Source organism: Mesorhizobium sp. CA6 (genome assembly GCF_020165035.1).
Taxonomy (GTDB): Bacteria; Pseudomonadota; Alphaproteobacteria; order Rhizobiales; family Rhizobiaceae; genus Mesorhizobium.
This window is the reverse complement of record NZ_JAIUHI010000006.1, coordinates 53726-108817: the sequence shown is the minus strand read 5'-3', so window position 1 is coordinate 108817 and position 55092 is coordinate 53726. Positions and strand designations below refer to the sequence as shown.

Here is a 55092-nt window from a genome sequence, read left to right as displayed (position 1 = left end):
GGCAAGCTGGCGACAGCGCCGGTGTGCCGCCCTTCTATCTGCTTGCCGACCCCGCTTTGATCGAAGCCCGCGCCCGCCTGGTCGGCGCGAATGTGACGATCGCCGAGACCTTGCCCGGACAGGCGGCGCACCACTTTGCCCGGGCTCTGCCTGTCGTTCCGCTCGATGCGCGTCATTTCGACAGCCCGGGACAGCCGAACCCGGCCAACGCCGCCGGCACCATCGAGGCCATCGACCGCGCCGTCGCCGACTGTCTCGCCGGCCACGCCGCGGCGATAGTCACCTGCCCGATCTCCAAGAAGCCGCTTTATGATGCCGGATTTGGCTTTCCCGGCCACACTGAATATCTGGCACACCTGGCTTCGCGCCACACCGGCAGGGATGTGACGCCGGTGATGTTGCTGGCGGGACCGGATCTGCGCACCGTTCCGGTGACCATCCACATCGCTTTGGCCGAAGTGCCGAAGGTACTCACGACGGAGCTGATCGTCGCGACCGCGCGCATCACCGCCGCCGATCTCGAGAGCCGCTTCGGCATTGCGCGGCCGAAGCTTGCGATCGCCGGACTCAACCCGCATGCCGGCGAAGGCGGCGCCATGGGCCTGGAGGATGCTGCGATCGTGACCCCGGCCGTCGAGATGCTCAAAGCGGAAGGGATCGACGCGATCGGACCGCTGCCGGCTGACACGATGTTTCATCCGCGCGCGCGCGCTTCCTATGACGCGGCGCTCTGCATGTATCACGACCAGGCGCTGATCCCGGCCAAGACCTTAGCCTTCGACGAGGCGGTGAACGTGACGCTGGGCCTGCCCTTTGTCCGAACCTCGCCCGATCACGGCACCGCTTTCGACATTGCCGGCAAGGGTATTGCGCGCGCCGACAGCCTGATCGCCGCGCTAAGGCTGGCGCGCCGGCTGGCCGACAGCGGACGGCAGGCCACCGCCGCGTGAGGATCCATTGAGCGGGCGCACCACAATCGACGGGTTGCCGCCGTTGCGCGAGGTGATCGAGCGGCATGGCCTGCAGGCCAAGAAGGCGCTCGGGCAGAATTTTCTGCTCGACCTCAACCTGACAAGCAAGATCGCGCGAGCCGCCGGCGATCTCGGCGAGGCGACGGTGATCGAGGTCGGCCCAGGCCCGGGCGGACTGACGCGGGCGCTTCTCTTCAACGGCGCGCGGCGCGTGATCGCCATCGAGCGCGACGAGCGCTGCCTCGAAGCGCTGGCCGAGGTCTCCAGCCATTATCCCGGTCGCCTGGAGGTCATTCCCGGCGATGCGTTGAAGACGGATTTTGCCGCGCTTGCCGGCGCGGCGAACGGCGGGCCGGTGAAGATCGTTGCCAACCTGCCCTACAATATCGGCACTGAGCTTCTGATCCGCTGGCTGACGGTGGCCGATTGGCCGCCCTTCTACCAATCGATGACGCTGATGTTCCAGCGCGAGGTGGCGGAGCGCATCACAGCGGTCCCGGACAGCGACGGCTATGGCCGGCTCGGCATCCTGGCCGGCTGGCGCACCGAGGCGAAGATCACCTTCGACGTGCCGCCGCAGGCATTCACGCCGCCGCCGAAGGTCACCTCATCGGTGGTGCATCTGGTGCCGCGCTTATCTCCCCTGCCCGTGGACGCCAGAAAGCTGGGCCGCGTCACCGAGGCCGCCTTCGGCCAGCGCCGCAAGATGCTCAGGCAAAGCGTGAAGAGCCTTGGCGGCGAGGCGTTGCTGACGCGGGCCGGGATTGACCCGACGCGGCGGGCCGAGACACTCAGCGTGGAAGAGTTTGTAAGGCTGACCAACGCGGTTTGACCGCCAGCGTCACTGGAATCCAGAACCCGGCGCCATAGATAGTCAGGCGAAACCAGCCGGAGCCTGCAATGCCTGCCTATGTCATTTCCGATGTCACTATCCGCGACAGGGAGGCGTTCGAAACCTACCGAACTCGCGCCGCGGCCTCCATCGCCGCGCATGGCGGACGCTATCTCGTTCGTGGCGGCGAGGTGGAGACACTGGAGGGGAGTTGGAAACCCGGGCCGCTCGTCGTCGTCGAGTTTCCCGACATCGAGACCGCGCGGCGCTGGTATCGCTCCGGCGATTACGCGGCCGCACTTGAGGTTCGCGACGCTGCGCTTAGCCGCAACCTCATTCTGATCGACGGGATCAGTTCGTGACGCGGCGAATTGCCCGAAAACGGCCGCGCACGATCAAGCTGAGGCGCTTTTTGCCGAGAAACGGGCGGCAACGGGTCGCAAATAGAGGTCTGGTTCACTTTTGCTTTTTGTACCGCCGCAGGCCGGCGCTGCCCCTCATCCGACCCTTCGGCCACCTTCCCCCCGTAAGCGGCGAGAAGGAAAGATCACCCCGTCTTCTCGTCCAGCAATCCCGAAATGAAGTCGAACAGCCCAGGCCGCCTGTCTCGGCGAAGCCGCTCTGCCGTGACGATGGCGCGGACTTCGGCGAAGGCGCGGTCGAGATCGTCGTTGACGATGACGAAATCGTATTCCTTCCAATGCTCGATCTCGAGGCGGGCGTTCTTCAGCCTGGTCTCGATGACCGATTCCTGGTCCTCGGCGCGGCGCTTCAGGCGCGCCTTCAATTCCTTCATCGACGGCGGCAGGATGAAGATCGAGACGATGTCGGCGCGCATCTTCTCCTTGAGCTGCTGGGCGCCCTGCCAGTCGATATCGAACAGCATGTCGCGGCCTTCGGCCAGCGCGATTTCAGCGGGCTCGCGCGGCGTCGCATAGCAATTGCCGTGCACTTCGGCCCATTCGAGCAGCGCATCGGAATCGCGCAGCCGCTCGAACTCGCGCATGGTGCGGAAGTGATAGTGGACGCCTTCGATCTCCGAGCCGCGGCGCGGCCTTGTCGTGACGGAGACCGAAAGCTCGAGACTTCCATCGCTTTCGAGAAGATTGCGCGCGATGGTCGACTTGCCGGCGCCCGACGGCGACGACAGCACCAGCATCAATCCGCGGCGGCGGATGCGGGACCCCAGATCCCTGGCGGCCGTCGGCTCCTTGGCAACCATCCCGTCACTCCAGATTCTGGACCTGCTCGCGAAACTGGTCGACCACCGCCTTGAGCTCCAGCCCGATCGCGGTGACCGCGGCAGCGTTCGACTTGGAGCATAAGGTATTCGATTCGCGATTGAATTCCTGCGCCAGAAAATCGAGCTTGCGGCCGACGGCGGCGCCGCTTTTAAGCAGCGCGCGCGCCGAAGCGACATGCGTCTTCAACCTGTCGATCTCCTCGCGGATGTCGGCCTTGCTGGCGAGGAAGGCCGCTTCCTGGTGCAGCCGGATGGCGTCGAGATTGGCCGAAGCATCCGTCAAGAGGCGCACCTGCTCGGCGATACGCTCGCGGATTGCCGCGGGCTCGCGCGAGGGATCGGCCTCGGCCTTCAGCGTCAGCGCCTCGATGATATCGACATGGCCGGCAAGAAGCGCGCCCAGCGCCGCGCCCTCGCTGCGGCGCGCCTGCTCCAGCCCGGCGAGCGCCATCTCGAGCGCAGACAGAATCGCGGCGTCGAGAGCGGCCCGCTCCTCCTCCGTCTCCACGGCTTCGGGAATGTCGAGCACACCGCGCAGGGAGAGCAGGCCGTCGGCGGTGGCGGGCTCGGTGCCGAACTGCTCCTGCAAACGCCTGGCCAGCCCTGCCAGGTCCTTGAGGAACGCCTCGTTGACCACCGGCTGGATTTGCCTTGCGGCGGCGCGGCCGACGGTCAACGTCGCCTGGAAATTGCCGCGCGCGAAACGCTTCTGAACGGTCTGCCGGACGGCCGTCTCCAGCCGGTCGAAACCCTGCGGCAATCTCAGCCTCACCTCGGCGCTCTTGCCGTTCACCGATTTCACCTCCCAGGCTATCGAGGTGCCCTCGCTTTCAGCGGCGCACCGCGCAAAACCGGTCATGCTTTGCAGGCTCATTGCCCTGTCGTCCCCCTGTCGCAGCCAAGGCATGCGTTGCCCAGCGCTGCGCGCCCAAAAATCGCCGGACGATCGGCCGGCATCCCCTCAAAACATGAATATGGCCTCGCGTCAAAGGACGCGTGCTTCTGTGTAATGCATGTCGTTTCCCAAAACCGCCGGCGCACTTTTGGGCGACATGCAGTGAGTTTCGATGCATGTCGTTTCCCAAAACCGCTGCGCACTTTTGGACGACATGCATTGCGCCTATTGCGCGTCGTCGCCGCCGGCGTCGCCATTCTCGCCATTGGCCCCGGCGTCGCTGCTGTCGGCGTTGCCATCGGGGGCTGCCGGCGCCGTCGTCTGGCCCGAGGCCTTGGCGGCGGCATCAGCCTGCTTCTTCTGCAGCGCCCGGTAACGGGCGACGTTCTGGTTGTGCTCTTCCAGCGTTGCCGCGAAGACATGGCCGCCATTACCGTCGGCGACGAAATAGAGGTCGTCGGTCTTGGACGGATTGGCGACCGCTTCAAGCGCCGCGCGGCCCGGATTGGCGATTGGCGTCGGCGGCAGGCCCTTGATCATGTAGGTGTTGTAGGGCGTCTGCTTGTCGAGGTCGGACTGGTAGATCGGCCGGTCCGCCGGCTTTCCCTTGCCGCCGAACAGGCCGTAGATGATGGTCGGGTCGGACTGCAGCCGCATGCCCTTGGCCAGGCGGTTGAGGAACACCGCGGCGACGCGGGAGCGCTCGTCGCTCCTGCCCGTTTCCTTCTCGACGATCGAGGCGAGCGTGACGAAGTCGTTGATGTTGGCGATCGGCAGGTCGGCCGCGCGATGCGACCAGACATCCTCGACCAGCTTCTTCTGGTCGGCGACCAGCTTGTCGACCATTTGCTGCCTGGTGGCGCCGCGGGTGAAGCGCAGCGTGTCGGTGGCGATGGTACCTTCCGGCGGCAAGGTCGGCGGCATGTCGCCGGTGAGCGCCTCCTGATCGGCGACGCGCAGCAGCGCCTGCTCGACCGTCAGCCCTTCGGGAATGGTAAGCGAGTACATCACCGACTTGCCGCTCTTGAAGAGCTCCATGATGTCGCGCATCGAGGCGCGCGGCTTGATGGCGTATTCGCCGGCCTTGAGCGCCGATTCATTACCCGTGGCGCGCACGCCGAGCCGGAAGATGCGGGCATCGCTGATCAGGCTGCGGCGTTCCAGCTGGTCGGCGATCTCCTGCACGCCGGTGTTCGGCTTGATCATGAAGGTGTCGCCATTGGCGGACGGGCCGGGCTCGACGAAAGCCTGCATGCCGAAATAGAGCGCCGCACCCGAGGCGATGACCGCAAGGATAACCATGGAGAGGAAGAAGTTCAGGAACACGACGAACTGGCTGCGCGAAGCGCGCGAGCGCTTCGACGGCGGCGGCGTGCCGGCTTCCGGGCGCAACGCCTCGGCCGCGGTCTTCGGCATGATCGGCACCTTTGTGCCCTGCCGTGCGAAATCCCCGTCGCCGCCCGGATTTGTGCTCCCAGGATTTGTGCTCATGGCGCGCCCTACCGTCTGATCTTGCAACGAATCCCCTAGCTACAAACTAGGGGAGAATTTGGCAAAAATGACGGCAGGTGGCGGGACTGCCGGCTGGTTGTCTTTTTCTGAGCAATCCCGGGGCGGAAAGCGTTGAGCACTCTTTCCGGGATTGCTCCCGTTGGCCTTTCAGCCATTGTAGCGCTGGAACACGAGCGAGGCGTTGGTGCCGCCGAAGCCGAAGGAATTCGACAGCGCGACATCGATCTGACGCTGGCGCGGCTTGTTCGGCACGAGATCGATCGCCGTCTCGCGTTCCGGATTGTCGAGATTGATGGTTGGCGGCGCGACGTTGTCGCGGATGGCGAGGATCGAGAAAATCGCTTCCGCGGCACCCGCGGCGCCCAGCAGATGGCCGATCGACGACTTGGTCGACGACATCGAGATCTTCGAAGCGGCATTGCCGACCAGCCGCTCGACGGCGCCGAGCTCGATCGTGTCGGCCATGGTCGAGGTGCCGTGCGCGTTGATGTAGTCGACGTCGGCCGGCGAGAGTTTCGCCCGGTTCAGCGCCGCCATCATGCAGCGGAAGGCGCCATCGCCATCTTCGGCCGGCGCGGTGATATGGTGGGCATCGCCGGTCAGGCCATAGCCGGTGACCTCGGCATAAATCTTGGCGCCGCGGGCCTTGGCGTGCTCCAGCTCTTCCAGGACGACGACGCCCGCGCCCTCGCCCATGACGAAGCCGTCGCGGTCGCGATCATAAGGACGCGACGCTGTTTCGGGGCTGTCATTGCGCTCGGTGGACAGCGCCCGGCAGGCCGCGAAGCCGGCAATCGACAGCCGGGTGACCGGCGCCTCGGCGCCGCCGGCCAGCATCACATCGGCATCGCCCCACATGATCAGCCGGGCGGCGTCGCCAATGGCGTGCGCGCCGGTCGAGCAGGCAGTGACCACCGCATGGTTCGGGCCTTTCAGGCCGTGGCGGATGGAAACCTGGCCAGAAACCAGATTGATGATCTGTCCGGGGATGAAGAAGGGGCTGATGCGGCGCGGGCCGCGTTCCTTCAGGATCATCGCGTTCTCGGCGATGCCGTCGATGCCGCCGATGCCGGAGCCGATCAGAACGCCGGTGGCGCACTGGTCCTCATGTGTCTCAGGCTTCCAGCCGGAATCGGCCAGCGCCTCGTCGGCGGCCGCGATGCCGTAGAGAATGAACTCGCCGATCTTGCGCAGTTCCTTCGGCTCGAGCACAGCCTCCGGATTGAAGGTGCCGTTCGAGCCGTCGCCGCGCGGAATGATGTGGGCGATCTTGCAGGCAAGATCGTCCACCTCGAATTCGGTGACACGCCGGCAGGCGCTGCGGCCGGAGAGCAATTCCCGCCAGCTATGCTCGACGCCCATGCCGAACGGCGAAAGCAGGCCAAGGCCCGTGACGACGACACGCCTCATCGCAGGTCCTCCCCGGTTATGCCTGCGAAAGAACTCAGGCCGAGGCCTTGTCGATATACTTGACGGCGTCGCCGACGGTGAGGATGGTCTCGGCCGCATCGTCCGGAATCTCGACGCCGAACTCTTCTTCGAACGCCATGACGAGTTCAACCGTGTCGAGGCTGTCCGCGCCCAGATCGTCGATGAAGCTCGCCTGCTCCGTCACCTTGTCGGCATCGACGCCGAGATGCTCGATGACGATCTTCTTGACGCGCTCTGCGGTGTCACTCATTTGGGGCAATCCTCGTCTTAGGTTGTCTATCTTCGTTAGCGGGCGGAATGCCGCTAATCAAGCTGAAAGATGGTCTTGCGGGCAACGCAACGCCACAGGACCGGTTTTTGCCCGAACCGCCGGGTTGCGGGCCGCATTACACGAAAAATGACGGGCGTCCAAGCCGAAATGGCTGTTTTCACAGGCGCCCGCCCTGCCTCAGATCATTGCCATGCCGCCGTTGACGTGAATGGTCTGGCCGGTGACATAGGCCGCCTCATTGGAGGCGAGATAAGCGACGGCGGACGCCACTTCAACGCTGGTGCCCATGCGCCGGGTCGGGATCGCGGCCATGATCGTCTCTTTCTGCTTGTCGTTGAGCTTGTCGGTCATGGCCGATTCGATGAAGCCCGGGGCGACGCAGTTGACGGTGATGTTGCGGGTGGCGATCTCCTGCGCCAGCGACTTGGAAAAGCCGATCATGCCTGCCTTGGAGGCGCAGTAGTTGGTCTGGCCGGGATTGCCGGTGACGCCGACCACCGAGGTGATGTTGATGATGCGGCCATGGCGGCGGCGCATCATCGGATGCGTCAGCTCGCGGGTCAGCCGGAACACGGCAGTAAGGTTGACCTCGATCACCGAATCCCAGTCGGCGTCCGACATGCGCACGAACAGGCCGTCCTTAGTGATGCCGGCATTGTTGACCAGGATGTCGACGCCTTCGAGATCGGCCTCCGCTTTCTGGCCGAGCGCCTTGACCGCGTCGCGGTTCGTCAGGTCCGCCGGAAACAGTTTTACGCGGTCGCCCAATTCGCCCGCCAAGGCTTCCAGCTTCTCCACACGGGTTCCGTGCAGGCCGACGATCGCGCCCTGGCTGTGCAGCACCCTGGCGATCGCCTCGCCGATGCCTCCCGATGCGCCGGTGACGAGCGCCTTCCGGCCGGTCAGTTCGAACATATCTTCAACCTCATTTTTCCAGACGGCTGCAAGCAGTCGCGTTCCGTATACGTCATATCGTCCAAGTCACGCTAGACAAGCGTCGGACATTGGCGAAGGCCTCCTTCCCGTCGTCATCCACGGGCGGAGCGGGAGCGAAGCGGACGCGTAGACCCGAGGATCCATGCCGTGACATTGGCCGAAGGATGCAACGGAGCAGAATTCTGCACCGCGGCGGCACTTCCAAGTCACGGCATGGATTCTAGGGTCTGCGCTGCGTCGCTTCGCTCCTTGCTCCGCCCTAGAATGACGAAAACGGGGCCTCACCCCAAAGCCGCCAGCGCGGCCTCGACTTCCGCCGCCGTGCCCACGGCGCCGGTGGCGATGTCGCGGTTGATGCGGCGCGCCAGGCCCGACAGCACCTTGCCTGCGCCGACTTCATAGAGGCTCGCGACGCCGTTGGCGCCAAACCATTCCACCGTCTCTCGCCAGCGCACCCGGGCAACCACCTGCTCGACCAGGCGGCGGACGATCTCATCGGGGTCGCTGGTCGGGGTTACGGTGACGTTCGAGACGATCGGAACCACCGGCGCGGATTTCGCGACACCGGCCAGCGCCTCGCGCATTATGTCGGCGGCAGGCGTCATCAGCGCCGAATGAAAGGGGGCGGAAACCTGCAGCATCAGCGCCCGCTTGGCGCCTTTTTCGGTGCACAGCTTCGCCGCCAGCTCGACCGCCGGCCTGGCGCCGGAGATCACCAGCTGGCCGCCGCCATTGTCGTTGGCGACCTGGCAGACGGAGCCGTTGCCGACCTCGCGAGCTGCCTCGGCGCAAGCGGCCTCGACGTCGGCCTGTTCCAGCCCGATGATCGCGGCCATGGCGCCCTCGCCGGCCGGCACCGCCGCCTGCATGGCGTTGCCGCGGGTCCGAAGCAGCCGCGCCGCGTCGCCGACCGAAACGAAGCCGGCCGCAGCAAGCGCGGAATATTCACCAAGCGAATGGCCGGCGACATAAGCCACCTTGTCCTTCAGCGAGAAGCCGCGCGCTTCGAGCGCGCGCATCGCCGCCAGCGACACCGCCATCAGCGCCGGCTGGGCATTGGCGGTCAGCGTCAGCGTCTCTTCCGGCCCTTCCCAGATGAGTTTCGACAGTTTTTCGCCGAGCGCTGCGTCCACTTCCTCGAAGATGCGACGCGCTTCGGGGAATGCATCGGCGAGGTCCTTGCCCATGCCGACGGCCTGGCTGCCCTGTCCCGGAAAGGTGAATGCGACGGCCATTTTGAGGTCTCTCCAGAGGCTGGTTTTGTCTGCCTCTGGCGCAAGGCGGACAGCCAAGTCAAGCCCGCAGGCGTCTCTTCGGCCTGCATTTCGGTCGGAAATCCTGCTGACTGCCTGTTCCAAAAGGCCTTTTACTTGATCACACCTGATGAAAACCGCTCACGTTTAGTTTGCTGGCTCTTCTTATTTCCGCCACAGGCGCTAGCTTTGCGTGACATTTCGATGACAGTGGCGTGACGCGAGTGGAAGACGCGTGACAAGGGCCGGGGAAGCAAAGTGGCAAGGATCAGAAAAGGCGCGGCCAAACCCGCGCCGCAATTTTTGGAAGACGATCCGTCCACCGGCTATCTGCCGGGACGAGCCTGGCCGACCGTACGCTACGGCCTGTCGACGCTTCTTGCCTCAGCCCTGCTCGTCTTCGCGATCGAGCTGATCGTACGCGGCGATTTCTTCGGCACAGTCGATTTCTTCATGCAGCCCTTCAAGCCCGGCTGGACCACCATCATCGTCTTCGCCCTGGTGCTGCTCGGGCTGGACGCCATACTCGGCCGAAGCCACCAGAGCCTGATGATCGTGGCGCCGCTGACGCTGGCGCTGGCCTTTGTCGGCCACCAGAAATCGCGTTACCTCGGCGACCCGCTCTATCCCACGGATTTCCTGTTCGCCCGCCAGATCATGGCGCTGATGCCGCTCCTGGTGCGCGAGCGCCCGTGGACGGCCGTCATGCTGGCGGTCGGCATCGTAGGCGGTCTGACGCTGCTCGTCTACGGCTGGCGGACCTGGCGCCGGCGAGTACCCATCCTCAGCCGCAAGGGCCGCCTGGCGCGGCTGGCGCTTGCCGTGCCGCTGCTCGCCTTCTTCGTCTCGATCATGGACTACGCCACCTTCTCGTGGACGCGCGACCGGCTGCAGATCATCCCGATCATGTGGGACCAGAAGGAGAACTACGCCTCCAACGGCTTTGCGCTGGCCTTCGCGATGAACGTGCCGATGGCGCATGTCGCGGCGCCGCCCGGCTATTCCGAGAAGACGATGGCCGCGATCCAGCGCCCCGACGCCGCCGCTTCCATGCCGGACGAGAAGCCGGATATCGTGGTGGTGATGAGCGAATCCTTCTGGGATCCGACGCACCTGCCCGGCGTCACCATCAAGCCCGACCCGATCCCGACGGTCAGGGCGTTGCGCTCCGGCTCGATGTTCTCGCCCGAGTTCGGCGGCATGACCGCCAATATTGAGTTCGAGGCGCTGACCGGCTTTTCCAACGCCTTCCTGCCGGCCGGCTCGATCCCCTATCAGCAATATGTGCGCACCCCGACCCCGTCGCTGGCGACCTTCCTGAAGAGCCAGGGTTACCGGGCGCGCGCCATCCATCCCGGCACCAACTGGTTCTGGAACCGCGGCGCCGTCTATGCCGATTTCGGCTTCAACGACTTCCGCTCCGAAGAGACGCTGCCGCCGATGGAAAAGCGCGGGCCGCTGGCTTCCGACGCGGCGATGACCGACGAGATCATCCGCGAGGCCGACACCAGCGACGATCCGGTGTTCCTGTTCGCCGTCAGCCTGCAGAACCACGGTCCTTACGAGCCCTACCGCTACTACAACCCGACGCATTCGATCGACGCGCCGATCAGTTCCTGGGCGCGGGAATCGCTGCTTTCCTATGCCGAGGGGTCGGCCGACGCCGACCGCGGCCTGCAGCGCCTGATCGACTGGGCGAAGGCCCGCCAGCGGCCGACCATCATCGCCTTCTTCGGCGACCATCTGCCGCCGCTCGGACCCGTCTATGTCGAGACCGGCTTCCTCAAGGACAATGTCGCGCCGCGCAAGGAGCCGGCGGTCGCCGCGCTCGAACACCACGATACGCCTTTGGTTATCTGGTCGAACCGCTCCGGTCCGGTCGAGAACATCGGCTCGGTGAGCCCGGCCTTCCTGCCCTATCATATCCTGACCACGGCAGGCATCAGCCACCCCTATTACACCGGCTTCCTCGGCGCGCTGCGCGAACACTACCGGGTGGTCGACCGCAACCTGCTCCTGTCGCCCGTGGGCGAAGCAACGCCGGATTGGGCGAGGCAGAAGCAGATCGATCCGAAGATCAACGATTTCCGGCTCATCCAATACGACATGATGTTCGGCAAGCGGCTCTCGGCGCCCGATTTCTTCCCCGAGACGGTGAACAGGCTGGTCGCGCATACAAGCTGAGCTGACCGGCGGTCACAGCCGATCGCGGCTATCCCGGTCCGTGGCGGGAAACGATGCTCCGATGCCGGGCCTTGGAAAGATTTCGTCGCTGCGATTTAGAGCAATTCCAGGAAAAGTGTGAGCGGTTTTCCCTCCGAAATTGCGTAAAAAACAAGGAGATAGGGCGTTTCGCCGTTTCCGTGAAACGGTGAACGCGCTAGACGTCAAAAGCCTGGAACGGGCTGGACCTTTCCACTCAGCCGAGCGCCAAGCGTCAAAGCGGCCGGAAAATTCTTGATCACGGCGCGCATGGCCGGCGCGCCACCTGGCCCAAGCGCTATTTTGGCAATCAAGGCCGCGGCACGCAGACGGGTCGAGAATTGCCGACGCCATTCGCGTTCGTAGCGATGCCCGGCGGCGTCGCGGTCCTCGCGACGTTTGCCCGATGCGATCAGTTCTCGCGCAAGCAGCCAGCCCGATTGCAGCGCCATCGAAATCCCTTCGGCGATGACAGGATGCGACTCGCCCGCGATGTTGCCGACACGGAAGATGCCCTGATCGTAGCCGGCCCGGATGCCCGGATGAATCGGTCCCGCAGCCAGCCATGGGCCATCCAATTCGGCACCTGCCAGCGCAGTTCGCACGCCTCGGCACGAGGCCAGGACGTGACGCGACACCGCATCCGCCGCCGCAATATTCCCAAAGCGCCGGCGCAGCCCGGATAGAACATCGCGGCGGATACAGCAGGAGATTGAAACCCGGCCATTGTCCGCAGTTACCATCCCGCCATATCCGCCTGGGAATACCAGCAGCGGCATCAGATCGGGCGCCAGCGCGGCGCCGGTAAAATGCGCCTTGAAGCCGAAAAGGTCGGAGGGTTGGCTGGTTCTTTCAAGCTGGCTCGGAAGTTTCCCAGTTTCCCAGGATCCGTGCGCGGCAATGATGACGGGTGTGCTGAGCAGCTTCTGTTGCTGGTCAGATTCCACAGTCAGAAATTGCAAGTCATCGCGCCGGCGGATAGCGACTGCCTTGCAAGGCTGGAGGATCTCGACACCCGCACGTTCGGCAGCCTGCAGCAGGATGGTGTCCAGACGATCGCGGCCGAGCGCGCGGCCGAGACCCGTCTTGGCGCTCGGCATTCGCGCCTGCGCCGAGACATCGCCCGAAAAGAACCCGACGCGCCTTATCTCGGGGCCGGCTTCCGCGCGCCAGCTCTCGCCGACGCCCAGCTGATCGAGCAAGGCAAGGCTGGTGCCCGACATGAATTCGCCGCAGACCTTGCGGCGAGGAAATACCACCTTCTCCACCATTGCCACCGACCAACCATGTTGGGCGAGTGCAATGGCGGTGGAACTTCCGGCAGGACCGGCACCGATGACAATTGCGTCGTGCATCATTTCGTGTCGAGCGTGCTCGCGCCGACAAATCCTTGCGTAAACAGGCCTCTGCGGCCCTCCGTCACGGGCGTTCCACCCGACAGTTGCCACAATTGTGAAAGTTCCGCGCCGCGAAAACCGGCGCGCACACTTTGCGCTGCATCATTCAGCGTTACCGCACAGGCGCCGATCAATCGCAGGAACCGTGTCGCCACAAGCGGCACCTTGGCTCTCAACGGCTCCGTGGCGACGAGCATCGGGGCCATCGTCATCATCCGAGAAAACAGCTCCTGCAGGCGCATGTCGTCGAAGTGGTGGAGGATAAGGTTGGCGCAAACAAGGTCGAAGGGCCTGTCCTGGGTCCAATCGAACAGATCCGCAGTCACGGGCTGCGCCCGCCAACCCAATTCAGCGAAAGAGCTGCGCAAGTCCTCGCCTATCAGGCCGATCCTGTCAACCATGACGATCTCGACGTCGGCCCAATGGCGCGCCATCAGCCGCGCCACCGCCAGCATGAACTTTCCGTCGCCGGCGCCTATTTCGAGGATGCGCAGCGGCGGCTTTTGCACGTTTTGCCGCATCAGCGATGCCATGATCCTGGCCTGGAACATCAATGCATTGATCCGAACGAGATCGCGACGGGATGCAATCGCACGGGGATCGTCGGCCGGGAGGCCGTCGAGGAGTTCTGGCTCCAGATGCCGGATGTCCATGTCGGTCATGCGATGGATCGGAAATCTAGGCTTCAGCCGGCAATCCGGCAAATAGAATTCGGGTCGTTCCTTCATGGCAGCGCGCTGCTGGTCGCGGAACCCGCATTTGAACCCACCCGGATACCGAAGAAAGTCGGTCCCTTCATGCGACATCGGAGGCTGATATCACAGTTTGCTAATGAGAAATATCGGCACCGCGCAATAAAATGCTCTATGCAGGCGTTTACCTTAGGAACGCTTCTCCAATTCGCAGACCTTATGAGCCCGATTGCGCTCATGCTCGGAGCTATTTTGTCCCCTCAAGCGTATCTGAACGGCATTGCCACGTGTGTCCCCGAACATGACGTGCATCGGTTCTTCCTCGGCTATGGAGCCTCGCTGCTTGAAAACGACGCGCAGCGCCTTGCGCTCTTCGAGCGAATGGTCGCTCTGGCCGGGATCGAACATCGTTATTCCTGCTTTGCGCCTGCCGACGATCCGCGCGGCGGGGCAATCGACCGCGACGGCACCTCGGTCAGAGGCTCGTTCGCCAGCACCGCAACGCGTATGCGGATGTACGAAGCCGCCGCACCGGAGCTCGCGCAAAGGGCCGTCGACAGACTTCTGGCCAACGACGACCGCTCGCTGATCACGCATTTGATCGTGACGAGCTGCACCGGCTTTTCGGCGCCCGGCATCGACCTCGAGCTGGTGCAGCGATGCGGCCTGTCGACGTCGGTCGAGCGCACCATCATCGGCTTCATGGGATGCTATGCCGCCATCAACGCCTTGAAGCTGTCGCGCCACATCGTGCGATCGGATCCGAAGGCCCGCGTGCTGATCGTCAACATCGAATTGTGCACGCTGCATTTCAAGGAAGCCACGGAGCTCGAGAAGCTGATCTCGTTCTGTCTATGGGGCGACGGGTGCGCGGCCTCGCTGGTGACAGCCGAGCCGCACGGCATCCTGCTCGAAAGCTTCCACGCGATCGTGGCGGCGGAGCGCAAGGAGCTGATGAGCTGGAATATCCGCGACGACGGCTTTGACATGGTGCTGTCCGGGCAGGTTCCCGGTGCCGTCCGTGAGACGCTGCGCAACGAGCATCCGGCCATCCTCGGCGGCAGGCCCGCCAAGGAGATCGATTTGTGGGCGGTGCATCCCGGCGGCCGCTCGGTGCTCGACGCGGTCGAGCGGGCGCTCGAACTGAAGCCGGCCGCGCTCGCCGCATCGCGCGAAGTGCTCCGGCAATACGGCAACATGTCGTCGGCCACCGTAATGTTCGCGATGGCCGAAATGCTGAAGGAGCCGTCGGGCTTGCTCGGCTGCGGCATGGCGTTCGGGCCGGGATTGACCACCGAGACCATGATGTTCCGGACTGCCTGATGAAGTCGAATGCCATGCGGCACCGCGTCCGTGCTTTCGCAGCCCGTTGGCTGGTGCCCTACCTGCCGTATCCGCACTTCATGTGTATGGCACCTCTTGACGCCGTGTTGCGGGTCCTATGGCGTGCGGAAGGCCGGCTGCCTCCCGTTTATTGGCCGCGCCTGATGCTCCTGTTCCTGATTTCGGGCATCAACACGATCGCCTCCCTGCCGGAGCGCGTGATCCTTGGGGCATGGCTGCGGCTGCGACCTCCCCGGATGGAACCGGATAACGCGCCTGTGTTCGTTCTTGGCTACTTCCGCTCCGGGACGACTTTTTTGCAGAACCTGCTGTCGGCGGACCCGGACCTGAGATCGCCGGGCTGGCCGCAGGTCCTGGCGCCTCAGACATTCGTCCTTGGCTGGGCCCTGCTGCGCTATCTTTTCGTGCCCTTGCTGCCTTTGACGCGCCTCGACGCGGTCGTGCCGGTTGGCGCCAGGCTGCCGGCGGAGGACGACTTCGCATTGAACAATCTGGGTGGAATGTCGATCCTAGCGGGACGAGCCGTGCTTCCCCGCCGGCAAGCCTTCTTCAATCGGTATCAGGATCTCGACTCGCTTTCGGCGCAAGAGCTGAACCGCTGGCGCTCACATCAGCTCGCTTTCGTGCAGAAGCTCACGCTCGTTGCCGGAGGGCGGCGACTTCTACTCAAGTCGCCGAGCCACACGGCGCGCGTCCGCCACCTTTTGGAGCTGTTCCCTGGCGCCAAGTTTGTCCACATCTCGCGTTCGCCGGAAGCGGTGTTCCGGTCCAACCTTGTTCTGACGCGCGAGTTGCAGCGTGCGTTCGCCCTGCAGCCGCCGCTGCCCGAGCACGAGCAGGAAGAGATCATCGCCTGCGAATATCTCGCGACGGAGATGCACTATCTGGCTGATAGAACCCGGATTCCAGCCGCCGACCTCGCCGAGGTGCGGCTACAGGATCTTATTGCCGATCCGACGGGCGAGATGAAGCGGATCTACCGCGAACTGGGCCTGCCATTCTCCCAAGGCTGCGAGGAGCGCATGCTGCAAGTCGCCGCGACGTTCGGCAAACAGCCGCGCAACCGCCATCCCGACCTGACGGAAGGGCAGAAAGCGCGCCTAGCCCGCCTCGAACCGCTCGCTTCCAATTTCGGGCATGTGCCTGCGCTGCCTCCCGGACGGTCAATATTGACAGCCAACCGCGCATTGGATGACATGGCATCATGACGGCGGGCCCATGGTCATACGCAAGCTGGGCAGGTTTGGCCCGGCTGTTGCTCGTCCCTCTGTTGCTCAGCATCTGCGCCCCGCCGATCTCGGCGGTTGCCGACGAGCAAGGCGATGCGATCAAGCTGGTTGAGACCGTGCGCCAGGCGGCGCTCGTGCTCGGGCACGGCGGGCCCGCCGAGGCGCAGCTCCGCTCGATCTCAGCGGCCTTCGACGGAAAGGGAATTGCCCAGGCCGTGCTCGGGACGCGCTGGCGCAGCGCGAGCGCGGACGACCGCGCCGCGGTGGTCGATGCGCTTCTTTATGCCATCGCACACGGGCTGGCCGACAAGCTGGAACGGACGCAGGACAAGACTTTCACCGTGCTCGGCACAAAGACCCTGGCCAACGGCGACATACTGGTGCGCAGCGAATTCCGCCGGCAGCTCCGCGGCCCAACGTCCGTGGACTGGCGTGTCCGCCGCTGCCGCGGGCAACTCTGTATCGGCGATGTCTTTGTCGACGGCGGGTCGGTGACCGTGCGGCAGCGGGACCGCATCGGCCAGATCCTCGCCGGCAATGGCGGCTCGATCCCCGCGCTTGTCGTCGATCTCAGGAAAGGCCGGGTATGACTCCTCGCCGGCGCTCATGTCCCTCCTCGTCGAATTGAGCAATGTCGGCCGCGATTTTGACGGCGGCCGCATCGTCGCCGTCGACGACGTGTCGCTCGCAATCGGGAATGACGAGACCGTCGCGATTGTCGGCCGCAGCGGCAGCGGCAAATCGACGATCCTGAACCTGGTCTGCGGGCTTGACCGGCCGACCCGCGGCGAAGTTCGGTTCGAAGGACGGGCCGTCAACGGAAGCGCTGCGTGGGCAGCAGTCCGGGCCAGCAGGATCGGCATCGTGTTCCAGAACTTTTGCCTGCTCCCCTCCTTGTCGGCGCGCGAAAACATCGAGGTGGCCCTGCTGGGAAACCTCGGCGGAGCGCAGCAGCGTCGCGCTCGCGCGCTGGAACTTCTGGCGCATTTCGGTCTTGCCGATCGCGCTATGCTGCAGCCGGCCGAGCTTTCCGGCGGCGAGCGCCAGCGCCTTGCAATTGCGCGGGCGCTGGCCAACCGTCCGAAGCTTCTTCTTGCCGACGAGCCGACAGGAAGCCTCGACGTGCAGACAAGCCAATCCGTCATGGACATCATCGGCAATGCGCATCGCGAGTTCGGGACCGCAGTAATCGTGGTGACCCATGACGAGGACGTGGCCGCGTTGTGCGGACGCCGGGTCGAGATCTCGGATGGCCGCATCCGCTCGGACAGCCGGATGGCGGCAATCTCAGCGCCCGCACCGGCATCGCGGATCGGCTAGCCCATGACGGAGCTGACCCTGCCCTTGCGCGGTCTCATCGCACGTCCGCTGCGCACTTTGCTCACGGTGCTCGGCATCGCCTTGGCGGTCGCCGGCTTCGTGGCACTTAGCGGCCTGACCGCCGGCGTCCAGCGATCATTTGCGTCGGGAATCGACGAGAACGGCGCGGATCTGGTGGTTAGCCAGCGCAGCACCTTCAATTTGGTGAGCAGCACCGTGCCCAGAGCGCTCGGCCCGGCGCTCTCGGCGGTGCCGAATGTCGAGGCGGTGTCGGGCGTTCTCCTCAACATCACCACCGCCGACGAGGACGCCAATATCGTCATGGCCGGCTGGCCAAGCGGCAGCTTCCTTTGGAAAGACGTGCCGCTCGTGGCGGGGCGGCTCCCTGTGCCGGGGGACCCGTGGCCGGTGATCCTTGGCCAATCGATCGCCGGCGCATTGGACAAGCGGGTCGGCGATACCGTCGAGCTGCAGTTCCAGCCCTATCGGATCGTCGGCATCGCGTCGTTCTCGTCCATGCTGAACCAGAACAGCGCCATCGTTCCGCTCGAGGGGCTGCAGCAGCTCCTGTCGCGGGAGGACGCCTTTACCTTGTTCGAGGTAAGACTGAAGCGCCCGCTCGACGCCGACGGCATCGCCGCTGCCCGAACCCGGCTCGTTGCAGCCGCGCCGGGATTCGTGGTCGTCGACACCGAGCAGTTCGCCAACAGCATTCGCATCTTCGATCTGCTTCGGGCGATCGCCCGCACGATTTCGCTGGTCGTCATGGCGATGGCCTCGGTTGCGGTCGCCAACACGCTGCTGATGGCCGTGAACGAACGGACGTTCGAGATTGGTGTTCTGGCGGCGCTTGGCTGGGCGCCGCGGCGGATTCTTCGGCTCATCCTCATCGAAGGCGTCTTCATGAGCGCAGCCGGCGGCGTTATCGGCATCGTTCTCGGCGCCCTGACCATGGAAGCGGCGGCGAAGACAAGGGTCGCGGCGGGGCTGATCGTGCCCTATCTGTCAGGCTGGTCGATCGCCCAGGCGCTGATCTTCGTCTTCATCGCCGGTCCGCTCGGCGCACTCTACCCGGCTTGGCGCGCCACGCGCCTTCTCCCCGCTGAAGCGCTCCGCAGGATCTGACTTGCCGTGTCGGCCGGGCAGCGCTCCGGTCCCAGCAAAAGCATCAATCTGTCGTGTAAACGAAACGGCCGGTTCGCAGGTCCGCGGCATCGGCGACGCAGGCCGGGCCTTGCCTTCCTGGCGAATTGCTATATAGACCCGCGCAATCTGCCGGTCCTTGCTGGGGGCTGAACGGAGGGCCGCGGCCTTTTCGAAGGTCGCGACGCGAAGCCGGAAGGGCTTCCAGCCTCCCGTGTCTCCGCTCTCGACCGTCTCGTGATGCTCCTTTCTTCCCCGCTCTTTCGCGATCGGGTCAGACAAGTTGCAGAGGCTTAGCCGCGAGGGCCGGTGAGAGAAACGAAGAAAGGCACTTAAACATAATGGCTCTTTACGAACATGTGTTTCTTGCCCGGCAGGACCTGTCGCAGCAGCAGGTTGATGCGCTTGTCGAACAGTACAAGGGCGTCATCACGGCGAATGGCGGCTCGGTCGGCCGGATCGAGAACTGGGGACTGAAGTCCCTCACCTACCGGGTCAAGAAGAACCGGAAGGCTTACTACACGCTGATGGACATCACCTGCCCGCCGGCCGCGCTCAACGAAATGGAGCGCCAGATGGGCCTGTCGGAAGACGTCCTTCGCTTCCTCACCATCAAGGTGGAAGCGCATGAGGAAGGCGCCTCGGCGATGATGCAGAAGCGCGAAGAGCGCTCCGAGCGCGGCGGCTTCGGCGACCGCGACCGTGGCCCGCGTTCGTTCGGCGACCGCGACCGCGGTGACCGCGGCCCGCGTTCGTTCGGCGACCGTGACGGCGGCGACCGTGGCCCGCGCCGTCCGCGCGAAGGCGTTGAAGGAGGTGCAGAATAATGGTCGACATCAACCAGATCCCGACCCGGCGCCCCTTCCACCGCCGCCGCAAGACCTGCCCGTTCTCCGGCGCCAACGCGCCCAAGATCGACTACAAGGACGTGCGTCTCCTGCAGCGCTACATTTCCGAACGCGGCAAGATCGTGCCCTCGCGCATCACCGCCGTCAGCCAGAAGAAGCAGCGCGAGCTCGCCAAGGCGATCAAGCGCGCCCGCTTCCTCGGCCTGCTGCCCTATGTGGTTCGCTGAGGCCTGAAACTTCGATGCGGGCGCTTGGCGCCCGCATCCCCACCCACGGCGACGGGCGCCGCGGTTCAAATCAAATCCCGAGTTGGGGCCGGATGGCCTCTAACTGCCAGGACAGGCAGGACAGCGACAAGAGCGGCGAGCGCCGCAAAGAGCTTCCTGACCTGTTCCAGATCATTGCGCCAGCCTTCCGGCCGGCGCCAACCGAAGGAACGAAACCATGGAAGTCATTCTCCTCGAGCGCATTTCCCGCCTCGGCCAGATGGGCGAGACCGTCAAGGTCAAGGACGGGTTCGCCCGCAATTTCCTGCTGCCGCAGGGCAAGGCGCTGCGCGCCAACGAAGCCAACAAGAAGAAGTTCGAGGGCCAGCGCGCCCAGCTCGAAGCCCGCAATCTGGAGCGTAAGTCGGAGGCCATGCAGGTCGCTGAGAAGCTCGACGGCAAGAGCTTCATCGTGGTGCGCTCGGCCGGCGAAACCGGTCAGCTCTACGGCTCGGTGTCGACCCGCGACATCGCCGATCTGCTGATCGCCGAAGGCTTCACCGTCAACCGCAACCAGGTCGAGCTCAACCAGCCGATCAAGACCATCGGCCTCTCCAACGTGGCGATTGCGCTCCATCCGGAAGTCGAGGTCACCGTGACGCTCAACGTCGCCCGTTCGGCCGACGAGGCGGAGCGCCAGGCCAAGGGCGAGACGCTGACCACCGCCGAAGCCATTTATGGCGAGGACATCAACGACAACGCCCGGCCGGAGAATTTCTTCGACCCGAACGCCGAATTCGAAGGCGGCGAAGAAAACGCCTGATCTCTGGGCCTGATTTGGCATATCCTCCGAAGCCTCGCTTCGGTTCGCAGACGTCCAGGATTTCTGGACCAACGCCCGGGTCTTCGACCCGGGCTTTTTTGTGCCAAAAGGAACTTTTCGACACCCCATATCTTGTGCACATTACAGCGTGGCGCGTCGATTGGACGCGGGCGAGGCGCCGTGGCATTTTCGATCTGGCATTCCAGTCCGATTACCGGGTGATCCGACTGAGGGGACATTTGGTCATGAATATCCTGTTGAAACACGTTCTCGAACGCCTGGTGCGCGCCGGCGACCTCAAGGTGACCGGACCGAAGGGCGCGACGCACAAGTTCGGCGACGGCAGCGGCGAGCCGGTGCATATCCACATCAAGACCACGCATGCCGAGCGCGCCATCACCTTCGATCCGATGCTGGCGGTGCCCGAAGCCTATATGGACGGTGAGCTCGACGTGATCGAGGGCGGCGTTCTCGGCCTGATGCGCATCGCGTTCCAGAACATGGGATCGAGCGGCATCGACGTGACCTGGTCGAAGGCGATCGAGGGGCTGCGCCACGCCTTCCGCCGGCTGCAGCAGATCAACACCGCCGCGCGCTCGCGCCGCAACGTCGAACGCCACTACGATCTCTCGGGCGAGCTCTACAAGCTCTTCCTCGACGAGGACATGCAGTATTCCTGCGCCTATTTCGAGCAGCCCGACATGACGCTCGACGAGGCGCAGCTTGCCAAGAAGCGCCACATCGCCGCCAAGCTGCGGCTCAAGGCCGGCCAGACGGTGCTCGACATCGGCTCCGGCTGGGGCGGGCTGGGCCTCTATCTCGCCAAGGTCTTCGACGTCGACGTGCAGGGCGTCACCCTCTCCACCGAACAGCATGGCGTCGCCACCGATCGAGCGCATGCGCAGGGCCTGCAGGACCGCGTGCATTTCGAACTCAAGGATTATCGCCACATCAACGAACGTTTCGACCGCATCGTCTCGGTCGGCATGTTCGAGCATGTCGGCGTCAATCACTACCGCACCTTCTTCGACAAGGCCGCGACGCTGCTCAAGCCCGACGGCGTGATGCTGCTCCATACAATCGGCCGTTCCGGCGTGCCGTGGGCGACCAGCGCCTTCGTCCGCAAATACATTTTCCCGGGCGGCTACATCCCGGCGATGTCGGAAGTGATGCCGGCGATCGAGAAGTCGGGCCTCGTCGTCACCGATATCGAAATCCTGCGGCTGCATTACGCCGACACGCTCAAGCATTGGGGCGCGCGCTTCGCCGCCAACCGCGACAAAGCGAAAGCGATCTATGACGAGCGCTTCTGCCGCATGTGGGAGTTCTATCTCGCCGCTTCCGAGGCCGCCTTCCGCTGGCAGGACCTGGTGATCTTCCAGTTCCAGATCGCCAAAAAGAACGACACGCTGCCGATGACGCGCGACTACATGGCCAAATGCGAGAAGGCGCTGGAGCTGCGCGATATCGGCCACCAGGAGCCGGCGGCGCCGGCGCCCTCCAAGCCGACCCGCCGCAAGAAGGTGGGGTAGCCGCGCAATGCCGCTTGCCATTGCGGCCTGACGCCACGAAAAAGGTCTCGTTCGCGAGACCTTTTTTCATGACCTACCTCATCTACACCGCAGCCGCTCTAGCCGAGATCGCCGGCTGCTTTTCTTTCTGGGCGTGGTGGCGGCTGGAGAAGTCGGCGCTCTGGCTTCTCCCCGGCCTCATTTCGCTGGCGCTGTTCGCGTCGCTGCTGTCGCTGGTCGGCACGGATGCGGCGGGCCGCGCCTACGCCGCTTATGGCGGCATCTACATCGCCGCCTCGCTCGGCTGGCTGTGGCTGGTCGAGGGCGTGCGTCCCGACCGCTGGGATCTGGCCGGCGCTGCGCTCTGCATCGTCGGCGCCTCGGTCATCCTGCTCGCTCCAAGGGGAGCCTGAGATGGAACTGCCCGCCCCGCTCCGGCAAGGCGTCGACAGCCTCTTGGAGAAGGTGCCGCTTTCGGCGCTGAAGCAGGCGGCGCGGACGCTCTCGGAGCGCTACCGCGCCGAGCTGCGCGACGGCCGCCTGCATATGGGCGAAGACATGGCCATCAAGGCCTATCTGGCGACGCGGCTGCCCGCCACCTATGCCGCCGTGCGCGCCAGCCTCGATGCCTTGATCGAGGTTCGCCCCGACTTCCGGCCGGCGAGCCTGCTCGATGTCGGCGCCGGACCTGGCACCATGCTTTGGGCCACGACTGACGCCTGGCCTGAGCTGGAACGGGCGGTGCTGGTCGAGGCAAGCGCTGCCGTGCGCAGGGTCGGCCAGGCGCTCGCGGAAGGCGCGATCACGGCCCGCGCCGACTGGATCGCCGGCGACGCGACCATCGATCTCGACGGCATCATGCCCGCCGACCTCGTCAGCGCCGCCTATGTGCTGGACGAGATCGTGCCTTTATCCCTGCCGAGCCTCATCGACCGCCTCTGGCGGCTCACGGTCGACACATTGCTCATCGTCGAGCCCGGCACGCCCGCCGGCTGGCAGCGCATCCTTGCCGCGCGCCGCCAACTGATTGCGGCCGGCGCGCATGTTTCGGCACCCTGCCCACACGCGGCGCCATGCCCGCTTGCTCCGCCCGACTGGTGCCATTTCGCGCGCCGCGTCGCCCGTTCGCGCCTGCATCGCCTGGTCAAGGAGGCCGAGGTGCCATGGGAGGACGAGAAGTTCATCTACCTCGCCGCCTCCCGGCAGCCGGCGCCGGCGCATTCGGCGCGGGTGATCGCGCCGCCAAAGGGGGGCTCCGGCAAGGTGGTGCTGAAACTCTGCCAACCGGACGGCAGCGCCGGCGAGCGCCTGTTCAGCAAGCGCGACGGCGATGTCTTCAAGGCGGCGCGGCGGGCTGACTGGGGCGACACGCTGGACTGAGGGAGCGTAGGCCGATGAAATCGGGAGAAGACGTATCGTCGATGCCCGTCGCTACTTTGGAGATCAGCCGAGGCGCGCGAACTTCGTCATCCACGGGCGGAGCGACGCGAAGCGGCGCGCAGACCCGAGGATCCATTCCGTGACGTTGCGCGAAGAATGAAGGCGGCGCAGAACGGAGCTCGTTCCGGCTCGCCGCGACGCCCACAGGTCACGGAATGGATCCTCGGGTCTGCGCGCGTCGCTTCGCTCCTTGCTCCGCCCGTGGATGACGACTTCACCAACGTTTCGGCTAATCTCAAAGGTGAACGCCCAAAAGAAGCAACTCGCTACTTTGGCGATCAGCCGAGGACGTCCGCGATTCTTTGCGCGAGCGGATGCGGCTGGTCGGTTGTGAGCGAGCGTCGGACGACAATCGGTCGCCCAAAATGTTCTTGCTTCGTTCCATAATTGCAACTAAGAATCGCCGCTTGCCGAGTCAACTGGAATCAGGCCCCCGGAATACTGTCCTGTGGATGGTTTGCCGATCCTGTGAACATTGGGGCGTCAAGCTGGTTGGACCGAGGGTGTTGCAGAAAAGTCAGCATCGAATCTTCCCGTTCTGATATCGAGGACAGCGGGATCGAAACCGGGGATATCATGGCAGAGGCGGCACTGAAATTCGGCGCGGCGGAAACGCCGCTCTATCGCGAGGCACCGAACAACATCGAGGCCGAGCAGGCGCTGCTCGGCGCCATCCTCGTCAACAACGACGCCTTCTATCGTGTCTCCGATTTCTTGAAGCCGGCGCATTTCTACGAGCCGCTGCACCGCCGCATCTTCGAGATCGCGGCCGAGCTCATCCGCATGGGCAAGATCGCGACGCCGATCACGCTCAAGACCTTCCTGCCGGCCGACGAGAAGGTGGGCGACATGACGGTGGCGCAATATGTCGTGCGCCTCGCCGTCGAGGCCGTCACCGTCGTCAACGCCACCGACTATGGCCGCGCCATCTACGACCTTGCGACGCGCCGCGCGCTGATCACCGTCGGCGAGGACATGGTCAACATCGCCTATGACGCGCCGGTCGATATGTCGCCCTCCGACCAGATCGAGGACGCCGAGCGGCGGCTGTTCGAGCTTGCCGAAACCGGCCGCTATGACGGCGGCTTCGAGAGCTTCAACGATGCGGTCAAGACCGCGGTCGACATGGCCAACGCCGCCTATATGCGTGACGGCCACCTGTCGGGCATCGCCACCGGCTTGCGCGACCTCGATCGCCGCATGGGCGGCCTGCAGCCCTCCGACCTAATCGTGCTCGCCGGACGTCCGGGCATGGGCAAGACCTCGTTGGCCACCAACATCGCCTTCAACATTGCCGAGGCTTACGTTCCGGCGCAGCAGGCCGATGGCAGCTTCAAGGCCGCCAATGGCGGCGTCGTCGGCTTCTTCTCGCTCGAAATGTCGTCGGAGCAGCTGGCCACCCGCATCATCTCCGAGCAGACCGAGATCTCGTCCTCGAAGATCCGCCGCGGCGAGATCACCGAGATGGATTTCGAAAAACTGGTCGCCTGCTCCCAGACGATGCAGAAGATCCCGCTGTTCATCGACCAGACCGGCGGTATCTCGATCGCGCAGCTTTCCGCCCGCGCGCGGCGTCTTAAGCGCCAGCGCGGCCTCGACCTCATCGTCATCGACTATATCCAGCTGATGCAGGGCTCCTCCGCGCGCGCCTCGCAGAACCGCGTGCAGGAAATCACCGAGATCACCACGGGCCTGAAGGCTCTGGCCAAGGAGCTCGGCGTGCCGATCATCGCGCTGTCGCAGCTGTCGCGTCAGGTCGAAAGCCGCGACGACAAGCGCCCGCAGCTCTCGGACCTGCGCGAATCCGGCTCCATCGAGCAGGACGCCGACGTGGTCCTGTTCGTCTATCGCGAGGAATATTACCTCAAGAACCGCGAGCCGAAGCTCGGCACCGAGGAATACATCAAGTGGGAAAACGAGATGAACGAGGCGCGCGGCAAGGCCGAGTGCATCATCGCCAAGCAGCGCCACGGACCGACCGGTACCGTCAGCCTGGCCTTCCACGGTGAATTCACGCGGTTCTCGGATCTGGCGGAAGAGCATCATCTGCCGGAGAGGTTCGAGTGAGTTGAGACAGGTCTCACTCCGTCACCCCCCTCTCTGTCCTGCCGGACATCTCCCCCTCAAGGGGGGAGATTGGATGTCGCATCGGCTTTCGCCAATCGCCGACGTTGCAAGATGGGCGCCGTCGGCGAAACTGCCGATCTCCCCCCTAGAGGGGGAGATGTCCGGCAGGACAGAGGGGGGCGCTGTCCCGCCGGCCTATCCAATGTTGGGCCGTCCCTAATGGCCAAATCGCGCGTTCAGTTCATCTGCCAGAATTGCGGCTCGGTGCATCAGCGCTGGGCCGGCAAATGCGATGCCTGCGGCGAGTGGAACACGCTGGTCGAGGAAGGCACGTCCGGCGGCATCGGCTCGGGGCCGGCCAACGCGCGCAACGCCCGCAAAGGGCGTGCCGTGGTGCTGACCAGCCTGTCGGGCGACATCGAGGACGCGCCGCGCATCGTGTCGGGCATCGGCGAGCTCGACCGCGCCACCGGCGGCGGCTTCGTGCGCGGCTCGGCCCTTCTGGTCGGCGGCGATCCCGGCATCGGCAAGTCGACGCTCTTGACGCAGGCAGCCGCCGCGCTCGCCTCGAAAGGCCACCGCATCGTCTATGTCTCGGGCGAGGAAGCGGTGGCGCAGATCCGGCTGCGGGCACAACGCCTCGGCGTCGCCTCGACGCCGGTCGAGCTTGCAGCCGAAACCAATGTCGAGGACATCCTGGCGACCATCGCCGACGGCAAGCGGCCGGACCTCGTCATCCTCGATTCCATTCAGACGCTGTGGACGGACCTTGCCGATTCGGCACCGGGCACCGTCACCCAGGTGCGCGCCGCCGCCCAGGCGATGATCCGCTACGCGAAATCCACAGGCGCGGCGATCGTGCTCGTCGGCCATGTCACCAAGGAAGGCCAGATCGCCGGCCCTCGCGTCGTCGAGCACATGGTCGACGGCGTGCTCTATTTCGAGGGCGAAGGCAATCACCACTTCCGCATCCTGCGCACGGTGAAGAACCGCTTTGGGCCGACCGACGAGATCGGCGTGTTCGAAATGTCGGACAAGGGGCTGCGCGAGGTTTCCAATCCATCCGAGCTTTTCCTCGGCGAGCGCCACGCAAAGTCCCCGGGCGCCGCGGTTTTCGCAGGCATGGAAGGCACGAGGCCGGTGCTGGTCGAGATCCAGGCGCTTGTCGCACCCTCCTCGCTCGGCACGCCGCGCCGCGCCGTCGTCGGCTGGGACGGCGCGCGGCTGTCGATGGTGCTCGCCGTGCTGGAGGCGCATTGCGGCGTCCGCTTTGGCCAGCACGACGTCTATCTCAACGTCGCCGGCGGCTATCGGATCTCGGAGCCGGCGGCCGATCTCGCGGTCGCCGCGGCGCTGGTTTCGTCACTCACCGGTCTTGCCCTTCCCGCCGATTGCGTCTATTTCGGCGAAATCAGCCTATCGGGCGCCGTGAGGCCGGTTGCGCATGCGCAGCAGCGCCTCAAGGAAGCCGAAAAGCTGGGTTTTGGAAGCGCGGTGCTGCCGCTCGGCAGCGAGGAACTCGCCGGGGGGATCGGGGCCGGCGCTTTCCAGCCCACCGAGCTTGCCGACCTTGTGGCGCGCATAGCCGGCACGCGGCGCGGTCGTGCCGACGACGGGGAGTGATGCGGCTCGTCGGGCCGTAAGACAGGAAGTGGGGCGAGAACCATGCCGATTACGCTGCTAGACGGAATCCTCGTCGGCTTCACCCTGGTCTCAGCAATGCTCGCCATGGTGCGCGGCTTCTCCCGCGAAGTGCTCTCGGTGGTTTCCTGGGCGGCGGCGGCGGCGGCGGCTTTCTTCTTCTACAAGCCGGTCCTGCCCTATGTTCAGCCCTATGTCGACAACGACAAGATCGCGATGGCGGCTTCGGCGGGCATCGTCTTCCTCATCGCGCTGATCGTCGTCTCCGTCATCACCATGAAGCTCGCCGACTGGATCATCGATTCGCGCATCGGCGCGCTCGACCGCACGCTCGGCTTTCTGTATGGCGCGGCGCGCGGCATCCTGGTGGTCGCGGTGGCGCTGCTGTTCTTCAACTGGCTGGCCGGCGCCAAGGCGCCTGCCTGGATCGCCAACGCCAAGTCGCGGCCGCTGCTGGAGACGATCGGCGCCAAGCTCGAAAGCGTGCTGCCGGAAAACACCGAGGAACTGGTCAACAAATACACCCATAAGGGCACGCCGCAGGCCGGCGCGCCGGCCACGACCGACCAGCCCGCGGCCGAGCCGCCAGCAGGCGACGACAACGCGCCGGCGCCTGACGACAGCGAAGGCGAGGCGCCTGCCGACAACGAGCCGGCGCCGGCCACGCCAGCGCCCGCCCCGGCTCCAGCGCCGGCAAACTGATTGCGGGCCGGCTTGGCGCCGGTTGTGAATGCAAAAAAGCGTGCGTTGCGTTCGGCGAGAGATCGCCTTATATGGCGGCTTTAGCGGAGCTTGAGCACCAGATGGCAGACTCAACGGCAGATGAAGGCAAGGTCCTTTCCGCCGAGGCCGACGATCATTTTCATGACGAATGCGGCGTGTTCGGCATCTTCGGCCGGCAGGACGCGGCGGCCATCGTCACACTCGGCCTTCATGCCCTGCAGCATCGTGGCCAGGAAGCGGCCGGCATCGTCTCCTATGACGGCACCCAGTTCCACGTCGAACGCCATGTCGGCCTGATCGGCGATACCTTCACCAAACAGCGCGTCATCGACAGCCTGCAAGGCAACCGCGCGATCGGCCACACGCGCTACGCCACCACCGGCGGCGCCGGGCTGCGCAACATCCAGCCCTTCTTCGCCGAGCTCGCGGAAGGCGGTCTTGCCGTGGCCCACAACGGCAACCTCACCAACGCGCTCACCGTGCAGCGCGCGCTGCAGAAGCAGGGCTCGATCTTCTCCTCGACCTCCGACACAGAGACGCTGCTGCATCTGGTCGCGACCAGCAAGGAGCGCGATTTGAATTCGCGTTTCATCGATGCGATCCGCCAGGTCGAAGGCGCCTTCTCGCTGGTGGCGATGACTGCCAAGAAGATGATCGGCTGCCGCGATCCGCTCGGCATCCGCCCGCTGGTGCTTGGCGACCTCGACGGCGCCTGGATCCTCGCTTCCGAAACCTGCGCGCTCGACATTATCGGCGCCCGCTTCGTGCGCGACATCAAGCCCGGCGAGATGGTGGTGGTCACCGCGAAGGGCATCGAAAGCATCTTCCCGTTCGAGCCGCAGAAGACGCGCTTCTGCATCTTCGAATATGTCTATTTCGCGCGGCCGGATTCCTCGGTCGAAGGCCGCAACGTCTATGATGTGAGGAAGCGCATCGGCGCGGAACTCGCGCAGGAAAGCCCGGTCGAGGCCGACATCGTCGTGCCGGTGCCGGATTCCGGCACGCCGGCCGCGATCGGCTTCTCCCAGGCCGCCGGCATTCCCTTCGAGCTCGGCATCATTCGCAATCATTATGTCGGCCGCACCTTCATCCAGCCAGGCGATTCCATCCGCCACATGGGCGTTAAGCTCAAGCACAACGCCAACCGCCGCATGATCGAGGGCAAGCGCGTGGTGCTGGTCGACGATTCGATCGTGCGCGGCATCACCAGCCAGAAGATCGTGCAGATGGTGCGCGACGCCGGCGCCAGGGAAGTGCATATGCGCATCGCCTCGCCGCCGACCAGCGCGTCCTGCTTCTACGGCGTCGACACGCCGGAGAAGTCGAAGCTGCTTGCGTCGCGCATGTCGGTCGAGGAGATGGCGGAGTTCATCCGCGTCGATTCGCTCGGCTTCCTGTCGATCGACGGGCTCTACCGCGCCGTCGGCGAGGCCGGCCGCGACAACGACCAGCCGCAATTCTGCGACGCCTGCTTCACGGGACAGTACCCCACCCGCCTGCTTGACTTCGAAGGCCACGACAATGTGCGCACGCTGTCGCTGCTGGCAAGCGGCGGGGCCTAGGCCGCCCGGACTATCAATTGCATTCGCCGAGCTGTCTCGCGCCTTATGGAATCTCTCACATGACCCTCGACCTTACTGGCCGCGTGGCGGTCGTAACCGGCGCCTCGCGCGGCATCGGCTATTTCATCGCCAGGGAGCTGGCGGCAGCCGGCGCGCATGTGATCGCGGTGGCGCGCACGGTCGGCGGGCTGGAAGAGCTGGACGACCAGATCAAGGCCGACGGCCGCGGCCAGGCGACGCTGGTGCCGCTCGATCTTGCCGACATGGCCGGCATCGACCGGCTGGGCGGCGCGATCCATGAGCGCTGGGGCAAGCTCGATATCCTGGTCGCCAATGCCGGCGTGCTCGGCGTCATCTCGCCGATCGGCCATGTCGAGGCCAAGACCTTCGAGAAGGTGATGACCATCAATGTGACGGCGACCTGGCGGCTGATCCGCTCGGTCGATCCGCTGCTCAGGCTCTCCGACGCCGGCCGCGCCATCATCCTGTCGTCCAATGCGGCGCATTCGGCGCGCGCCTTCTGGGCGCCCTACGCGGCCTCGAAAGCGGCGGTCGAAACGATGATGCGTTCCTGGGCACATGAAACCGAGAGCCTGCCGCTGAGGGTGAACGCCGCCGATCCGGGCGCAACCCGCACCGCAATGCGGGCGCAGGCCATGCCCGGCGAAGACCCGGAGACGCTGCCGCATCCGTCCGAGATCGCCAAGCGCATCGTGGCCCTGGCAAGCCCGGAATTGAAGGAGACCGGCCTGATCTTCCAGGCCAAGCACAACCGCTTCGTCGCCTACCGGCAGCCGGAATAAGGAAACCTCAGACGGGATTAAACCGGGCTCCGGCAACGTTCTTCGAATGCAAGGCATTCGAAACCGGAGGACCGATATGCGTAGACCCATTCTCGTTGCCGCCACCACCACCGTCGCGGCACTTGCCGCATCGGCTAGCGTAGCCCTCTCGCAAGACAAGACCATGAGCTTCTTCGTCACCAGCGTCGGCTCCGGCAAGGGTGCCGATCTCGGCGGCTTGAAAGGCGCCGATGCCCACTGCGCCTCGCTCGCGGAAGCGGCCGGCGTCACCGGCAAGACCTGGCATGCCTATCTTTCCTCCAGCACCGAAGACGCGCGCGACCGCATCGGCAAGGGTCCGTGGTTCAATGCCAAGGGCGAGAAGATCGCCGACGATGTCGCCTCGCTGCACAGCGACGCCAACGGAATCACCAAAAAGACGGCGTTGACCGAAAAGGGCGAGATGATCAACGGGCGCGGCGACACGCCCAACCGCCACGACATGCTGACCGGCTCCAAGCCCGACGGCACCAGGATCGCCGACCAGACCTGCGGCGACTGGACGATGAGCGGCGCCGAGGGTGCCGCCATGATGGGCCATCACGACCGCACGGGGCTCGACGATTCGGCGGCGGCGAAGTCGTGGAATTCCTCGCATGCCTCGCGCGGCGGCTGCAGCCAGGAAGCGCTCAAGGGCACCGGCGGCGACGGCCTGTTCTACTGCTTCGCGGTCGAGTGAGCCCGAAGCCCGATCGGTCTATTCACGGGTCTGTGAACGGAGCGGCGAAAGCGTGTGCCGCCTCGCTGCTTTCGCTGCTCCATGGGAGTTGCTAGGATCGGACCGACTCCGACATTTCAAAGCGAGGAATTCCCATGGCTGCTACTCCCAGCGTAGCGTTGGTCTGGTATCTGGTGATCGCCGGCCCGCAGGGCGGCATGGTGGTGCTGCCCAGCACCTTCGACACCCGCGAACAATGCACCAACGCCATCACCGAATATCAGAAGCAGCCGACCCCTCAGGGATGGGCCGTGCAATGCGTGCCAAGCGCCTCGCCCTTTACCGATGAAGGGGATGCGGAAACGCCCTCGGCGCAGTAGCGCGAGGCGTCGTTTCAGCGCCGCGCGCTCACGCTCAACGCCGGCTTGTTGTTGATCGTCTGGAACACCACGCAGTAGCGCTCGGTGAGTTTTATGAGCGAATCGATGCGCTCTTGCGGCTCGTCGGTGTCGAGATCGAATTTCAGTCTTATCTCGCGGAAGCCGACCGGCGCGTCGCGGGCGATGCCCAGCGTGCCGCGAAAATCGAGATCGCCCTCGGCCTCGACGGTAGCGTTGCCGAGCTTGAACTCCAAGGCGGTCGCCACCGCTTTCAGCGTCACGCCGGCGCAGGCGACCAGCGCTTCCAGCAGCATGTCTCCCGAGCACAGCTCGAGGCCCGAGCCGCCGGTGGCCGGATGAAGCCCGGCGACAGCAAGCGCCCTACCGGTCTCCACCTTGCAGGCGATCGACTGGTCGTCGAGCGTGCCGCGGGCTCTCAGCGTGATCAGCGCTCGCGCGGCGTCTTCGCGATAGGCGTCCTTCAACGGGGCCTGCATGGCCTTGAGGGCGGTTGCGTCCATTGTGTTGTCCTTCCGATCAGCCTTTGATGCCTTGATAGCACTGATATGCCGGCGGGACAGCGCCCCCCTCTGTCCTGCCGGACATCTCCCCCTCTTGGGGGGAGACTGGCAGCTTCTCCGGCGGCGCCCTTTCTGCAGCGCGTGGGAGATTAGCGAGCGTGGGAGAATGACGAAGGCCGACGCGACATCTGATCTCCCCCCTCGAGGGGGAGATGCCCGGCAGGGCAGAGGGGGGCGCGAAGGATCGCAACGTTTGCGATTGTTGTTTTGACTTCACACGCGCAGGCCATACCTATTCCGAGACCATTTCCGGAGCCCACATGCGATCCAAGCTCGTCTCCCTCATCCTGCTGGCGGTCGCCGCCTTCGCTCAGCCCACCTTCGCCGAAGCACCCGAGCGTCCAGCCCCGACCGGCGGCGTGCTGTCGCTGTTGCCGCCACCGCAGGTGACAGAGCATTCGATCACGCTCGGCGGGCGCAAGCTGGATTACCAGGCCAAGGCCGGCACGCTGTCGCTCCTATCCGGCAAGGGCGAGGTGACGGCCGAGATCTTCTATGTCGCCTACTCGCAGCAATCGCCCGCCCCGGCGAAGGAGCGGCCGATCACCTTTGTCTTCAACGGCGGGCCCGGTGCTGCGTCGGCTTACCTGCATCTCGGCGCGATCGGGCCGCGCATCGTCGAGACCGCCGCCGACGGCGAGTTCCTGCGGCCGCCGCAGAAGCTCATCGACAATCCCGACAGCTGGCTCGACATGAGCGATCTCGTCTTCGTCGATCCGGTCGGCACCGGATACAGCCGCGAAGCGCCTGGGCACGAGCCGAAGGAATTCTGGAGCGTCGATGCCGACGCCAGCTCGGTCGGTGCCTTCATCCGCCTCTATCTGGCGCAGAACGGCCGCACCGGATCGCCGCTGTTCCTCGCCGGCGAGAGCTATGGCGGCTTTCGCGCGGCGCTGCTTGCCCGCACGCTGCAGGAGGATGTCGGCCTCAGCCCCAGCGGCATCGTGCTGATCTCGCCAGCGCTGGAATTCATGCTGGTGCGGCCCGACCAATTCGACCAGCTGCACTGGGCGCTGGAGCTGCCTTCGCTGGCGGCAACGCGGCTGAAGGGCGACGGCGTGAGCGGCGACGCGTTGCGCGACAGGTTGGCCGAGGTCGAGCATTATGCGCTCGGCGATTACCTGACGGCGCTGAACAGCGGGCTGGAGCAAGGCGGCAAACTCGCCAGCGGGCGCGTTTCGGAGATCACCGGCCTGCCGCTGGAGCTCGTTCAGCGCAATTTCGCCCGCATCCCCATCGGGCTTTTCGCCAAGGAATTCCAGCGCGCCACCGGCAAGGTTCTGAGCCCTTACGACGCCACCATCGGCACTGCCGACATCGCGCCGCAAAGCGCCCGTGAGGCCGGCCCCGACCCGGTGCTCGACCGCAGCGTTCCGGTGCTGACCTCCGCCTTCGTCGCTTACGCCCGCGACGAGCTCAACTACCGCACCGACGTCAGCTACCGGCTGCTCAATGGCGAGGTCAGCCGCAGCTGGGATTACGGCACATCAGGCCAAGGCTATGCCGGTGTGATGAACGACCTGCAGCGCGCCCGCTCGCTCAACCCGGCGCTGGGTGTCGTCATCGTCAACGGCTATACCGACCTTGTCACCCCCTATCTCGCCTCGCGCTATCTGGTGAACCAGCTTCCTTCGCTATCGGACGCCAAGCCGATCCGCCTCGACGTCGTCGAGGGCGGCCATATGATGTATCTGCGGCCGGACGGACGGCGCGCGCTGAAGGACGCGGCCTCGGAGCTTTATCAGGCGACGCAGTAAGGCCGACCGGCCTCCGGCAAACGACCTGCGCCAACGCAAGCGCTGAGCTGGAGCAGCGCAGTGCAAGCTTTCGCCCCTATAGCTGGAGCAACGGTCCCGACCGGGGCGGAACCGCCTCACGCAAACACGCTGAGCCCTTATGGCCGATGTCGTCATCCTGGAAAGCCGCGAAAGGGTGCTGGCCGGCATCCTGTTCACGGCCGCGGCCTATTTCCTGTTTTCGGCGCAGGATGCCTCGATCAAGCTCCTGGTCGCTGGCATGACGGTCTGGCAGATCATGTTCGTCCGCTCGATCACCGTGCTCGTCGCCTGCGGCGCGGTCGGCGGCAGGCGGCTGTTGGCCGACACGATCGATTCGCCGATCGTCAGGCCGATGCTGGTGCGCAGCGCCTTCACACTCGCCGCCTGGCTTTGCTACTACAACGCCGCGCGCTCGCTGCAGCTTGCCGAGCTCACCACCATCTATTACGCCGCGCCGATCATCGTCACCGTGCTTTCGGTGCTGATCCTGGGCGAGACGGTGCCGCTGCTGCGCTGGCTGGCGGTGTTCATCGGCTTCGTCGGCGTCTTCATCGCCTGCGATCCGACCCGGCTCGGCTTCTCCGTGCCGGTGCTCCTGGTGCTGGCAGCGGCCGTCCTTTGGGGGATCGCCGTGGTGCTGCTGCGCAAGACGGCGCTGCAGGAGCGCACGACGATCCAGCTCGTGCTCAACAATTTCTATTTCCTGCTCTTCTCGGCCGTGCCGGCGCTGATCTGGTGGCATATGCCCGACGGAACGCAGTTCCTCTTGCTCATCAGCGTCGGCGCGCTGGGCGGTGTGGCGCAATACATGCTGTTCGAGGGCATGAAGCGCGCGCCGGTGTCGATTGTGGCACCGTTCGAGTACACCTCGCTGGTCTGGGCCTTCGCGCTGGGCTACGCCATATGGGGCGACTTGCCGCGCACGGAAGTGTTCATGGGCGCGGCGCTGATCATCGGCGCCGGCCTGCTCATCGTCGGCAACGAGCATTTCCGCAGACGGGAGCAGGCCTCATGACGGAAGGCTGTCAGGAGCAACTGGGTAGGCTGGCGCCATGACGGACACGCTCGACATGCCGGAAAAGCTTGCGCCCGCCGCCGACGTGGCGGCCGAGCGCACGCTCGGCATCATCCTGGTGTCGGCATCGGCGATCGCCTTCGCGCTCACTGGCGTGCTGACCAAGTCGATCCATGCCGATCCGCTGACCATCACCTGCTGGCGCGGTTTTTTCGGCTCGATCCTGATCAGCTTCTACGTGCTGTGGCGACGGCGCCGCTCGGGCGGGCGCGAAAGCCTGAAACTCGGCTGGCGGGGCTGGCTGCTTGCGGTCGAGGGCGCCGCCGCCAGCATCGCCTTCATCTCGGCCTTCAAATTCACCTATGTCGCCAATGTCGCGGTCATCTACGCGACCTCGCCCTTCATCGCCGCACTGCTCGCCTTCCTTCTGGTGCGGGAAAAATTCCGGCTGCAGACGATGATCGCGGCGGCCGTATCGCTTTGCGGCGTCGCCATCATGGTGGGCGCCGGCCTCGGCAGCGGGCACCTGTTCGGCGACGCCCTGGCGCTGCTGATGACCGCCGGAAGCGCGCTCTACATGATCATGGTGCGCGCTTTTCGCGACTCGCCGGTCGTGTGGGCGGGCGCTGTCTCGGCCTTCCTGCTTTTCGTGCTCGGCTGGTTCGTCACCGATCCGCTGGCCGTGTCCGCCCGCGACGTGGCGCTGCTTGCCACCTTCGGTTGCTCTTTTGCGCTCGCCTCGATCCTGTGGACGGAAGGCTCGCGGCTGATCCCGTCGGCGGAAGCCGGCCTGCTCGGTTCCGCAGAGGTGCCGTTCGCCATCCTGTTTGCCCTGCTGTTTCTGGGCGAACTCCCACCGATGGCCAGCATCATCGGCGGCGCCATCGTGCTTTGCGCGGTCTTTGCGCATGCCGGACGCGACTGGCTGAAGGCGAAATCGGCGGCCTCGTAAAAATATTTCGCCGGTCACGGAACCATCATCCCCGTGGAGCATTATTGGATCGACGGGTCACCCCCCAAGTCCCCCCAAACCCCTCGACCCGTCCGACTAGAAGCCGACCCGCAAAAAGGTCGGCTTTTTCTTTGGGCGACCGGCCTCAGGACGGAAGGGCCAGGCCGCCGGCAAGCAGCTCCGCCAAGTCCCGCGCCGGGCGGGCGGCTTCGCGGCCGAGCCGGATGACGAAATCGGCCATCGGCAGCGGCGGGAGGTCGAAATCGGCAGATACCTCGACGATGCCGGAATGGGCGAAACGCCGGGTGCGCGGCGTCAACGCGATGCCGGCATTGACTGCGGCGCGCAGGCCGGCAAGGCTGGCGCTGCCGGCGGCGATGCGATAGCGGCGGCCGGCGGCGTCGAGCGCATTGAGCGCCGCCTCCCTGAAGCCGCAATAGGGATCGAGCAGGGCCAGCGGTACCACCTCCTGTCGCGCCGCCAGGCCTTTTTCCGAGCAGAGCCACAGCATCGGCTCGCTGATCAGGGCCGCTTCATCCGGCGACGGGGCATGGCGCATGGTGATCGCGAGGTCGAGCTGGCCTGCCTGCAGGGCCGACCCGAGCTCCAGGGAGCGGCCGACGCGCAGCTCGACCCTGACGCGCGGATGGCTGGCGGCGAAGGTCCGGAGCAGGTCCGGCAGCCCCTGGTCGGCGAAATCCTGCGTCGTGCCGATGGCGATGCGGCCGCCGGCGCGCGCGCCCTTCAGCGCCAGCCAGGCCTCGGTGTGGACGGCAAGGATGCGCCGCGCATGGCCGACAAGATCCTCGCCGGCCGGCGTCAGCCCGCGTCCCCTGCCCTGCGGGATGAGCAGCGGCTCGCCGACGATCTCCTCCAGCCGCTGCATCTGCGCGGTCACCGCTGACGGTGTGCGGCCGACGGTGGATGCGGCCTTGGCGAGCGAGCCGCCGTCGACAAAGGCAAGGAAGGTTTTCAGAAGATCCGGATCGAGCGTTTCCATACTTCAATGATATCGAACTATTTATCAAAAACAATTCGATTTTATTGATGTTATGCCGATGGCATGGTCCTCCCATCGACGGCGCGAGGCGCCCAACTCGGAGGATAGAAAAATGCCGATCATCAATGTGAGCGTCACCGGCAAGCCGGACGCCAAGCTGTCCGCGGCAATCGCCAGGGAGGCCACCGATATCACCGCGAAACTGTTGCACAAGGATCCGACGATCACCGCGGTTGCCGTCAACTACATCGATCCGCAGCACTGGTTCGCCGGCGGCAAGTCGCTGGCCGAGCACGGCACCAACACGTTCTGGCTCGACATCAAGGTCGTCGACGGCACCAACACAAAGCTCGAGCTCGAAGCCTATCTCAAGGCGATCTTCGGGGCCTTCGGCCGGCTGCTGGGCGGAGTGCATGAGGAAAGCTACGCCTTCGTGCATGAGGTGCCGGCGGCGGCCTATGGCTATGGCGGCAAAAGCCAGGAGTTCCGTTTCATCAGCGGAAGGTTGAAGGCGGCGTAGCGCCGTCTTCCCCTTCTCCCCTTGTGGGAGAAGGTGGCCGAGCGAAGCTCGGTCGGATGAGGGGTGTTGGACGGAGCGCGGCGTCGCAAGCTAAGCGCCTCAAGAGCTGGATTTTCCAGCGCCTCATTTCTTCCAACACCCCTCATCCGTCTCGGCGCTGCGCGCCGATCCACCTTCTCCCACAAGGGGAGAAGGGAAAGCTCTCCGACCCCGCATTGACCTTGCCCGCACTTCCGCTACCCTCTGCCACCGAAGCGGTCGCTCAAGAGCCGCGCCCTGGAGGAGACTGGGAGAGAGCGGCATGATCCTGACCCTGGCGCTGCTGGCGGGCCTTGTCTTTGCCTGGCTGCTGATTGCCGTGATCGAGCGGGTCCGGCTCGACCTGCGCTTCACCCAGGCGCTGCTCTATGTGCCGTTCAAGCTCGCCTACCGCATCGCCGACAATCGCATGCGCATCGCTCGCAGCGCCAAGACGCCGGTCATCTATGTCGTCTGGCACCAGTCGCGCATCGAGCCGGCGCTGATGCTGTCGCTGCTTCCCGACGACACGCTGCATATCCTGGACGAGGCTTCGGCGCGCTCGCCTTGGCTGGAGCCGTGGCGCGAGCTTGCGCGTACCATCGCCTTCAACGCCGAGCATATCTTCGTCAGCCGCCGGCTGGTGCGCGTGCTGAAGGGCAAGGGGCGGCTCGCCGTCTACCTGCCGGACAATGTCGAGCCGGACGTCAAATCGTTCCGGCTGTTTCGTGCCATCACGCGCATCGCCATGCAGGCCGACGCGCGCATTGTGCCGATCTTCGTTGCCGGCACGCGTGACCTGCCGGTGTCGCTGACGCCGAAGGAAAAAGCGCCGCGCCACTGGTTCCCGCGGCTTTCGATGAGTGTGCTGGAGCCGATGACCATCGCCGAGCTGGTGGCGCGCAACCCCGACATGGCATCCAACACCAACGCGCTGTTCGACCGCTTCGCCGAGGCGCGGCTTTACGGCACCAATCTCGATCGCGGGCTCTTCCTCGCCATGCGCGACGCCGCCGACCGCATCGGACCTTCGCGCCCGATCATCGAGGATGTGATTTCCGGTTCGCTCAGCTACCGTAAGCTGTTTATCGGCGCGCGCGTGCTCGGCCGCCATTTCGAGGCGGTGACCGCGCCCGGCGAAGCGGTCGGCGTGCTGCTGCCCAACGCCAATGGCGTGGTGCTTACCTTCGTCGGCCTGGTCTCAGCTGCCCGCGTGGCGGCGATGATCAACTACACCGCCGGCCCGGCGAGCGTGACCGCGGCGGTCCGCACTGCCGTCATCAGGACGGTGGTTTCCTCCCGCGCCTTCATCGAAAAGGCGGGCATCGACGACATCGTCGCAGCGGTCGAGGCGGGTGGCGCCAAGATGCTGTGGCTGGAAGATGTGCGCGCCAATGTGACGACCCTGGACAAGGTCGCCGCCGCGCTTCTGTGGCGTTTGCCGCTGCAGCGGCAGCAAGCCTCGAAGCCCGCTGTCATCCTGTTCACCTCCGGCTCGGAAGGCACGCCGAAGGCGGTGGTGCTGTCGAACCGCAACCTGCTTGCCAATGTCATGCAGGCCGAGGCGCGCGTCTCCGTCTCGCCGGCCGACATCCTGCTCAACGTGCTGCCGGTGTTCCATTCCTTCGGGTTGACCGGCGGCACCATCCTGCCGCTGGTGCTGGGCGTAAAGCTGTTCCTCTACCCCTCGCCGCTGCACTACAAGATCATCCCCGAGATCGCCCGCAAGGTGAAGCCGACCGTGATGTTCGGCACCGACACCTTCCTCGCCAACTATGCGCGCACCGCGAAGGACGGCGACTTCTCCAGCCTGCGCTTCGTCGTGGCCGGCGCCGAGGCGGTGAAGCCGGAAACGCGGCGCACCTACCGCGACCGTTTCCAGGCCTCGATCGTCGAAGGCTTCGGGCTGACCGAGGCCGCGCCCGTGGTGGCGGTGAACACCGCCATCCACAGCCGCGACGGCACAGTCGGGCGGCCGCTGCCGGCGATCCGCATGAAACTGGAGCCGGTCGAAGGCATCGCCGAGGGCGGCCGGCTGTGGCTCGACGGGCCGAACATGATGATGGGCTACATGACCGCCGATCGTCCCGGCGAATTGCAGCGGCTGGAAGGCTGGCACGACACCGGCGATATCGTCTCGGTCGACCGCGAGGGCTTCATCACCATACGCGGGCGGGCCAAGCGCTTCGCCAAGATCGCCGGCGAGATGGTGTCGCTGGGCGCCGTCGAGATGCTGGTGCAGTCGCTATGGCCGGAAGAGCGCCACGCGGCGGTGGCAGTGCCCGACAAGAGGCGCGGCGAGCGCATCGTGCTGGTCACCACCGCTGACGAAGCCAATGCCGAGGAGCTGCGCCAGTTCGGCAAGAAGGCCGGCGCGGCCGAGCTGATGGTGCCCAACGACATCATCAAGGTGGAAGAGATCCCGGTGCTGGGCTCGGGCAAGACGGACTACATCTCGGCGCGCAAGCTGGCGATCGACCGGCTGGGGCTGAGTGCGGCGGCCTAGGGCGCAGCGCTACCCGATATCCGACGGCGGCACCTTCTCGCCTTCGCGCATGGCCCGCTTGGAATAGGCGCGCACCGACAACGGCAGGAAAAGCAGGTACCCAGCGACGGAAGCCGTCAGCGTGTACCAGGGATAGGTCATCAGCAAGAGGATGTAGAGCACGACGCCGAGGATGACCGGCAGCACCCTGTCGCCCGGCACCTTGACGCTCTTGCCCGAATAGACCGGCAGGCGGCTGACCAGAAGGAAGGCGACCAGCACGGTGAAGCCGGTGGCGACGAAGGCGGCCGGCCGGCTGGGCTCCAGACCGAGCCGCAGGAAATAAAGATAGAGCGGCAGCATGACCAGCACAGCACCCGCCGGGGCCGGCACGCCGACGAAATATTCGGTCTGCCAGGCCGGCTGCTCGGCGTCGTCGGCCAGAACGTTGAAGCGGGCCAGCCGCATGCCGCAAGCGATTGTGAAGAGAAGTGCGGCGATCCAGCCCGGCGAGCCGGCTCGGTCGAGCAGGAAGGCATAGAGCACCAGGGCCGGCGCCACGCCGAAATTGACGATATCGGCCAGCGAATCCATCTGGGCGCCGAATTTCGAGGTCGCCTTCAGCATGCGCGCCAGTCGCCCATCGATGCCGTCGAGGAAGGCGGCAAGCAACACCATGACCACAGCGATCTCGAAGCGGTTCTCGAAGGCGAAGCGGATGCCGGATAGGCCGGCGCAGATGGCAAGCACGGTGACCAGGTTGGGCAGCACCATGCGCATCGGGATCTCGCGGATGCGCGGACCGCCGCTGGCATGGGCTTCGAATTTCTTGAACGGCGCGCCCAACGCTCAGGAAACCCTGACCAAGGGCGTGACCGCGGTGCCACCGAATTCGGCAAGCACGGTCTCGCCGCCAACCGCCGTCTGGCCGACCGCGACGCGCGGCACGGCGCCCGACGGGAGGAAGACGTCGACGCGCGAGCCGAAGCGGATCAGGCCGAAACGCTCGCCTATCGCGATCGTACCGCCAGCCTCGGCCCAGCAGACGATGCGGCGCGCCACAAGGCCGGCGATCTGGACGGCGGCAATCGTGCCGTTGGGGCTGTCGATGACCAGGCCGTTGCGCTCGTTCTCCGCGCTTGCCTTGTCGAGCTCGGCATTGAGGAATTTGCCGGGCTTGTGCTCGATGCGCGTGATCCGGCCGCGCACCGGAGCGCGGTTGATGTGGCACGAAAACACATTCATGAACACCGAGATCCGGGTCATCTCGCCGGAGCCCAGCCCAAGCTCGCTCGGCGGCACGGCGGGGCCGACCGCCGAGACCACGCCATCGGCCGGGCTCACCACCAGCCGGTCGTCGACCGGGGTGACGCGCTCGGGGTCGCGGTAGAAATAGATGCACCATGCGGTCAGGATCAGTCCGATCCAGAACAGGATCGAGGAGAAATAGCCGAGGAACAGCGTCGCCGCGGCGAAGGCGGCGATGAAGGGGTAGCCTTCGCGATGGATCGGAACGAACGTATTCTTGACCGAGTCGAGAAGCGTCATAGGGCTTGGAGCGGTCCCTGTTTCAGGTTGCGCCTCAATAGCGGAAAGCCCCCCTCCCCGCAACGCAACAATGGGGGAGGCAGCAACGCCGGCGTGCAAGTCTAAATTTTGCTCCGGGTGTCGGAACTCGGCTCCGTCGCGCGTCCTTGGCGCGTGGACACCCAAGGAGCCCGCCAATGCCTTCGCCGAAACCGTCTGCAATGAGTGCCAAGGTCGTCACACAAGGCCTAGCCTTCGGCGAGTCGCCGCGCTGGCATGACGGCCGGCTCTGGCTCTGCAACTGGGGCACCGGCGAGATCGTCGCGGTGGACGAAAACGGCCGGAGCGAGGTGATGCTTGCCGTGCCGGCCGTCCTGCCCTATTCGATCGACTGGTTGCCGGATGGCCGGCTTCTGGTGGTCTCGGGGCGGGAAGGCCTGCTGCTCAGGCAGGAAGCAGGCGGGACGCTCGTCACCCATGCCGATCTGAGGCATCTGTCGAAGAACCCCTGGAACGAAATCGTCGTCGATGGGCGCGGCAACATCTATGTTAATGGCGGCGGGCCGGCTCCGGCGCCGGGCGAGCATTTCGCGCCGGGCACCATCGTGCTGATCACGCCGGACGGCACGATGCGGCAGGTCGCCGAGGATATCGCATTCGCCAACGGCATGGCCGTGACGCCGGACAATCGGACACTGATCATCGCCGAGTCCCACGCAAGACGGCTGACAGCCTTCGATATTGGCGAAGACGGGAGCCTTTCCAAGCGGCGCGTATGGGCCGATCTCGGGAACAATTATCCCGACGGCATCTGCATCGATGCCGAGGGCTGCGTCTGGTATGCCGACGTGCCCAACCGGCACTGCGTGCGCGTGCAAGAGGGAGGCGAGAAAATCGACAGGGTCGAGGTCGATCTCGGCTGCTTTGCCTGCATGCTGGGCGGCTCCGACGGCAGGACGTTGTTCATCCTCGCTGCAGAATGGCGTGGGTTCGAAAACATGGTGAGCGACGCCCGCACCGGCCAGGTGCTGAGCGCCGCTGTTTCGGTGCCCGGAGCCGGGTGGCCTTCCTATAGTTCGGGCACGCGCCGATAGTTGGCTATGTCGGCCTTGACGCCGAGGCGGGCGATCGTTTCCTGCGCGCTGAAGGCGATGCGCTCGTGCGCTGCCTTGACGATCGGCACCACCTTGTCGACCGCGGCCTGGCTTTCCCATTCGACTATGGTGACGATGTTGAACTCGCCGGGGCCGGAGAACTGCTCGAGCAGGAAGTCCTGCACGAAACCCTGCTGCTGGCGCAGCAGTTCATGCGTCATCCTGGCCTTGCTGAGGATTTCGTCGCGCGCTTGCGCCGGCACGACGAATTTGTCGACGCGGAAGACACTGCCGGTGCGTTGATTGTTGGTGCTCATTTCGTCCATCTCCGATTTGGAAGGTTTGCCTGGCAGGTGGCTCGGAGGTTGGTTTGCAAGCTCAAGATAGGTTGAGGTCAAGGGGGAATTTGGCGCCTTTCCCTTCTCCCCTTGTGGGAGAAGGTGGATCGGCGCGAAGCGCCGAGACGGATGAGGGGTGCTGGAAGGAATGAGGCGAGAAAAGAATAGATGCTTCAAGCGCTTAATCTTGTCGTGCGGCGATCCTTCCAACACCCCTCATCCGACCTCGCTTCGCGGCCACCTTCTCCCACAGGGGGAGAAGGTGAACAGGCGCTAGCTCACCTCCGACGTCCTTCTCCTCACAATCACCCCAAGCTCGTCGCCCTCGCGCGCAATGCGCAGGCGCTCTTCGGCTTCGGTCGCCTCGCGCTGGCGGTCCCACATCGAGGCGTAGAGGCCGTGCTTGGCAAGCAGCGCCGCATGGGTGCCGCGCTCGGCGATCTGGCCGTCCTTCAGCACGATGATCTCGTCGGCCGAAATCACCGTGGACAGCCGGTGGGCAATCACGATCGTGGTGCGGCCCTTGCTGACCAGGTCGAGGGCTGCCTGGATCTCCTGCTCGGTCTGGGTGTCCAGCGCCGAGGTCGCCTCGTCCAGCATCAGGATCGGCGGCGCCTTGAGGATGGTGCGGGCGATCGCCACGCGCTGCTTCTCGCCGCCCGAAAGTTTCAGCCCGCGCTCGCCGACCATCGACTTGTAGCCCTCGGGCAGCTTCTGGATGAACGGGCCGATCTGGGCGAGCTCGGCCGCTTTGCGCACCTCCTCCTCGCCGGCGCCGACACGACCGTAGCGGATGTTGTAGGCGATGGTGTCGTTGAACAGCACGGTGTCCTGCGGCACCATGCCAAGCACCGCCCGCAGGCTCTCCTGCGTGACGTCGCGGATGTCCTGGCCGTCGATCAGCACCTGGCCGCCCTGAACGTCGTAGAAACGGAACAGCAGCCGGGAGATGGTCGACTTGCCGGCGCCGGACGGGCCGACGATCGCCACCGTCTTGCCGGCAGGCACCTCGAAGGAGACGCCTTTCAGGATCTTGCGGCTAGGATCATAGGAGAAATGAACGTCGCGGAATTCGACCTTGCCGGGCCCGACCTTCAAAGGCCTGGCATCCGGCTTGTCGACGATCTCCTGGGGCACGTCGAGCAGGTCGAACATATGCTCGATATCGGTCAACCCTTGCCTTATTTCGCGGTAGATGAAGCCGATGAAGTTGAGCGGCACCGAAAGCTGGATCAGCATGGCGTTTATGAAGACGAAGTCGCCCACCGTCTGCCTGCCGGCCTGCACCTCCAGCGCCGACATGCACATGACGATGACCGTGCCGAGGCCGAAGATGAGGCCCTGGCCGAAATTCAGCCAGCCGAGCGATGTCCAGGTTTTCGTCGCGGCGAGCTCGTAGCGTGCCATCGAGCGGTCGAAGCGCTCGGCCTCCATGCGCTCATTGGTGAAATATTTGACCGTCTCGAAGTTGAGCAGCGAGTCGATCGCCTTGGTGTTGGCGTCGGTGTCGCTGTCGTTCATGTCGCGGCGGATCGAGATGCGCCAGTCGCTCGCCTTGACTGTGAACCAGACATAGAGGCTGACGGTGACGGCGACCACGGCGACGTATTTCCAGCCATAGGTGAAGGCAAATATGCCGGCCGTCAGCGCGAATTCGAGGATGGTCGGCGCCGTGTTCAGCATGATGAAGCGCACGATGGTCTCGATGCCCTTGGTGCCGCGCTCGATGATGCGCGACAGGCCGCCGGTGCGGCGCTCGAGATGGAAGCGCAGCGACAGCTGATGCATGTGGACGAAGGTGCGGAAGGCGAGCTGGCGCACCGCATACTGGCCGACACGGGCGAACAGCGCGTCGCGCAGCTGGTTGAAGCCGAGCTGGATCAGGCGCAGCACGTTATAGGCGATGACCAGCGCCACCGGCGCCAGCAGGAAGGATGGCAGAGGCGGCGGCGTCTTCGAGCCATGGGCCAGCGCATCGGTCGCCCATTTGAAGAAATAGGGGCCGGCGACCAATGTGACCTTGGCGACGACCAGAAGCAGCGTCGCCCAGGTGACGCGGGCTCTGAGATCGGCGCGGTCGGCCGGCCACATATAGGGCCACAGATTGCGCAAAGTGGTGAGGGTGCCGGCTTCGGCGGATACGGTCTTTTCGGCCACTAGTCTTGCCTTATGGGTGAGAGGCTGGGGCAGCAGGAGTTGACGAGCTGGGTGAGCGAAGCGGAGACGCCCGCGAGGGCGTCGTGGTCGACCGCGTAGCGCGAGCGCTGGCGGTCGGTCTCGAAGCGGACGAGTCCGGCCTCGACCAGGATCTTCAGATGCTGCGAAACGGTCGACTGTGCGAGATCGAGGTGATCGACCACCTCACGGCAGGAGCAGCAGCGGCTGGCCGAGAGATGTTTCAGGATCTCGATGCGCGCCGGATGCGACAGCGCCGCCAGCCGCGCGGCAATGGCACGGCTTTCGGTGCAGCGGGTCTCGGGGAATTCGGACATCGTTCATCGGCGATAGACGATGAACGGTGAGAGGGCAAGCTAGGCGCATGGGTAGATTTGTTGAAGGAGATCGCAGCCCTCTCGTTCGTCATTCTAGGGCGTAGCGACGCGAAGCGTCGCGTAGACCCTAGAATCCATGCCGGGACGCGCGCGCGAGATGCCGCGATCGAGAATGGAACTCCGTAGGATGCCTGAAAAAGACAGGTCTGCACCGTGGCATCGCCTTTATGTCACGGCATGGATTCTAGGGTCTGCGCGCGTCGCTTTGCTCCTTGCTCCGCCCTAGAATGACGAAGTGCCTCACTCCGTCTTCGCCGGCGCGGCTGTCATCTGCTCGCCCATGGCCTTCATGTCGGCGGCCTCGCCTTCCTTCGAAGTCGAGGGCACCTTGAACACCTGGCCTGGCCAGATGCGATCGGGATCGCGGATCTGGTCCTTGTTGGCCAGATAGATCGTCGAGAAGCGCGTGCCATGGCCGTAGACGCGGCGCGAGATGCGCCAGAGCGTGTCGTTGCGGCGGATGATGACGGAGCTGTCGGCATGTTCGAGCTTTGGCGCGACCGTTTCGGGCACGTCGGTCGAGGGCGTCGCCTCGGCAACCTTGGCAGCGCCCCCGGCGGCCGGGGCCGGCTTGGCCGCTTCGGCCGTTGCTGTGTCGGTCGTGGTTTCGGCGGTCTTGGTCTCGGCCGGCTTGGCCTCGGCCGGCTTTGTCTTGCTTGGGGCGACGGCGGCGACCGACGCGCCGGCCTCGCGCTCGAACGGGACGGCAGCGCGGGCGACGACCTTGACGCCGTCATTGTCCAGGCCGTCGACATGGATAGTGTAGCTGCCGACCGGAATGTCGCGCGTCGCTTCGATCAGGAAATGCCCGTCGGCCGAAGTCTTGGCGTCGCCGAGCAGGATGGCGTCGGCATAGGCGCGCACCTTGCGGCCGGGATCGGCCGTGCCGGCGACGAAGATCTTGCTGCCGTCGATTTCGACCGCTTCGACCGCGATCTTGGGCTCCGCCGCGGCGGCCGCAGCCGGCGCGGTCGCCTGGTCTGTGGCGGCCGGCGCGGTCGCGGCCGGCGCCGAGGCCGTGCCCGATACCGCCGGCGCGGTCGTTGCCGGAGCTTGGGTCGCAGGCGCCGCTGCCTGATCGGTCGCCGCCGGCGCCGCCGGCTTGCTCTCGGTCTCAGGAACGGTGATCAGTTGCGAGGCCTTGCCCGGCTCCTCGACCATGGCCAGCACCTGGCCGGTCGGGCTCTGCGGCACCGACACGACGGCGGTCTGGGCCGAGGCAACGGCAATGCCGCCAACCGTCTGGCGCAGCGTGATCGTATAGTCGCCGGGCTTCAGCGGATCGTCGAGCACGATGGCGAAGGCGCCGTCGGGTCCGGACTCGGTCGAGCCGAGCACCGTGCCGCCATTCAAGATCTCGACCTTGGCGTTGGGCGCGGCGCTGCCGGCGACGACGATCGAGCCATTGCCCTCGACCCGCACGACGTCGAAGGTCGGCAATGTCGGGCCGGCGGCGGGCGCCTGGGCGGCCGGCGCCATGGCGTTGTTGGCCGGCGCCATCTTATTGGCGGGCGCCATGGTGTTGGCTGGCGCCATCGTGTTCGCCGGAGCCATTGTGTTTGCCGGAGCCTGGGGCACGCGCGCCTCTGTGCCGGTGCTCGAGGATTCAGCCGATTTCGCATCGGTCTGCGGCAGCGTCGCGACCTGCGCCGGCTTCTGGTCGTTGATGTAAGGATCGAGCGCGCCCGAGCCGTAGGCGACTGCCGCGACGGCGACAACGCCACCCGCCGCGAACAAAAACGCCTTAGAAGGATTGATCGCCATAATTCCGTATTGCCCCCTTAGCCACCTAACGCCCGGTCTAGCGTGTTTTCCCGAGTCCGACAAGAAAAAGCCCGTCCGCGGGCTTGACCCGGCCGACCGTCCCCATCACCAATCATCGCCATGAACACGATTCGATCCGTCTGCGTCTATTGCGGCTCGTCTCCGGGCCGCGACGAGGCCTATATCAAGGCCGGCCACACACTTGGCCGCTCGCTTGCCAAATCCGGGTTGCGCCTCATCTATGGCGGCGGCACCAAGGGCATCATGGGCGCTGTCGCCGACGGCGCGCTCAAGGCCGGCGGCAAGGTCACCGGCATCATCCCGCGCTTCCTGATCAACAAGGAGGCGACCGAGACCGCGCTCGACAAGCTCGACGAACTCTTGATCACCGACAATATGCACGAGCGCAAGCATAGCATGTTCGAGAAATCCGACGCCTTTGTGGCGCTGCCGGGCGGCATCGGCACGGTCGAGGAGATCGTCGAGATCATGACCTGGGCGCAGCTCGGCCACCACCGCAAGCCGATCGTCTTCGCCAACGTCAAAGGTTTCTGGGACCCGATGCTGACGCTGATCGAGCATATGTCCGAGGAAGGCTTCATCCACACCGCGCATAAGGTGAAGCCGCTGGTGGTTGACGACCCGGAAGCGATCGTCGCCGCCATCATGGTGGCGGGCTCGTCGGTCGACGCGCCGACTGAAGGGGTGCAGTCGGTGATCGACAAGATGTAAGGGCGCGCTTAGCGGCGCTCGACGCCCTTTGCAGCCAAGATGTCGTCAACGGCCATCGACGTCAGAAATCCTGATAGCTGCTTGGCGGCTTCTGCACGCGTTGGATCGGTACTGAGGCCAATGGCGAATTCAACGTAACTTTCGAGTTCCGTCGGAAACAGACCGACAAGCGTGACCTCGGGAGCGGCGGCGAGAATCGAAGTCACGGGAATGACCCCCAACTCAGCTTCCCCACGGCCTACGGCCGCTGCTGTCTGCCCTCCCGATATGGCAACCAGCTTAGGCTTCACCTCATCTGCTATTCCCAAGCGTTCCAGCAAATCGAAGAAGTAGCCACCGCTGGTCCCTTCGCTGGCGTAGGCGACTGATCTGGCGCTCTTCAACGCATTTTCGAATGTTTCCACGGACCCAATGTCGGGCTGTCGACTGCCTGCCTTGGCCGCCACCCCCATTGCTACCCGTCCGAACGCCGCCTGGCTTCCGGCCTTGACCTTTCCCGAGACGACCAGACCCTGGATCAGGTTCGGATTGGTGATGACAAGGTCAAAAGGTTCCCCAGCCTCAATCTGCTTTTTTACTGTCGGATTGAGCTCCCACTTGGCCGCTACTGTGAATCCTGTGGCCTTTTCGAACTGGGATATGAGTGCAACCACGGCGGGACGAACCGCAATAGCACCAAAAAGTCGGACAGCGTTATTCATGGCCTAACCCGAAATCGGCCGAACGGCCTTCCTTATAATACCTAGCTAAGCCCGGACTCCATGCCCCGCGTCCGGTGGGGCCGACCTTCTGGTCAAATCGACTCGCTCAATCGCGCCAAAATCATGTCCAGAATGCACCTTTCCGCCCCATTGGAGCATGCCTGGAATTGACGTACCGTTGCCCTACTGTCCTACGGTTCGTCTCAAATCCCCAACCACCGCCCTTCCATCATTCCGCCGCCATGCCAGATGGATCGACACACTGCGTTTGAACCAGGGCAGGTCGCGGAAAACGATGCCGGGCGGCGCGGTCGAGCGCAGGCTTTCCTGTACCGTCGCCAGGCCTAGCCCGGCGCTGACAAGGCCAAGCGAGGTCAAGGGATCGGCCGTCTCATAGGCGATATCGGGCATGAAACCGGATTCGGCGCAGGCCGCCAGGAATTGCGCGCGGTTGGTGTCGCCGGGCTGGCGCACGACTGTGATCCAAACGCGGCCGTTGAGATGGCCGGGCGCGATGTCGGCGACAGCGGCGAGCGGATCGCCTTCCGGTATTGCAAGCACCAGCGGTTCGCGCCGCACCAATATGCTCTCGATATCCGGATCGCCTTGCGGCGCCGGCGCATAGACGAAACCGAGGTCGAGGACGCGCTGCCTCAGATCTTCGAGTTGCGCAGCCGTCCGCCGGCTGCGCAACTGCAGATGAAAATCCGGCCGCGCGCGGCGGAAATCCCGCAGCATGTCCGCGACCAATCCGGAATGCACCGCGCCCTCCACATAGCCGATGGCCAAGCTGCCTGTGGCGCCGCTGGCAAGGTTGCGGCCGAGCTCTTCCAGCCGCGCAGCATTGGCAAGCAGCGCTCGGGCTTCGGCAAGAAAGGCCCTGCCCTCGGCATTGAGGTGGACACGCTGCCTCGCCCGCTCGAACAGGGCGACACCGAGCTGTTCCTCGAGTTGGATGATCTGCCGGCTCAAGGGCGATTGCGAGATGTGCAATTGCTCGGCGGCACGACCGACATTGCCGGCCTCAGCCACGGCCACGAAATATCTGATCTGGCGCAGGTCGAGCATTTTTTTGCCCCTCAACTCAAGTCCTCAAAGGTCTTAACTTTAGCCTAATCAGTCTTGGACAGTCTGACCAGCGGGCGCGATATCTCCCGGCATCAACCGGCCACCAAGGAGATCGCCATGCAGTTCTTTGCCCTGCTCACCCGCAACACCCAGAAGTTCGGCGACGCCGATTTCGCGCCGCTGCTGCCGCCCGAGTCCGAGCAGCGCAAGACGCTCTACGTCCAAGGCGCCGTGCGCCAGATCTGGAACCGCGGCGACGTTCCCGGCAGCGGCATGATGTTCGAGGCGGCAGACGAAAAGGAGGTTCGCAGCCACCTTGCCACTCTGCCGCTGATCGAGGCCGGCATGATGGACATCACGGCGATCGTGCCGCTTAATCCTTATCCCGGTTTCGGGCCGAAGCGGTAAAGCAGCTGCGGCGGCCCACCTGGCAGCCTACCCGCGACCGAAAAGACGACTGAAAATACCCGGGCGCGCGCCGCTGTAGCGCTCGGGCAGAGGGCGGGTGAGCAGGAACTGTTCGTGGCCCTCGACGGTCTCGGTACCCCGATAGCTGCATTGCAGCGACCTTGCCAGCGGAACGATTTCCTTCAGCACGGAGCCGAAACCCTCGCCGTCGATCGGCACGTCCTTCGCCATCCTTAGCTCACGCGAGACTATCTCCAGACTCAAGAAGCGGTAGCCGCGCTTTTCAAGTTCGGTGCGCAGCTTTGCCAGAGAAGGCTCGGCGCCCCAGAACTCGAAGCGTGTCGGCCGGATGCGGGCATCCGCGGCGATTTCCAGCCGGAGGTCGCCTATCGCCTCGGCGGGAAGGATGAGCGGCGCCAGCGCGGCAAGCGAATGCTGTTCCAGCGTGAGCGGAAAGGCCAGCGCCTCGGCGGCCTTGCCAGCTATCTGTTCGAAACCGGCGATGTCTTCGGTCGTAAAATAGAAATCGCGGCCGCCCGCGCCATGCTGTTCGGCGATATAACAGGCTGGGCAGTTTGCAGTAGCCAGATCGTGGCAAAGCTTTTCGAGGAAAGCGTAGTTTCGCTGCGACCCCCTGGGCGTCAGCAGAGTGTCACGCGCCGTCAATTCGTCTGGGCGCGGTGTGAGCTTCAGGCGCAGGATCGGCAGCGAGGCGGCGGCCCGCAGCAGCGCCATGTTCACCCGCGTATGGATGAAGAGCTCGCCGCCATCGGGGCGGTAGCGTATCAGGGCGCGATGCGGTTCGGCCTCGCGGATGACCTCTTCCGTCTCATCGTTCGAGACCTGTTCGCCGGTGACCGGAAATTGAAGCAAAGTCATGCGATCACCCCAAATCGCGTTGATCGAGCCATCCTGCCAGTTTGTTGCGACCTAGCCTAGATGCCTCACGGCCAGGCGTCCTGCATCGCGTTCACCGACAGCCACGCCATCGCGGGAAGCGCGACGAGCAGCGCCAGCCGCATCCCCGCGGATCGCGCTTGGTCCGGCTCGTGGCGCTGAAGCCGGCGCCAGATCTGGAATGCCGCGGCGAGAATGAGCAGCGCATAAAATCCGGCGAGCACCCACAGGGCTGTCTGGCCGGATATCGCTATGCCGTTTTTCTCGAGCACCTTGCCGATCAGCATCACCGGCCCGGCGACGAAGAAGGCAATGGCGATGCCGAACAGGAAGCCGATCATGGCGCCCAGGAACGATGTGGCCGACAGTGCCACAAGCACCGCCATCAGGATGAGCAGAGTGATGAACGCGCGCTGGCCCATGGCCGCACTCCCCGATCGAATGCCCCGGAATCTATCAGTCTGGCCTTAATTGCGCGTAACAGTTGGAATCCTTGCCAGCGCGGTCGGACGGGCCTCCCTTGCCGGCAACGGAACCGTCGCTATTGTCGGCGGCTATCCGAAACAGAGGCGAAAACTTCCATGAAACTTGGCTTTGTCGGCACGGGCGCGTTGAGCTCGGCCATTGTCGCGGGGCTGAAATCGCTGCCGGGGGAGACGACGCCGGTGGTGGTCTCGCCGCGCAACGAGGCGATCGCCGCCGAGCTTGCCGCGCGTTATCCGGACGTGCGCATCGCTACCGACAACCAGGCCGTGCTCGACGATTGCGACACCGTGATGCTGGCGGTGCGGCCGCAGATCGCGCACGAGGTGCTGAAGGAACTGCGGTTCCGGCCGGACCATCACGTCGTCAGCCTGATCGCCACCGTGTCGCGCGAGGAGATCGCCACGCTTGTCGCGCCAGCGGCACAGGTGACGAAAGCCCTGCCCATGCCGATGATCGCCCGCCTGCAGGGCGCAACGATCATCTGCCCGCCGGACCCGATGGCGGCGGCGCTCTTCGGCAGGCTTGGCGACGTGATCGAGGTCGAGGACCAAAGCGAGTTCGATGCGCTGAGCGTCGTCACCGCGACCTATGCCAGCTATTTCAAATATCTCGACACGATCCACGCCTGGGTGCGCAGCCAGGGTGTATCGGGCGGCAGGGCACGCGACTACATCACCAGCATCTTCAAGGCGCTGGCCAATGCGCCGGATACGGCGCCGGATGAAGATTTCATGCATCTTGCGCAGGACTATGCGACGCGCGGCGGCATCAACGAGCAGGTGCTGCGCGAGCTGACCGAGCGCGGAACATTCGATGCCTTCGCGGAAAGCCTGGAGCGGGTGCATCGGCGCATTGCGGGGAAGTAGCCGGAGGACCCAAGCGGCGATTGCCGATCACTCAGCCGGCAGCATCCGCGGCGACGGCCTCGGCGCGCTGAGCCGGTCGCCAAGCCCGACCGCTCGAACAACGCCAACTCTGCCGCGGCTTGTCATCGCGCATGCGCTTCTCCACGATTGCGGCACACGGCTCCCAAGAACCGCTAGGATCATGAGATGAGTGACACTATCCCCGCCATCGACATCGCGCCGCTGTTCGGCCCGACTTCGCCCGCACGCGACGAGGCCGACCGCCAGATCTTCACTGCTGCCTCCGGCATCGGCTTCATGACCGCGCGCGGCTTTCCGGGCGCGGAGCTTCTGACGCGCGAGCGGCGCGGCGAGCTCCTGAAGATCTTCGATTTGCCCGATGCGGAAAAGCGGAAGCTGCTGCGCTGGAATTTCGACCCGTCGAAATCGAACTATTATCGCGGCTGGTTCCCGCTGCAGCCGACCGCGGTGTCCTACAAGGAAGGCATCGACATGGGGCCGGACATCGCCCATGCCGACGCCGGGTTCGCGCCAGACGATCCGCTGCTCGAGCGCACGCCGCTTCCCGCCGAGCCCGATGCTCCAGGATGGAAGGCGGCCGCCGCGCATTACTACCGCTCGATGGAGAAGGTCGGCGCGGCGCTGATGGGCTCGATCGCGCGCAGCCTCGGGCTTGAGGACGGTATTTTCGACGGCCATTTCCGGGGCGGCATCTCGACGCTTAGGCTGATCCGCTATCCGCTGCGCAGCGAGGACGGCGCGGTCGACCTGTCGAAGCCTGAATATTGGGTCATGCACAAAGGCGAGCGGCGGCTGGTCATCGGCCGTGAGCATGCCGATTCCGGCTTCGTGACACTTTTGGCGCAGGACGGCGTCGAAGGCCTGCAGGCCAGGCGCCATGCCGGCGAATGGATCGACGTGCCGGCCGCCGACGGCTCGCTGGCGGTGAATTTCGGCCAGCTGCTGGAAACGCTGGACGGGCGGCGTGGTGCAGGCGACGCGCCACCGGGTGATCGCGCCGAAGACGGCGCGTTACTCCATTCCCTTCTTCTATGAGCCGCGCGTCGACGCCGAGATCGCGCCGCTGCCGATCAAAGGCGCCAGCGACTTCGCGCCGTTCCTCTATGGCGATTACCTGTGGGAGTCGGCGACCAACTTCGTCGAGATGGCCGGCGTCAAGACTTTGCGCAAGCCAAGGCGGCCGGCCGCCGCCTGAATGCCAATGCCTGCCGAGAGCGCGGCAGAAGCTCGATGATGAAATGGCGAGGGGTGGCACTGGCGCGCAACCAGCCCAGCACCGAAGGGTCGAGGAAATTCCAGTCCTTCAGCGGGCGGATGCGCGACCCGCGCCGGGGGCGGGTGAGCAGCAGGCCCTTGGCCGACAGGATCTTCACCGCTTCGCGCGCGGCCCTTCGGCTGGCGCCGAAGCGGGCGCAGATCTCTTCCTCGCCAAGCAGCGTCGCGCCGGACGAAAACAGCCCGCCGAGTATCTCGCGGCCGAGGCTGTTGGGTATGTCATCCGTCACCGATGAGGTCTGGTTGCCCGCCATTTGTCCCGGCCCGTTCGAGTCTGCCGCCGAGTGTTACACGTGCGGGATCGACCGCACCGACTAATTGCCAGGGCGGCACAGCCCGCTTGTTAGTCCGATTTATCAGATGAATCGGTTGAATGGAGCCGGGCTTTGCTGCTAGCTGTGCGAGGAACAATCCCGGCACCCCTGCTCAGCAACACTTTGCTGCTCGCCGAGGCCCGCAAGGTCAAACTGGCCAGCGACAAATCGCAATCGATGAAGGTGCAAATTGCGTTCGACTGATTATCTCGGCCGTCTCTTCGGCCTTGAAGGCCGGCATGCCTTCGTCACCGGCGCCAGTCGCGGGCTGGGGCTCGCCTTCGCGGAGGCATTGGCTGCCGCGGGCGCACGCGTCACCATCGGCGGCCGCAAGGCGGACGAGTTGAAGGCCGCCGGCGACCGTTTGCGCGCCGAAGGCTACATGGTGGCGGAAGCGGTTATCGACGTCACCGACACGCAGTCGGTCGACGCGGCGATCGCGGCTTCGGAAGCCGGCACCGCGCCGATCGACATCCTGGTCAACAATGCCGGCATCCAGCGCCGCGCGCCGCTCGAGACCTTTTCCGACGCCGACTGGGACGCGCTGATGGCGACCAATCTCGACGGTGTCTTCAAGGTGAGCCGGGCGACGGTCAAAGGGATGATTGCGCGCGGCAAGGGCGTGATCATCAACGTGTCGTCGGTGCAGAGCGCGCTCGCCCGGCCCTCGATCGCGCCTTACGCGGCGAGCAAGGGCGCCATTACCATGCTGACCAAGTCGATGGCCGGCGAATGGGGCCAGCATGGCGTGCGCGTCAACGCCATCGCGCCCGGCTATTTCAAGACCGAGCTCAACGCAGCATTGGTCGCCGACGAGAAATTCTCCACCTGGCTCGCCGGCCGCACCCCGATGCGGCGCTGGGGCGATGTCGAAGAGTTGGCGGGCGCGGCGGTTTTCCTGGCGTCGGATGCGGCAAGCTTCGTGACGGGACAGACGCTGCTGGTGGATGGCGGGATCACGAGCGTGTTGTAGAGGCCGCCCTCACCTCACGCGGACCCGCGTCTCAAACCGGCAAGCTCGTCTCCCCCACCGACGGATGCTGCTCGACGGGCGGATCGATCTCGGTGTCCTTCGCGAACCCAGTCAGCATCCTGTCCATCGACAGCCTGCCGGAACCGGCGAGCGCCAGGATGAACATGCCGCCGGCAATGGCGAGGTCCTTCTCGAAATGCAGCAATTCGTTCTGGCTGGCGAAGTTGGTGTGGAAGAGGCCGGCCGTCATCAGGCAGAACAGGCCGAGCCCGATCGCGCCCAGCCGCGCCAGGATGCCGAGCGCCACCGACAGACCGGCGCCAAGCTGCAACGCGATGGTGGCGAAAAGCAGCGG

At 65.0% G+C, this 55092-nt stretch carries 58 protein-coding genes and 1 pseudogene (2 of these 59 only partly in view); 36 read left to right on the top strand and 23 right to left on the bottom strand.

Annotated elements, in window-relative coordinates:
* From pdxA to LB526_RS10795, 3 genes are all read left to right on the top strand, one after another.
* Positions 1-950, top strand: partial view of a 4-hydroxythreonine-4-phosphate dehydrogenase PdxA gene (gene pdxA, locus LB526_RS10805; protein ID WP_224544069.1) — the 3' portion only. It extends 106 nt beyond the left edge of the window; 950 of the gene's 1056 nt are visible here — the last part of the coding sequence; the start codon falls outside the window, past its left edge; the stop codon is at positions 948-950.
* Between the two features lie 7 nt (positions 951-957).
* On the top strand, positions 958-1803 hold the full coding sequence (gene rsmA / locus LB526_RS10800) for a 16S rRNA (adenine(1518)-N(6)/adenine(1519)-N(6))-dimethyltransferase RsmA (protein WP_224544070.1): 846 nt from the start codon (positions 958-960) through the stop codon (positions 1801-1803).
* Positions 1804-1871: 68 nt separating this feature from the next.
* A complete protein-coding gene (locus LB526_RS10795; RefSeq protein ID WP_224544071.1) occupies positions 1872-2165 on the top strand; it encodes a DUF1330 domain-containing protein in 294 nt (97 codons plus the stop codon).
* 185 nt (positions 2166-2350) lie between these two features.
* Here LB526_RS10795 and gmk read toward each other — a convergent pair whose 3' ends face one another.
* From gmk to fabD, 7 genes are all read right to left on the bottom strand, one after another.
* Positions 2351-3025 (bottom strand): guanylate kinase, encoded by a 675-nt coding sequence (gene gmk / locus LB526_RS10790; RefSeq protein ID WP_095767013.1) that lies wholly within the window; start codon positions 3023-3025, stop codon positions 2351-2353.
* A gap of 4 nt (positions 3026-3029) precedes the next feature.
* Positions 3030-3920: a YicC/YloC family endoribonuclease gene (locus LB526_RS10785; RefSeq protein ID WP_224605580.1), complete on the bottom strand. Its 891-nt coding sequence runs from the start codon at positions 3918-3920 to the stop codon at positions 3030-3032.
* A gap of 246 nt (positions 3921-4166) precedes the next feature.
* Positions 4167-5357 (bottom strand): endolytic transglycosylase MltG, encoded by a 1191-nt coding sequence (gene mltG / locus LB526_RS10780; protein ID WP_224627589.1) that lies wholly within the window; start codon positions 5355-5357, stop codon positions 4167-4169.
* 243 nt (positions 5358-5600) lie between these two features.
* On the bottom strand, positions 5601-6863 hold the full coding sequence (fabF, locus tag LB526_RS10775) for a beta-ketoacyl-ACP synthase II (protein WP_224525009.1): 1263 nt from the start codon (positions 6861-6863) through the stop codon (positions 5601-5603).
* Between the two features lie 34 nt (positions 6864-6897).
* Positions 6898-7134, bottom strand: coding sequence for an acyl carrier protein (locus LB526_RS10770; protein ID WP_006203723.1), 237 nt, complete (start codon positions 7132-7134; stop codon positions 6898-6900).
* Between the two features lie 198 nt (positions 7135-7332).
* A complete protein-coding gene (gene fabG, locus LB526_RS10765) occupies positions 7333-8070 on the bottom strand; it encodes a 3-oxoacyl-[acyl-carrier-protein] reductase (RefSeq protein ID WP_140783695.1) in 738 nt (245 codons plus the stop codon).
* A gap of 302 nt (positions 8071-8372) precedes the next feature.
* Positions 8373-9326, bottom strand: a complete 954-nt coding sequence (gene fabD / locus LB526_RS10760) for an ACP S-malonyltransferase (RefSeq protein WP_224525012.1) — start codon at positions 9324-9326, stop codon at positions 8373-8375.
* A gap of 276 nt (positions 9327-9602) precedes the next feature.
* On the opposite strand from fabD, the gene LB526_RS10755 reads away from it, so the two are divergent.
* Positions 9603-11528, top strand: coding sequence for an LTA synthase family protein (locus tag LB526_RS10755; RefSeq protein WP_095767007.1), 1926 nt, complete (start codon positions 9603-9605; stop codon positions 11526-11528).
* A gap of 203 nt (positions 11529-11731) precedes the next feature.
* Here the strand turns inward: LB526_RS10755 and LB526_RS10750 are convergent, their stop codons facing one another.
* The gene (locus tag LB526_RS10750) at positions 11732-12904 is read right to left on the bottom strand and encodes an NAD(P)/FAD-dependent oxidoreductase (RefSeq protein WP_224525016.1); all 1173 of its coding nucleotides are present in this window, start codon (positions 12902-12904) and stop codon (positions 11732-11734) included.
* Positions 12901-13605 carry a methyltransferase domain-containing protein gene (locus LB526_RS10745; protein WP_224627588.1) on the bottom strand — a complete coding sequence of 235 codons (705 nt, stop codon included), beginning with the start codon at positions 13603-13605 and terminating at the stop codon, positions 12901-12903. The genes LB526_RS10750 and LB526_RS10745 overlap by 4 nt, the downstream gene beginning before the upstream one ends.
* Here LB526_RS10745 and LB526_RS10740 point away from each other — a divergent pair.
* The 19 genes and pseudogenes from LB526_RS10740 to LB526_RS10650 all read left to right on the top strand — a co-directional run bounded on the left by LB526_RS10740 (position 13582) and on the right by LB526_RS10650 (position 31372).
* Positions 13582-14958: a type III polyketide synthase gene (locus tag LB526_RS10740; protein ID WP_318013257.1), complete on the top strand. Its 1377-nt coding sequence runs from the start codon at positions 13582-13584 to the stop codon at positions 14956-14958. The two genes, LB526_RS10745 and LB526_RS10740, sit on opposite strands and share 24 nt — an antisense overlap.
* Positions 14958-16187, top strand: coding sequence for a sulfotransferase family protein (locus LB526_RS10735; protein ID WP_224627587.1), 1230 nt, complete (start codon positions 14958-14960; stop codon positions 16185-16187). Before LB526_RS10740 ends, LB526_RS10735 begins: the two co-directional genes overlap by 1 nt.
* On the top strand, positions 16184-16798 hold the full coding sequence (locus LB526_RS10730; protein WP_224525027.1) for an ABC transporter substrate-binding protein: 615 nt from the start codon (positions 16184-16186) through the stop codon (positions 16796-16798). The genes LB526_RS10735 and LB526_RS10730 overlap by 4 nt, the downstream gene beginning before the upstream one ends.
* Positions 16746-17258 (top strand): annotated as a pseudogene (locus LB526_RS29765) (ABC transporter ATP-binding protein); the annotation flags it as partial. The gene LB526_RS10730 and the pseudogene LB526_RS29765, both read left to right, overlap by 53 nt.
* A 93-nt stretch (positions 17259-17351) precedes the next feature.
* Positions 17352-17528 (top strand): hypothetical protein, encoded by a 177-nt coding sequence (locus LB526_RS10720; protein ID WP_224627788.1) that lies wholly within the window; start codon positions 17352-17354, stop codon positions 17526-17528.
* A 3-nt stretch (positions 17529-17531) separates the two neighbouring features.
* Complete coding sequence (locus tag LB526_RS10715; RefSeq protein WP_224627584.1) at positions 17532-18653, top strand: ABC transporter permease; 1122 nt, start codon at positions 17532-17534, stop codon at positions 18651-18653.
* A 359-nt stretch (positions 18654-19012) separates the two neighbouring features.
* Positions 19013-19498, top strand: coding sequence for a 30S ribosomal protein S6 (gene rpsF, locus LB526_RS10710; protein ID WP_095767001.1), 486 nt, complete (start codon positions 19013-19015; stop codon positions 19496-19498).
* Positions 19498-19746 carry a 30S ribosomal protein S18 gene (gene rpsR / locus LB526_RS10705; protein ID WP_006203718.1) on the top strand — a complete coding sequence of 83 codons (249 nt, stop codon included), beginning with the start codon at positions 19498-19500 and terminating at the stop codon, positions 19744-19746. The genes rpsF and rpsR overlap by 1 nt, the downstream gene beginning before the upstream one ends.
* Before the next feature lie 217 nt (positions 19747-19963).
* Entirely contained in the window at positions 19964-20548 is a 585-nt protein-coding gene (gene rplI / locus LB526_RS10700; RefSeq protein ID WP_140842380.1) for a 50S ribosomal protein L9, read from the top strand.
* A 245-nt stretch (positions 20549-20793) separates the two neighbouring features.
* Positions 20794-22080, top strand: coding sequence for an SAM-dependent methyltransferase (locus tag LB526_RS10695; protein WP_224544083.1), 1287 nt, complete (start codon positions 20794-20796; stop codon positions 22078-22080).
* A 68-nt stretch (positions 22081-22148) separates the two neighbouring features.
* Positions 22149-22472, top strand: a complete 324-nt coding sequence (locus LB526_RS10690; protein WP_224605537.1) for a YnfA family protein — start codon at positions 22149-22151, stop codon at positions 22470-22472.
* Between the two features lies 1 nt (position 22473).
* Entirely contained in the window at positions 22474-23439 is a 966-nt protein-coding gene (locus LB526_RS10685; protein WP_224627582.1) for a small ribosomal subunit Rsm22 family protein, read from the top strand.
* A gap of 636 nt (positions 23440-24075) precedes the next feature.
* Positions 24076-25566: a replicative DNA helicase gene (locus LB526_RS10680; RefSeq protein ID WP_095766996.1), complete on the top strand. Its 1491-nt coding sequence runs from the start codon at positions 24076-24078 to the stop codon at positions 25564-25566.
* Between the two features lie 219 nt (positions 25567-25785).
* Entirely contained in the window at positions 25786-27189 is a 1404-nt protein-coding gene (gene radA / locus LB526_RS10675; RefSeq protein ID WP_224544085.1) for a DNA repair protein RadA, read from the top strand.
* 42 nt (positions 27190-27231) lie between these two features.
* Entirely contained in the window at positions 27232-27909 is a 678-nt protein-coding gene (locus tag LB526_RS10670; protein WP_140636064.1) for a CvpA family protein, read from the top strand.
* A 101-nt stretch (positions 27910-28010) separates the two neighbouring features.
* On the top strand, positions 28011-29492 hold the full coding sequence (purF, locus tag LB526_RS10665; protein WP_224627581.1) for an amidophosphoribosyltransferase: 1482 nt from the start codon (positions 28011-28013) through the stop codon (positions 29490-29492).
* Positions 29493-29551: 59 nt separating this feature from the next.
* Positions 29552-30295: an SDR family NAD(P)-dependent oxidoreductase gene (locus tag LB526_RS10660; protein ID WP_224627580.1), complete on the top strand. Its 744-nt coding sequence runs from the start codon at positions 29552-29554 to the stop codon at positions 30293-30295.
* A gap of 76 nt (positions 30296-30371) precedes the next feature.
* Positions 30372-31013, top strand: a complete 642-nt coding sequence (locus LB526_RS10655) for a hypothetical protein (RefSeq protein ID WP_224627579.1) — start codon at positions 30372-30374, stop codon at positions 31011-31013.
* A gap of 134 nt (positions 31014-31147) precedes the next feature.
* Positions 31148-31372, top strand: coding sequence for a hypothetical protein (locus tag LB526_RS10650; RefSeq protein ID WP_041008353.1), 225 nt, complete (start codon positions 31148-31150; stop codon positions 31370-31372).
* Positions 31373-31386: 14 nt separating this feature from the next.
* On the opposite strand, the gene LB526_RS10645 is transcribed toward LB526_RS10650, so the two are convergent.
* Entirely contained in the window at positions 31387-31893 is a 507-nt protein-coding gene (locus tag LB526_RS10645) for an OsmC family protein (RefSeq protein ID WP_224627578.1), read from the bottom strand.
* Between the two features lie 320 nt (positions 31894-32213).
* Here LB526_RS10645 and LB526_RS10640 point away from each other — a divergent pair, with 320 nt between their 5' ends.
* The 3 genes from LB526_RS10640 (at position 32214) to LB526_RS10630 (ending at position 35698) form a co-directional block, all read left to right on the top strand.
* Entirely contained in the window at positions 32214-33710 is a 1497-nt protein-coding gene (locus tag LB526_RS10640) for a S10 family peptidase (protein ID WP_224627577.1), read from the top strand.
* A 139-nt stretch (positions 33711-33849) separates the two neighbouring features.
* Positions 33850-34746 (top strand): DMT family transporter, encoded by an 897-nt coding sequence (locus tag LB526_RS10635; protein WP_224627576.1) that lies wholly within the window; start codon positions 33850-33852, stop codon positions 34744-34746.
* Positions 34747-34783: 37 nt separating this feature from the next.
* Positions 34784-35698, top strand: a complete 915-nt coding sequence (locus LB526_RS10630) for a DMT family transporter (protein ID WP_224627575.1) — start codon at positions 34784-34786, stop codon at positions 35696-35698.
* A gap of 145 nt (positions 35699-35843) precedes the next feature.
* Here the strand turns inward: LB526_RS10630 and LB526_RS10625 are convergent, their stop codons facing one another.
* Positions 35844-36698: a LysR substrate-binding domain-containing protein gene (locus LB526_RS10625; RefSeq protein ID WP_224627574.1), complete on the bottom strand. Its 855-nt coding sequence runs from the start codon at positions 36696-36698 to the stop codon at positions 35844-35846.
* Between the two features lie 112 nt (positions 36699-36810).
* Between LB526_RS10625 and LB526_RS10620 the strand changes: the two genes are divergently transcribed.
* Together LB526_RS10620 and LB526_RS10615 are read left to right on the top strand one after the other, a co-directional pair.
* Entirely contained in the window at positions 36811-37218 is a 408-nt protein-coding gene (locus tag LB526_RS10620) for a tautomerase family protein (protein WP_224627572.1), read from the top strand.
* A 301-nt stretch (positions 37219-37519) separates the two neighbouring features.
* Positions 37520-39742: an AMP-binding protein gene (locus tag LB526_RS10615; RefSeq protein ID WP_224627570.1), complete on the top strand. Its 2223-nt coding sequence runs from the start codon at positions 37520-37522 to the stop codon at positions 39740-39742.
* A gap of 9 nt (positions 39743-39751) precedes the next feature.
* Here the strand turns inward: LB526_RS10615 and LB526_RS10610 are convergent, their stop codons facing one another.
* On the bottom strand, positions 39752-40567 hold the full coding sequence (locus LB526_RS10610) for a CDP-alcohol phosphatidyltransferase family protein (RefSeq protein ID WP_095766986.1): 816 nt from the start codon (positions 40565-40567) through the stop codon (positions 39752-39754).
* A gap of 3 nt (positions 40568-40570) precedes the next feature.
* Positions 40571-41308 carry a phosphatidylserine decarboxylase gene (locus LB526_RS10605; protein WP_318013263.1) on the bottom strand — a complete coding sequence of 246 codons (738 nt, stop codon included), beginning with the start codon at positions 41306-41308 and terminating at the stop codon, positions 40571-40573.
* A gap of 137 nt (positions 41309-41445) precedes the next feature.
* Between LB526_RS10605 and LB526_RS10600 the strand changes: the two genes are divergently transcribed.
* Positions 41446-42342 carry an SMP-30/gluconolactonase/LRE family protein gene (locus tag LB526_RS10600; RefSeq protein WP_224627569.1) on the top strand — a complete coding sequence of 299 codons (897 nt, stop codon included), beginning with the start codon at positions 41446-41448 and terminating at the stop codon, positions 42340-42342.
* Here LB526_RS10600 and LB526_RS10595 read toward each other — a convergent pair.
* The 4 genes from LB526_RS10595 to LB526_RS10580 form a co-directional block, all read right to left on the bottom strand.
* Entirely contained in the window at positions 42318-42659 is a 342-nt protein-coding gene (locus LB526_RS10595) for an antibiotic biosynthesis monooxygenase (protein ID WP_411967404.1), read from the bottom strand. The two genes, LB526_RS10600 and LB526_RS10595, sit on opposite strands and share 25 nt — an antisense overlap.
* Before the next feature lie 294 nt (positions 42660-42953).
* Entirely contained in the window at positions 42954-44837 is a 1884-nt protein-coding gene (locus tag LB526_RS10590; protein ID WP_224627567.1) for an ABCB family ABC transporter ATP-binding protein/permease, read from the bottom strand.
* On the bottom strand, positions 44837-45172 hold the full coding sequence (locus LB526_RS10585) for an ArsR/SmtB family transcription factor (RefSeq protein WP_224627566.1): 336 nt from the start codon (positions 45170-45172) through the stop codon (positions 44837-44839). Before LB526_RS10585 ends, LB526_RS10590 begins: the two co-directional genes overlap by 1 nt.
* A gap of 300 nt (positions 45173-45472) precedes the next feature.
* On the bottom strand, positions 45473-46996 hold the full coding sequence (locus tag LB526_RS10580) for a LysM peptidoglycan-binding domain-containing protein (protein WP_224627565.1): 1524 nt from the start codon (positions 46994-46996) through the stop codon (positions 45473-45475).
* A 120-nt stretch (positions 46997-47116) separates the two neighbouring features.
* On the opposite strand from LB526_RS10580, the gene LB526_RS10575 reads away from it, so the two are divergent.
* A complete protein-coding gene (locus tag LB526_RS10575) occupies positions 47117-47728 on the top strand; it encodes a TIGR00730 family Rossman fold protein (protein WP_095766979.1) in 612 nt (203 codons plus the stop codon).
* Between the two features lie 8 nt (positions 47729-47736).
* Here the strand turns inward: LB526_RS10575 and modA are convergent, their stop codons facing one another.
* Positions 47737-48429 carry a molybdate ABC transporter substrate-binding protein gene (modA, locus tag LB526_RS10570; protein ID WP_224627564.1) on the bottom strand — a complete coding sequence of 231 codons (693 nt, stop codon included), beginning with the start codon at positions 48427-48429 and terminating at the stop codon, positions 47737-47739.
* Between the two features lie 183 nt (positions 48430-48612).
* Positions 48613-49497 (bottom strand): LysR family transcriptional regulator, encoded by an 885-nt coding sequence (locus LB526_RS10565; protein WP_224627563.1) that lies wholly within the window; start codon positions 49495-49497, stop codon positions 48613-48615.
* Positions 49498-49614: 117 nt separating this feature from the next.
* Between LB526_RS10565 and LB526_RS10560 the strand changes: the two genes are divergently transcribed.
* The gene (locus LB526_RS10560) at positions 49615-49905 is read left to right on the top strand and encodes a muconolactone Delta-isomerase family protein (protein WP_224627562.1); all 291 of its coding nucleotides are present in this window, start codon (positions 49615-49617) and stop codon (positions 49903-49905) included.
* A 27-nt stretch (positions 49906-49932) separates the two neighbouring features.
* Here the strand turns inward: LB526_RS10560 and LB526_RS10555 are convergent, their stop codons facing one another.
* Entirely contained in the window at positions 49933-50784 is an 852-nt protein-coding gene (locus tag LB526_RS10555) for a hypothetical protein (RefSeq protein WP_224627560.1), read from the bottom strand.
* Positions 50785-50849: 65 nt separating this feature from the next.
* Positions 50850-51224: a hypothetical protein gene (locus LB526_RS10550; RefSeq protein ID WP_224627559.1), complete on the bottom strand. Its 375-nt coding sequence runs from the start codon at positions 51222-51224 to the stop codon at positions 50850-50852.
* Between the two features lie 159 nt (positions 51225-51383).
* On the opposite strand from LB526_RS10550, the gene LB526_RS10545 reads away from it, so the two are divergent.
* From LB526_RS10545 to LB526_RS10535, 3 genes are all read left to right on the top strand, one after another.
* Entirely contained in the window at positions 51384-52154 is a 771-nt protein-coding gene (locus LB526_RS10545) for a pyrroline-5-carboxylate reductase (protein WP_224627557.1), read from the top strand.
* A gap of 186 nt (positions 52155-52340) precedes the next feature.
* On the top strand, positions 52341-53210 hold the full coding sequence (locus LB526_RS10540) for a 2OG-Fe(II) oxygenase family protein (protein WP_224627556.1): 870 nt from the start codon (positions 52341-52343) through the stop codon (positions 53208-53210).
* Positions 53164-53370, top strand: coding sequence for a hypothetical protein (locus tag LB526_RS10535; protein ID WP_224627555.1), 207 nt, complete (start codon positions 53164-53166; stop codon positions 53368-53370). The genes LB526_RS10540 and LB526_RS10535 overlap by 47 nt, the downstream gene beginning before the upstream one ends.
* On the opposite strand, the gene LB526_RS10530 is transcribed toward LB526_RS10535, so the two are convergent.
* Complete coding sequence (locus tag LB526_RS10530) at positions 53330-53704, bottom strand: FadR/GntR family transcriptional regulator (RefSeq protein ID WP_224627554.1); 375 nt, start codon at positions 53702-53704, stop codon at positions 53330-53332. The two genes, LB526_RS10535 and LB526_RS10530, sit on opposite strands and share 41 nt — an antisense overlap.
* 132 nt (positions 53705-53836) lie before the next feature.
* Between LB526_RS10530 and LB526_RS29585 the strand changes: the two genes are divergently transcribed.
* The gene (locus LB526_RS29585) at positions 53837-53968 is read left to right on the top strand and encodes a hypothetical protein (RefSeq protein ID WP_263481625.1); all 132 of its coding nucleotides are present in this window, start codon (positions 53837-53839) and stop codon (positions 53966-53968) included.
* A complete protein-coding gene (locus tag LB526_RS10525; RefSeq protein WP_224627553.1) occupies positions 53955-54737 on the top strand; it encodes a glucose 1-dehydrogenase in 783 nt (260 codons plus the stop codon). The genes LB526_RS29585 and LB526_RS10525 overlap by 14 nt, the downstream gene beginning before the upstream one ends.
* Before the next feature lie 31 nt (positions 54738-54768).
* Here the strand turns inward: LB526_RS10525 and LB526_RS10520 are convergent, their stop codons facing one another.
* A protein-coding gene (locus tag LB526_RS10520; RefSeq protein ID WP_224627552.1) for a DoxX family protein crosses the window boundary here: on the bottom strand, positions 54769-55092 show its 3' portion. Its footprint extends 159 nt past the window's final position; only the last 324 of its 483 coding nucleotides appear in the window; its start codon lies beyond the right edge, outside the window; its stop codon occupies positions 54769-54771.

What these genes read in the sequence shown, in the direction of transcription:
- LB526_RS10575 (WP_095766979.1), top strand. Translation starts at nt 47,117, where the DNA reads ATGAACACGATTCGATCCGTCTGCGTCTATTGCGGCTCGTCTCCGGGC.
- LB526_RS10540 (WP_224627556.1), top strand. Translation starts at nt 52,341, where the DNA reads ATGAGTGACACTATCCCCGCCATCGACATCGCGCCGCTGTTCGGCCCG.
- gmk (WP_095767013.1), bottom strand. Translation starts at nt 3,025, where the DNA reads ATGGTTGCCAAGGAGCCGACGGCCGCCAGGGATCTGGGGTCCCGCATC.
- LB526_RS10560 (WP_224627562.1), top strand. Translation starts at nt 49,615, where the DNA reads ATGCAGTTCTTTGCCCTGCTCACCCGCAACACCCAGAAGTTCGGCGAC.
- LB526_RS10550 (WP_224627559.1), bottom strand. Translation starts at nt 51,224, where the DNA reads ATGGGCCAGCGCGCGTTCATCACTCTGCTCATCCTGATGGCGGTGCTT.
- LB526_RS10630 (WP_224627575.1), top strand. Translation starts at nt 34,784, where the DNA reads ATGACGGACACGCTCGACATGCCGGAAAAGCTTGCGCCCGCCGCCGAC.
- LB526_RS10680 (WP_095766996.1), top strand. Translation starts at nt 24,076, where the DNA reads ATGGCAGAGGCGGCACTGAAATTCGGCGCGGCGGAAACGCCGCTCTAT.
- LB526_RS10545 (WP_224627557.1), top strand. Translation starts at nt 51,384, where the DNA reads ATGAAACTTGGCTTTGTCGGCACGGGCGCGTTGAGCTCGGCCATTGTC.
- LB526_RS10695 (WP_224544083.1), top strand. Translation starts at nt 20,794, where the DNA reads ATGAATATCCTGTTGAAACACGTTCTCGAACGCCTGGTGCGCGCCGGC.
- LB526_RS10595 (WP_411967404.1), bottom strand. Translation starts at nt 42,659, where the DNA reads ATGAGCACCAACAATCAACGCACCGGCAGTGTCTTCCGCGTCGACAAA.
- LB526_RS10600 (WP_224627569.1), top strand. Translation starts at nt 41,446, where the DNA reads ATGCCTTCGCCGAAACCGTCTGCAATGAGTGCCAAGGTCGTCACACAA.
- LB526_RS10715 (WP_224627584.1), top strand. Translation starts at nt 17,532, where the DNA reads ATGACGGAGCTGACCCTGCCCTTGCGCGGTCTCATCGCACGTCCGCTG.
- LB526_RS10625 (WP_224627574.1), bottom strand. Translation starts at nt 36,698, where the DNA reads ATGGAAACGCTCGATCCGGATCTTCTGAAAACCTTCCTTGCCTTTGTC.
- LB526_RS10620 (WP_224627572.1), top strand. Translation starts at nt 36,811, where the DNA reads ATGCCGATCATCAATGTGAGCGTCACCGGCAAGCCGGACGCCAAGCTG.
- LB526_RS10615 (WP_224627570.1), top strand. Translation starts at nt 37,520, where the DNA reads ATGATCCTGACCCTGGCGCTGCTGGCGGGCCTTGTCTTTGCCTGGCTG.
- LB526_RS10635 (WP_224627576.1), top strand. Translation starts at nt 33,850, where the DNA reads ATGGCCGATGTCGTCATCCTGGAAAGCCGCGAAAGGGTGCTGGCCGGC.
- fabD (WP_224525012.1), bottom strand. Translation starts at nt 9,326, where the DNA reads ATGGCCGTCGCATTCACCTTTCCGGGACAGGGCAGCCAGGCCGTCGGC.
- LB526_RS10770 (WP_006203723.1), bottom strand. Translation starts at nt 7,134, where the DNA reads ATGAGTGACACCGCAGAGCGCGTCAAGAAGATCGTCATCGAGCATCTC.
- LB526_RS10690 (WP_224605537.1), top strand. Translation starts at nt 22,149, where the DNA reads ATGACCTACCTCATCTACACCGCAGCCGCTCTAGCCGAGATCGCCGGC.
- LB526_RS10655 (WP_224627579.1), top strand. Translation starts at nt 30,372, where the DNA reads ATGCGTAGACCCATTCTCGTTGCCGCCACCACCACCGTCGCGGCACTT.
- LB526_RS10795 (WP_224544071.1), top strand. Translation starts at nt 1,872, where the DNA reads ATGCCTGCCTATGTCATTTCCGATGTCACTATCCGCGACAGGGAGGCG.
- rpsR (WP_006203718.1), top strand. Translation starts at nt 19,498, where the DNA reads ATGGTCGACATCAACCAGATCCCGACCCGGCGCCCCTTCCACCGCCGC.
- LB526_RS10555 (WP_224627560.1), bottom strand. Translation starts at nt 50,784, where the DNA reads ATGACTTTGCTTCAATTTCCGGTCACCGGCGAACAGGTCTCGAACGAT.
- radA (WP_224544085.1), top strand. Translation starts at nt 25,786, where the DNA reads ATGGCCAAATCGCGCGTTCAGTTCATCTGCCAGAATTGCGGCTCGGTG.
- LB526_RS10660 (WP_224627580.1), top strand. Translation starts at nt 29,552, where the DNA reads ATGACCCTCGACCTTACTGGCCGCGTGGCGGTCGTAACCGGCGCCTCG.
- modA (WP_224627564.1), bottom strand. Translation starts at nt 48,429, where the DNA reads ATGAATAACGCTGTCCGACTTTTTGGTGCTATTGCGGTTCGTCCCGCC.
- LB526_RS10670 (WP_140636064.1), top strand. Translation starts at nt 27,232, where the DNA reads ATGCCGATTACGCTGCTAGACGGAATCCTCGTCGGCTTCACCCTGGTC.
- LB526_RS10585 (WP_224627566.1), bottom strand. Translation starts at nt 45,172, where the DNA reads ATGTCCGAATTCCCCGAGACCCGCTGCACCGAAAGCCGTGCCATTGCC.
- LB526_RS10565 (WP_224627563.1), bottom strand. Translation starts at nt 49,497, where the DNA reads ATGCTCGACCTGCGCCAGATCAGATATTTCGTGGCCGTGGCTGAGGCC.
- rplI (WP_140842380.1), top strand. Translation starts at nt 19,964, where the DNA reads ATGGAAGTCATTCTCCTCGAGCGCATTTCCCGCCTCGGCCAGATGGGC.
- LB526_RS10750 (WP_224525016.1), bottom strand. Translation starts at nt 12,904, where the DNA reads ATGATGCACGACGCAATTGTCATCGGTGCCGGTCCTGCCGGAAGTTCC.
- LB526_RS10720 (WP_224627788.1), top strand. Translation starts at nt 17,352, where the DNA reads ATGGACATCATCGGCAATGCGCATCGCGAGTTCGGGACCGCAGTAATC.
- mltG (WP_224627589.1), bottom strand. Translation starts at nt 5,357, where the DNA reads ATGCCGAAGACCGCGGCCGAGGCGTTGCGCCCGGAAGCCGGCACGCCG.
- LB526_RS10745 (WP_224627588.1), bottom strand. Translation starts at nt 13,605, where the DNA reads ATGACCGACATGGACATCCGGCATCTGGAGCCAGAACTCCTCGACGGC.
- LB526_RS10650 (WP_041008353.1), top strand. Translation starts at nt 31,148, where the DNA reads ATGGCTGCTACTCCCAGCGTAGCGTTGGTCTGGTATCTGGTGATCGCC.
- LB526_RS10740 (WP_318013257.1), top strand. Translation starts at nt 13,582, where the DNA reads ATGCCGGATGTCCATGTCGGTCATGCGATGGATCGGAAATCTAGGCTT.
- LB526_RS10730 (WP_224525027.1), top strand. Translation starts at nt 16,184, where the DNA reads ATGACGGCGGGCCCATGGTCATACGCAAGCTGGGCAGGTTTGGCCCGG.
- purF (WP_224627581.1), top strand. Translation starts at nt 28,011, where the DNA reads ATGGCAGACTCAACGGCAGATGAAGGCAAGGTCCTTTCCGCCGAGGCC.
- fabG (WP_140783695.1), bottom strand. Translation starts at nt 8,070, where the DNA reads ATGTTCGAACTGACCGGCCGGAAGGCGCTCGTCACCGGCGCATCGGGA.
- fabF (WP_224525009.1), bottom strand. Translation starts at nt 6,863, where the DNA reads ATGAGGCGTGTCGTCGTCACGGGCCTTGGCCTGCTTTCGCCGTTCGGC.
- LB526_RS10785 (WP_224605580.1), bottom strand. Translation starts at nt 3,920, where the DNA reads ATGAGCCTGCAAAGCATGACCGGTTTTGCGCGGTGCGCCGCTGAAAGC.
- LB526_RS10685 (WP_224627582.1), top strand. Translation starts at nt 22,474, where the DNA reads ATGGAACTGCCCGCCCCGCTCCGGCAAGGCGTCGACAGCCTCTTGGAG.
- LB526_RS10580 (WP_224627565.1), bottom strand. Translation starts at nt 46,996, where the DNA reads ATGGCGATCAATCCTTCTAAGGCGTTTTTGTTCGCGGCGGGTGGCGTT.
- LB526_RS10645 (WP_224627578.1), bottom strand. Translation starts at nt 31,893, where the DNA reads ATGGACGCAACCGCCCTCAAGGCCATGCAGGCCCCGTTGAAGGACGCC.
- rpsF (WP_095767001.1), top strand. Translation starts at nt 19,013, where the DNA reads ATGGCTCTTTACGAACATGTGTTTCTTGCCCGGCAGGACCTGTCGCAG.
- LB526_RS10640 (WP_224627577.1), top strand. Translation starts at nt 32,214, where the DNA reads ATGCGATCCAAGCTCGTCTCCCTCATCCTGCTGGCGGTCGCCGCCTTC.
- LB526_RS10735 (WP_224627587.1), top strand. Translation starts at nt 14,958, where the DNA reads ATGAAGTCGAATGCCATGCGGCACCGCGTCCGTGCTTTCGCAGCCCGT.
- LB526_RS10530 (WP_224627554.1), bottom strand. Translation starts at nt 53,704, where the DNA reads ATGGCGGGCAACCAGACCTCATCGGTGACGGATGACATACCCAACAGC.